General features: G+C 72.0%; 54 protein-coding genes and 2 pseudogenes (1 of these 56 only partly in view). 38 read left to right on the top strand and 18 right to left on the bottom strand.

Annotated elements, in window-relative coordinates:
* The 6 genes and pseudogenes from AB0D29_RS26395 to AB0D29_RS26420 all read right to left on the bottom strand — a co-directional run.
* Positions 1-93, bottom strand: a pseudogene (locus tag AB0D29_RS26395) (DUF933 domain-containing protein); the annotation flags it as partial.
* 105 nt (positions 94-198) lie between these two features.
* Positions 199-669 (bottom strand): group II truncated hemoglobin, encoded by a 471-nt coding sequence (locus AB0D29_RS26400; RefSeq protein ID WP_362857580.1) that lies wholly within the window; start codon positions 667-669, stop codon positions 199-201.
* 2 nt (positions 670-671) lie between these two features.
* Positions 672-995, bottom strand: a complete 324-nt coding sequence (locus AB0D29_RS26405; RefSeq protein WP_030706380.1) for an antibiotic biosynthesis monooxygenase — start codon at positions 993-995, stop codon at positions 672-674.
* A gap of 73 nt (positions 996-1,068) precedes the next feature.
* Positions 1,069-1,578, bottom strand: coding sequence for a hypothetical protein (locus AB0D29_RS26410; protein WP_362857581.1), 510 nt, complete (start codon positions 1,576-1,578; stop codon positions 1,069-1,071).
* Positions 1,579-1,646: 68 nt separating this feature from the next.
* Positions 1,647-3,383 (bottom strand): FAD-dependent oxidoreductase, encoded by a 1,737-nt coding sequence (locus AB0D29_RS26415; protein ID WP_362857583.1) that lies wholly within the window; start codon positions 3,381-3,383, stop codon positions 1,647-1,649.
* Positions 3,380-3,646, bottom strand: a complete 267-nt coding sequence (locus AB0D29_RS26420; protein ID WP_362857734.1) for a UBP-type zinc finger domain-containing protein — start codon at positions 3,644-3,646, stop codon at positions 3,380-3,382. The genes AB0D29_RS26415 and AB0D29_RS26420 overlap by 4 nt, the downstream gene beginning before the upstream one ends.
* Positions 3,647-3,933: 287 nt before the next feature.
* On the opposite strand from AB0D29_RS26420, the gene AB0D29_RS26425 reads away from it, so the two are divergent.
* From AB0D29_RS26425 to AB0D29_RS26565, 29 genes are all read left to right on the top strand, one after another.
* Positions 3,934-4,758, top strand: a complete 825-nt coding sequence (locus AB0D29_RS26425; protein ID WP_351592259.1) for a type 1 glutamine amidotransferase domain-containing protein — start codon at positions 3,934-3,936, stop codon at positions 4,756-4,758.
* A 53-nt stretch (positions 4,759-4,811) separates the two neighbouring features.
* Positions 4,812-6,449, top strand: a complete 1,638-nt coding sequence (locus tag AB0D29_RS26430; RefSeq protein ID WP_362857585.1) for a thiamine pyrophosphate-binding protein — start codon at positions 4,812-4,814, stop codon at positions 6,447-6,449.
* Between the two features lie 51 nt (positions 6,450-6,500).
* Positions 6,501-6,935: a nuclear transport factor 2 family protein gene (locus AB0D29_RS26435; RefSeq protein ID WP_362857587.1), complete on the top strand. Its 435-nt coding sequence runs from the start codon at positions 6,501-6,503 to the stop codon at positions 6,933-6,935.
* Between the two features lie 23 nt (positions 6,936-6,958).
* A complete protein-coding gene (locus AB0D29_RS26440) occupies positions 6,959-7,414 on the top strand; it encodes a nuclear transport factor 2 family protein (protein ID WP_351297091.1) in 456 nt (151 codons plus the stop codon).
* Between the two features lie 13 nt (positions 7,415-7,427).
* Positions 7,428-7,799: a nuclear transport factor 2 family protein gene (locus tag AB0D29_RS26445; RefSeq protein ID WP_362857589.1), complete on the top strand. Its 372-nt coding sequence runs from the start codon at positions 7,428-7,430 to the stop codon at positions 7,797-7,799.
* A 9-nt stretch (positions 7,800-7,808) separates the two neighbouring features.
* Complete coding sequence (locus AB0D29_RS26450; RefSeq protein WP_362857590.1) at positions 7,809-9,413, top strand: GMC oxidoreductase; 1,605 nt, start codon at positions 7,809-7,811, stop codon at positions 9,411-9,413.
* Positions 9,406-10,017 carry a DJ-1/PfpI family protein gene (locus AB0D29_RS26455; RefSeq protein ID WP_362857592.1) on the top strand — a complete coding sequence of 204 codons (612 nt, stop codon included), beginning with the start codon at positions 9,406-9,408 and terminating at the stop codon, positions 10,015-10,017. Before AB0D29_RS26450 ends, AB0D29_RS26455 begins: the two co-directional genes overlap by 8 nt.
* Positions 10,017-10,472 (top strand): VOC family protein, encoded by a 456-nt coding sequence (locus tag AB0D29_RS26460; protein ID WP_362857594.1) that lies wholly within the window; start codon positions 10,017-10,019, stop codon positions 10,470-10,472. Before AB0D29_RS26455 ends, AB0D29_RS26460 begins: the two co-directional genes overlap by 1 nt.
* 1 nt (position 10,473) lies before the next feature.
* A complete protein-coding gene (locus AB0D29_RS26465; RefSeq protein ID WP_362857595.1) occupies positions 10,474-12,297 on the top strand; it encodes an AGE family epimerase/isomerase in 1,824 nt (607 codons plus the stop codon).
* 37 nt (positions 12,298-12,334) lie between these two features.
* The gene (locus tag AB0D29_RS26470; protein WP_362857597.1) at positions 12,335-12,679 is read left to right on the top strand and encodes an STAS domain-containing protein; all 345 of its coding nucleotides are present in this window, start codon (positions 12,335-12,337) and stop codon (positions 12,677-12,679) included.
* Positions 12,676-14,814, top strand: coding sequence for a glycogen debranching protein GlgX (glgX, locus tag AB0D29_RS26475; protein ID WP_362857599.1), 2,139 nt, complete (start codon positions 12,676-12,678; stop codon positions 14,812-14,814). The genes AB0D29_RS26470 and glgX overlap by 4 nt, the downstream gene beginning before the upstream one ends.
* A 16-nt stretch (positions 14,815-14,830) precedes the next feature.
* The gene (locus AB0D29_RS26480; RefSeq protein ID WP_351297106.1) at positions 14,831-15,142 is read left to right on the top strand and encodes an STAS domain-containing protein; all 312 of its coding nucleotides are present in this window, start codon (positions 14,831-14,833) and stop codon (positions 15,140-15,142) included.
* The gene (locus AB0D29_RS26485; protein ID WP_362857601.1) at positions 15,139-15,612 is read left to right on the top strand and encodes an anti-sigma regulatory factor; all 474 of its coding nucleotides are present in this window, start codon (positions 15,139-15,141) and stop codon (positions 15,610-15,612) included. Before AB0D29_RS26480 ends, AB0D29_RS26485 begins: the two co-directional genes overlap by 4 nt.
* Positions 15,594-16,853 (top strand): PP2C family protein-serine/threonine phosphatase, encoded by a 1,260-nt coding sequence (locus tag AB0D29_RS26490; protein ID WP_362857603.1) that lies wholly within the window; start codon positions 15,594-15,596, stop codon positions 16,851-16,853. Before AB0D29_RS26485 ends, AB0D29_RS26490 begins: the two co-directional genes overlap by 19 nt.
* On the top strand, positions 16,854-17,597 hold the full coding sequence (locus AB0D29_RS26495; RefSeq protein ID WP_351592231.1) for a MinD/ParA family protein: 744 nt from the start codon (positions 16,854-16,856) through the stop codon (positions 17,595-17,597).
* Between the two features lie 69 nt (positions 17,598-17,666).
* Positions 17,667-18,407, top strand: coding sequence for a type 1 glutamine amidotransferase domain-containing protein (locus AB0D29_RS26500; RefSeq protein WP_362810541.1), 741 nt, complete (start codon positions 17,667-17,669; stop codon positions 18,405-18,407).
* A gap of 32 nt (positions 18,408-18,439) precedes the next feature.
* Positions 18,440-19,924 (top strand): aldehyde dehydrogenase family protein, encoded by a 1,485-nt coding sequence (locus tag AB0D29_RS26505; RefSeq protein WP_362857604.1) that lies wholly within the window; start codon positions 18,440-18,442, stop codon positions 19,922-19,924.
* Positions 19,925-19,948: 24 nt separating this feature from the next.
* The gene (locus AB0D29_RS26510) at positions 19,949-20,563 is read left to right on the top strand and encodes an NAD(P)-binding domain-containing protein (RefSeq protein ID WP_362857605.1); all 615 of its coding nucleotides are present in this window, start codon (positions 19,949-19,951) and stop codon (positions 20,561-20,563) included.
* On the top strand, positions 20,560-21,090 hold the full coding sequence (locus tag AB0D29_RS26515) for a (2Fe-2S)-binding protein (protein ID WP_362857736.1): 531 nt from the start codon (positions 20,560-20,562) through the stop codon (positions 21,088-21,090). Before AB0D29_RS26510 ends, AB0D29_RS26515 begins: the two co-directional genes overlap by 4 nt.
* A gap of 5 nt (positions 21,091-21,095) precedes the next feature.
* Positions 21,096-23,501, top strand: a complete 2,406-nt coding sequence (locus tag AB0D29_RS26520; RefSeq protein WP_362857607.1) for a xanthine dehydrogenase family protein molybdopterin-binding subunit — start codon at positions 21,096-21,098, stop codon at positions 23,499-23,501.
* Positions 23,498-24,328, top strand: coding sequence for an FAD binding domain-containing protein (locus tag AB0D29_RS26525; RefSeq protein WP_362857609.1), 831 nt, complete (start codon positions 23,498-23,500; stop codon positions 24,326-24,328). Before AB0D29_RS26520 ends, AB0D29_RS26525 begins: the two co-directional genes overlap by 4 nt.
* Before the next feature lie 54 nt (positions 24,329-24,382).
* Positions 24,383-25,639: an MFS transporter gene (locus AB0D29_RS26530; protein WP_362857611.1), complete on the top strand. Its 1,257-nt coding sequence runs from the start codon at positions 24,383-24,385 to the stop codon at positions 25,637-25,639.
* Positions 25,636-27,147 (top strand): ATP-binding protein, encoded by a 1,512-nt coding sequence (locus tag AB0D29_RS26535; RefSeq protein WP_362857613.1) that lies wholly within the window; start codon positions 25,636-25,638, stop codon positions 27,145-27,147. The genes AB0D29_RS26530 and AB0D29_RS26535 overlap by 4 nt, the downstream gene beginning before the upstream one ends.
* A 12-nt stretch (positions 27,148-27,159) precedes the next feature.
* Entirely contained in the window at positions 27,160-27,501 is a 342-nt protein-coding gene (locus AB0D29_RS26540; protein ID WP_030656331.1) for a nuclear transport factor 2 family protein, read from the top strand.
* 116 nt (positions 27,502-27,617) lie between these two features.
* A complete protein-coding gene (locus AB0D29_RS26545) occupies positions 27,618-28,265 on the top strand; it encodes a TMEM175 family protein (RefSeq protein WP_362857614.1) in 648 nt (215 codons plus the stop codon).
* Positions 28,266-28,337: 72 nt separating this feature from the next.
* Entirely contained in the window at positions 28,338-29,660 is a 1,323-nt protein-coding gene (locus tag AB0D29_RS26550) for a transposase (protein WP_362857616.1), read from the top strand.
* A complete protein-coding gene (locus tag AB0D29_RS26555) occupies positions 29,660-30,820 on the top strand; it encodes an XdhC/CoxI family protein (protein ID WP_362857617.1) in 1,161 nt (386 codons plus the stop codon). Before AB0D29_RS26550 ends, AB0D29_RS26555 begins: the two co-directional genes overlap by 1 nt.
* A 115-nt stretch (positions 30,821-30,935) precedes the next feature.
* Entirely contained in the window at positions 30,936-32,399 is a 1,464-nt protein-coding gene (locus AB0D29_RS26560) for a GuaB1 family IMP dehydrogenase-related protein (protein ID WP_362857738.1), read from the top strand.
* 194 nt (positions 32,400-32,593) lie between these two features.
* On the top strand, positions 32,594-33,148 hold the full coding sequence (locus AB0D29_RS26565; RefSeq protein WP_362857619.1) for a sigma-70 family RNA polymerase sigma factor: 555 nt from the start codon (positions 32,594-32,596) through the stop codon (positions 33,146-33,148).
* On the opposite strand, the gene AB0D29_RS26570 is transcribed toward AB0D29_RS26565, so the two are convergent.
* The 7 genes from AB0D29_RS26570 to AB0D29_RS26600 all read right to left on the bottom strand — a co-directional run bounded on the left by AB0D29_RS26570 (position 33,094) and on the right by AB0D29_RS26600 (position 42,636).
* A complete protein-coding gene (locus tag AB0D29_RS26570) occupies positions 33,094-35,931 on the bottom strand; it encodes a LuxR C-terminal-related transcriptional regulator (protein WP_362857621.1) in 2,838 nt (945 codons plus the stop codon). The two genes, AB0D29_RS26565 and AB0D29_RS26570, sit on opposite strands and share 55 nt — an antisense overlap.
* A 61-nt stretch (positions 35,932-35,992) precedes the next feature.
* Positions 35,993-37,228, bottom strand: a complete 1,236-nt coding sequence (locus tag AB0D29_RS26575; RefSeq protein ID WP_362857739.1) for a histidine kinase — start codon at positions 37,226-37,228, stop codon at positions 35,993-35,995.
* Between the two features lie 5 nt (positions 37,229-37,233).
* On the bottom strand, positions 37,234-38,988 hold the full coding sequence (locus AB0D29_RS26580; RefSeq protein ID WP_362857622.1) for a cation acetate symporter: 1,755 nt from the start codon (positions 38,986-38,988) through the stop codon (positions 37,234-37,236).
* Positions 38,989-39,118: 130 nt separating this feature from the next.
* Complete coding sequence (locus AB0D29_RS26585) at positions 39,119-39,394, bottom strand: hypothetical protein (protein WP_362857623.1); 276 nt, start codon at positions 39,392-39,394, stop codon at positions 39,119-39,121.
* Positions 39,395-39,590: 196 nt separating this feature from the next.
* Positions 39,591-40,421 carry a LytTR family DNA-binding domain-containing protein gene (locus tag AB0D29_RS26590; protein WP_362857624.1) on the bottom strand — a complete coding sequence of 277 codons (831 nt, stop codon included), beginning with the start codon at positions 40,419-40,421 and terminating at the stop codon, positions 39,591-39,593.
* 124 nt (positions 40,422-40,545) lie between these two features.
* Positions 40,546-41,514, bottom strand: a complete 969-nt coding sequence (locus tag AB0D29_RS26595) for an SCO0930 family lipoprotein (RefSeq protein ID WP_362857625.1) — start codon at positions 41,512-41,514, stop codon at positions 40,546-40,548.
* Between the two features lie 102 nt (positions 41,515-41,616).
* Positions 41,617-42,636 (bottom strand): GDSL-type esterase/lipase family protein, encoded by a 1,020-nt coding sequence (locus AB0D29_RS26600; protein ID WP_362857627.1) that lies wholly within the window; start codon positions 42,634-42,636, stop codon positions 41,617-41,619.
* A gap of 414 nt (positions 42,637-43,050) precedes the next feature.
* Here AB0D29_RS26600 and AB0D29_RS26605 point away from each other — a divergent pair, with 414 nt between their 5' ends.
* A complete protein-coding gene (locus AB0D29_RS26605) occupies positions 43,051-44,526 on the top strand; it encodes an amino acid permease (protein WP_362857629.1) in 1,476 nt (491 codons plus the stop codon).
* A gap of 16 nt (positions 44,527-44,542) precedes the next feature.
* A complete protein-coding gene (locus AB0D29_RS26610) occupies positions 44,543-44,998 on the top strand; it encodes an Lrp/AsnC family transcriptional regulator (protein WP_007262967.1) in 456 nt (151 codons plus the stop codon).
* Between the two features lie 84 nt (positions 44,999-45,082).
* Here the strand turns inward: AB0D29_RS26610 and AB0D29_RS26615 are convergent, their stop codons facing one another.
* Positions 45,083-45,382, bottom strand: coding sequence for a WhiB family transcriptional regulator (locus AB0D29_RS26615; protein WP_362857631.1), 300 nt, complete (start codon positions 45,380-45,382; stop codon positions 45,083-45,085).
* Between the two features lie 80 nt (positions 45,383-45,462).
* Positions 45,463-46,179: a GNAT family N-acetyltransferase gene (locus AB0D29_RS26620; protein ID WP_362857633.1), complete on the bottom strand. Its 717-nt coding sequence runs from the start codon at positions 46,177-46,179 to the stop codon at positions 45,463-45,465.
* 503 nt (positions 46,180-46,682) lie between these two features.
* On the opposite strand from AB0D29_RS26620, the gene AB0D29_RS26625 reads away from it, so the two are divergent.
* The 7 genes and pseudogenes from AB0D29_RS26625 to AB0D29_RS26655 form a co-directional block, all read left to right on the top strand.
* Positions 46,683-47,138, top strand: coding sequence for a hypothetical protein (locus AB0D29_RS26625; RefSeq protein WP_362857635.1), 456 nt, complete (start codon positions 46,683-46,685; stop codon positions 47,136-47,138).
* Positions 47,139-47,337: 199 nt separating this feature from the next.
* On the top strand, positions 47,338-48,138 hold the full coding sequence (locus AB0D29_RS26630) for a carbon-nitrogen hydrolase family protein (protein WP_362857637.1): 801 nt from the start codon (positions 47,338-47,340) through the stop codon (positions 48,136-48,138).
* A gap of 40 nt (positions 48,139-48,178) precedes the next feature.
* Positions 48,179-49,876 (top strand): NAD(P)/FAD-dependent oxidoreductase, encoded by a 1,698-nt coding sequence (locus AB0D29_RS26635; RefSeq protein ID WP_362857638.1) that lies wholly within the window; start codon positions 48,179-48,181, stop codon positions 49,874-49,876.
* 426 nt (positions 49,877-50,302) lie between these two features.
* Positions 50,303-50,701, top strand: a complete 399-nt coding sequence (locus AB0D29_RS26640) for a hypothetical protein (RefSeq protein ID WP_362857640.1) — start codon at positions 50,303-50,305, stop codon at positions 50,699-50,701.
* Positions 50,691-52,679: a hypothetical protein gene (locus AB0D29_RS26645; RefSeq protein ID WP_362857642.1), complete on the top strand. Its 1,989-nt coding sequence runs from the start codon at positions 50,691-50,693 to the stop codon at positions 52,677-52,679. Before AB0D29_RS26640 ends, AB0D29_RS26645 begins: the two co-directional genes overlap by 11 nt.
* Positions 52,680-52,736: 57 nt before the next feature.
* Positions 52,737-53,129 carry a type II toxin-antitoxin system RelE/ParE family toxin gene (locus AB0D29_RS26650; protein WP_362857644.1) on the top strand — a complete coding sequence of 131 codons (393 nt, stop codon included), beginning with the start codon at positions 52,737-52,739 and terminating at the stop codon, positions 53,127-53,129.
* Positions 53,126-53,395, top strand: a pseudogene (locus AB0D29_RS26655) (helix-turn-helix transcriptional regulator); the annotation flags it as partial. The gene AB0D29_RS26650 and the pseudogene AB0D29_RS26655, both read left to right, overlap by 4 nt.
* A gap of 408 nt (positions 53,396-53,803) precedes the next feature.
* Here AB0D29_RS26655 and AB0D29_RS26660 read toward each other — a convergent pair.
* The 3 genes from AB0D29_RS26660 to AB0D29_RS26670 all read right to left on the bottom strand — a co-directional run.
* Positions 53,804-54,472, bottom strand: a complete 669-nt coding sequence (locus tag AB0D29_RS26660) for a DUF5995 family protein (RefSeq protein WP_362857646.1) — start codon at positions 54,470-54,472, stop codon at positions 53,804-53,806.
* Positions 54,473-54,548: 76 nt separating this feature from the next.
* Complete coding sequence (locus AB0D29_RS26665) at positions 54,549-55,946, bottom strand: solute carrier family 23 protein (protein WP_362857648.1); 1,398 nt, start codon at positions 55,944-55,946, stop codon at positions 54,549-54,551.
* A 93-nt stretch (positions 55,947-56,039) separates the two neighbouring features.
* A protein-coding gene (locus AB0D29_RS26670) for an MFS transporter (protein WP_362857650.1) crosses the window boundary here: on the bottom strand, positions 56,040-56,883 show its 3' portion. Its footprint extends 395 nt past the window's final position; only the last 844 of its 1,239 coding nucleotides appear in the window; its start codon lies beyond the right edge, outside the window; its stop codon occupies positions 56,040-56,042.

A 56,883-nucleotide genomic window follows, 5' to 3' on the forward strand; every position in this document is an offset into this window, starting at 1 on the left:
GATGAAGCCGCGCTGGAAGTCCGTGTGGATCACGCCGGCGGCCTCGGGGGCGGTGGCGCCCTGCTTGATGGTCCAGGCGCGGGTTTCCTTCGGGCGCCGGCGGGGCTGAGAGATCGGGGCTCCGCCCCGGGCCCCGCGCCTCAAACGCCGGCGGGGCTGGATTGGGCGGAGCCTCGGCTCTTTTCGTTCAGGTGTGACTCAGTCCGCCTTCGGGATCCACGGTGGGGTCTGGCCCCAGGACCAGACCGGGATCTTGGCCGCGTCCACCGGGGGTGGGTTGGGGCCCGAGTAGATCAGGGCCATGCGGGTGCCCCACTCGATGTAGTAGGCGAAGACCCCGCGGAACTCGGGGTCCGTCGGGAGGCCGACCTCGTCGGCCGTGTCCATCAGCAGGTCCACCCAGCGGCGGCGCTGCTTCTCCGTGATCCCGCGGCCCAGGTGCTTGGTGGCCATGTGCTGGTGGCCGCCGTGGTGGGCGGTGTAGTCCGAGGGGCCGCCGAAGACCTCCGACAGCCAGATCGCGACGTGCTGCGGGTGCTCCGAGTCCATGCCGGCGAAGACCGGGGCCAGGATCTCGTCCTGCAGGGCGTGGGCGTAGAAGGCGTCGGTGAGACGGTTCATCGCCTCCGCGCCGCCCATCCACTCGTAGATGGTGGGTGTGGTGCTCATGGCTATCCGGCGGCCTTTCCCGTGCCCACGACGCCCGTCACGAGGTAGTGCTGCATCTCCTCGATGGCCGTCACGTACGGACGGATCGCGCTGAAGAACGCCGGGAAGTGCTCGCCCTTGCGGAATCCGCCCAGGTGGGCCTCGATCGAGGTCCAGCGGATGCGCAGGATGTAGCGCTCCTTCTCCTCCTCGCACCGGGCCAGTTCGTAGTCGATGCACTCGGGTGACGCGGCCAAGGCCTCGGCGGCCCGGGCGTACGCGTCCTCGAAGGCAGGCTGGTCGTCCAATGCGATCCGGTAGCGGATGTATTCGACGGTGGTGGTCATGGGTGCGTGCCTCTCGCTGGTTGGTGGTCTCGGCCAGCCTTACGCGATCATGCGCCGGAGTGGGGCCGATCGGTCATTCGGACCCGGACTTCCTGGAGTCGGTCTCGCCGGAGACGTCCGGGCCCTGGTCACGGACCTGGCGGACCTTGTCCAGGGAGTCGCGCAGTTCCGTCAGCCAGGTGTCGGTGTTGCGTCCGACGAGGCGGACGCACCAGGCCAGGGCGTCGGCCCGGCTGCGGGCGACGCCGCCGGCGACCAGGGTGTCGAGGACCTGGCGTTCGGACTGGCGCAGGCGGGTCATCACGGGGACGGCGAGGTGGGTGAAGAGCGTCGTCTCCTCACCCACCCGTACGCCCCAGGCGACCTTGCGGCGGTAGAGGGACTCGGCCTCGCGGGCCACCTCGATGCGCTGTTCGCGGGTGCGTTCGCGGAACTCCTTGACCGACTCGGTCCCCGGTATGACGCCGACGACCGTGATCTCCTCGCGGTCGGCCGTGACCGAGAGGAGGGACTCGTAGACGTCCACCGGCAGGCGTTCGGCGAACCACGCGCGGAGCTGTTCGCTCTGTTCGGCTGTAATCATGTAATCAACGTTGCATCCGATACCTTCTTGATCGCAAGGACTGGGCCCCAGGGAATGTCGCAGCGCTCTCAGCCCATCGAGCGGTAGCGGTGGATCAGGGAGACGGCCATCGCGCCCTCGCCCACGCCCGAGGCGACCCGCTTGACCGAGTGGGCGCGGACGTCGCCGGCCGCGAAGACGCCCGGGACGCTCGTCTCCAGCGGGTAGGGGGCCCGCTCCAGGCTCCACTCGGCCGGGAGTTCCCCGCCGTTCGCGATCAGGTCCGAGCCGGTGAGGACGAAGCCGTACTCGTCCCGCTCGACGACGCCGGCGAGCCAGTCGGTGTGCGGGCGGGCGCCGATGAAGGTGAACATGAACCGGGCCGGGACCTCCCTGTTCTCGCCCGTGTCCGCGTCGTGGAGGGTCAGCCGCTCCAGGTGCTCGTCGCCGTCGAGGCGGACCACCGTCGTGCGGACCTTCACCTCGATGTTCGGGGTGCGGTCGATCTCGTCGATCAGGTAGCGGGACATGCTCGCGTCCAGGGAGGCCGCGCGGACCAGGATCGTCACCCGGGCGGCGTACTTGGCGAAGTGCACCGCCGCCTGGCCGGCCGAGTTGGCCCCGCCCACGATGAACACGTGCTGGGAGATGCAGGCCGAGCTCTCGGTGGTGGCCGCGCCGTAGTAGAGCCCCGCACCCTCGAAGCGGTCCGCGCCCGGGGCCTCCAGGCGGTTGTACGAGACGCCGGTGGCCAGCAGCACCGTCTCCGCGCTGATCTCGGTGCCGTCCGCCAGGGTGAGGATCTTCGCCGGGTCGTCCCGGGTCAGCGAGACCACCTCCACCGGGTGCAGGATCTCGGCGCCGAACCGGGAGGCCTGGATCGTGGCCCGGCGGGTCAGGTCGCCGCCCGAGAGGCCCGACGGGAAGCCGAGGTAGTTCTCGATCAGGCTGGAGGTGCCGGCCTGCCCGCCCGGGGCCCGGGAGTCCAGCATCAGGGTGGAGAGTCCCTCGGAGGCCGAGTAGACCCCGGCCGCCAGGCCCGCCGGGCCCGCGCCGACGATGACGCACTCGTAGTGCGGGCGCGAGGCGGTCGTGGCCAGGCCCAGGCGCTGGGCGAGCTGGGTGTCGGTGGGGGCGGAGAGCACCGTGCCGTCCGGGAAGCGGACCAGGGGCAGCGCACCGTCGGGCTGGGCCGCGATCAGCGTCAGCGCCTCGGGGTCCCGTTCGACGTTGAGGAAGCGGAACGGCTGGCCGTTGCGGGTGAAGAAGTCCCGGACTGCGTGGGTGCCGGGGGAGACCAGGTGGCCGGCGACGATGATGCCGTCGTACGCGGGGCGGTAGGTGGCCAGCCAGTCGGACAGCAGGTCGTCCAGGACGGGGAAGAGCCGTTCGTGCGGCGGGTCCCACGGCTTGAGCAGGTAGTAGTCCAGCCGGACCCGGTTGATGGCGGTGATCGCCGCGTCGGTCTCCGCGTAGGCCGTCAGGAGCACGCGGCGGGCGTCCGGGAAGCGGCTGACCGCCTCCAGCAGGAACTCGACGCCGGTGACGTCGGGCATCCGCTGGTCCACGAGGAACAGCGCGGGGTCGTGACCGCGCTCGTCGAGGGAGTCCAGGATCTTCAGGGCGTCGGCCGCCGAGGAGGCGCCGAGCACCCGGTAGCGGTCGCCGTAGGCGCTGCGCAGGTCGCGCCGGACGGCGCGCAGCACCTGCGGGTCGTCGTCCACGGCCAGGATGACCGGCTTCCTGTGCTCCGCGCGCTCGGCTGCGGCCGCAGTGGCGGCCGCGCTCACCGCGGGGGCGGCGGAGCTCTCCGGGGCCGCGCTCATGCCGGGTCCAGCATCAGCTTGTCGGCGTAGCACCAGGCCCAGGCCTCGCCGGGCTCGTGGGAGGCGGCTATGGCGTGCTCGGTGGTCCGGTAGTGCCGGGTGGCGTGACGGTTCTTCGACGAGTCGCAGCATCCGACGTGCCCGCAGCTGAGGCACATCCGCAGGTGCACCCAGGTGTCACCGGCGGCGAGGCACTCCTCGCAGCCGGCGGCGGTGGGTTTCACCGGACGTATCTGATCGATGTGTGTGCACAACAGGTCCATCGTCATCGTCCCCGTCCCTCTCTCGTGCTCGTTCACCAACACGGCCCGCGCGCCCGTGATTCACGGCGCGTCCAGACCATAGGGCGGGGACCCGGTAATGGTTCATCGAATCGGCCGAAGTCAGGTAGTCCTGAAGCTACTTCATGACGTCCGCGGGCGACTTCCTGAGGTGCCGCCACGACCTGGGCCGCTACCTCACGAAGTCGCATACCAGCGCTTTGACGCACGCCCCGGGCGCGGCCAGTGTGGGGGACGCCAACGACAACAGGCGGCGCCTGGAGGAATTCGTGAGCAGAAAGATTCTGGTCATTGTCTCCGAACACGGTTACTGGGCCGAGGAACTGATAGGCCCCGTATCGAAGTTCGACGAGCGGGGCTACGAGGTCGTATTCGCCACGCCGACCGGGAAGCGTGCACACGCTCTTCCGCCGAGCCTCGACGCGAACTACATCGACCCCCCGCTGGGACGCTCGGTCACCACCGAGGAGAACGCCCGGCTGGGGCGGGAGTTCGAGCAGTCGAGCCGGCTGGACTCGCCGCTCGACATCGAGGCGTGGGTCCCCGAGCGTCCGTACACGAGCGACGAGGGCTACCTGCGCAAGCTGGAGCAGTACCACCGGGATCTGGACAAGCTCGACGCAGACATCGCGGACTACGACGCGATCCTCATCGTCGGCGGCAGCGGCCCGATCGCGGACCTCGCCAACAACGAGCGCGTGCACGCCCTGATCCTGGCCTTCAAGAAGGCCGGCAAGGTCGTGGCCGCGGAGTGCTACGGGGTCGCCTGCCTGGCCTTCGCCCGGGACTGGAGCGACCGCAGGAGCATCATCTGGGGCAAGCACGTGACCGGCCACTGCAAGGAGTACGACTACAAGGACGGCACCGGATTCCTCGGTACCGACTTCAACATGGGGCCGCCGCCGTATCCGCTGGAGTACATCCTGCGCGATGCGACGGGTCCGCGCGGCGCGTATCACGGGAACTTCGGCAAGCCGGTCTCGGTGATCGTCGACTTCCCCTTCGTCACCGGACGTTCCACCCCCGACTCGTATCTCACGGGGCAGAAGATCGTGGAAGTCCTGGAGGACGGTCTCACCCGATACGGCTGGTGATCCCGGCGGCCGCGGAGAATCCGCGGGGAAGTCGGAGAGCAGAGGGGGAATTCATGGAAGCCACTCCCGGACGGGAAAGGCTGATCGAGCAGTTCAAGGCCGACGGCCTGAATGTGATGTTCGGAAATCCGGGGACGGTGGAACAGGGATTCCTCGACGCGGTGGACGCGGCGGAGGACTTCACCTACATCCTCGCCCTCCAGGAGACCGTGGCCGCCGGCATCGCCGACGGGTACGCCCGGGCGACCGGCGGCGCGGCCCTGCTCCAACTGCACTCCGGAGTGGGGCTGGGCAACGGCATCGGGATGCTCTACCAGTCGCTGCGCGGCCACACCCCGCTCGTCGTGGTCGCCGGTGACGCCGGGGTGCGCTACGACGCCATGGACGCGCAGATGGCGTCCGACCTGGTGGCGATGGCCAAGCCGGTGACCAAGTACGCGACGCGGGTCACCGACCGGCACTCCGTGCTCCGCACCATCCGGCGCGCCGTGAAGATCGCGCTCACCCCGCCCCGGGGGCCCGTGTTCGTGGCGCTGCCGATGGACGTGCTGGACGAGCTCAACTCCGAGCCGGTCCTGCCCGCCACGGTGCCGCTCACGGACGTGGCGCCCTCGCCGGCCTCGGTGGGACGGGCGGCCGAGCTGCTCGCCCCCGCGCAGCGGCCGGTGGTCCTCGTCGGTGACGGGGTCTCGCTCTCCGGGGCGCAGAACGAGCTCGCCGCCGTCGCCGAGCTGCTGGGCGCCGACGTGTACGAGGTCGACTCGTCCGAGGTGAACATCGCGGCCTCGCACCCGCTGCGGCGCGGCCAGACGGGCCACATGTTCGGTCCGCACAGCAAGGACCTCGTGGGGGACGCCGACGGGGTGCTGATCGTCGGCACCTACGTCTTCCCGGAGGTCTTCCCCGAGCTGGAGAGCCCCTTCCGGGCGGGCGCGAAGGTCGTCCACATCGACCTCAACGCCTACGAGATCGCCAAGAACCATCCGGTGGACCTGGGCCTGGCCGCCGACCCCCGGCAGGCGCTGCGCGCGCTGGCCGGCGTACTGGAGCGGCTGCTGACCCCGCAGCAGCGGGCGGCGGCGGCCTCCCGGCTCGACGTACGGACCAGGGAGCGGGCCCGCGGGGCACAGGTGGCCACGGACGACGGATCGCCGATGGCCGTCTTCCTGAAGACCCTGGCCGAGCGGACCGGCGGGGACCTGATCGTCTTCGACGAGGCGCTGACCACCTCACCGCTGGTCACGCGGTTCCTGCCGGCGGAGCGCCCCGGCGACTACCACCTCACCCGGGGCGGTTCGCTCGGGGTGGGCTTCCCCGGTGCGGTCGGCGCCAAGCTGGCCCGCCCGGACCGGCTCGTCGTCGGCTTCGCGGGTGACGGCGGGTCGATGTACACCTACCAGGCGTTGTGGACGGCCGCCCGGCACGGCATCGACGCCAAGTTCGTGGTCTGCAACAACCGCAAGTACCGGCTGCTGGACGACAACATCGCCGAGTACTGGCGGGAGCGGGCCATCCCGGCGCACGAGTTCCCGGGCTCCTTCGACCTCTCGCACCCCGAGATCGACTTCGCCGGGCTGGCGCGGTCGCTCGGCGCCGGCGGGATGCGGGTGGAGAAGCCGGACGAGGCGGTCTCCGCCGTGGGCCGGATGCTGTCCCACCCCGGGCCCTTCCTCGTCGACATCCAGATCTGACAGCCGACAGCCATCCGACGCAAAAGTCCCGTACGGACAGGAGGAGACCGCATGCCCGCCGAGCGGCAGCTGACCGAGGACGCGATCCGCAGTTTCGCCGAGAAGTGGTACGTGGCGCTGGACCGGCACGTGGGGGCGGCCGAGGTGCTCGCCCTGATCACCGAGGACCTGGAGTTCAAGGTCCCCGAGGACACCTTCCTCGGACACGAGGGCTTCGGACGCTGGTACGAGGCCGTCACCCACCGCTTCTTCGACGAGGTGCACACGGTCACGAAGGTGGAGCCCGTCATCGAGGGCGACCGGGCGGTCGTCCGGGTCCTCGTCAACTGGCAGGCCAAGATCTGGAACCCGCCGGCCGCCCGCAGCGAGTGGCTCGGCTTCGACGCCGATCAGACGTGGACCGTGGTCGCCGGTCCGGACGGACCGCTGATCAAGCAGTACACCGTCAACGACCTGGCTGCGATGCCCGGTTCCGGCTCCCTCTGACCGCCGGCGAAGGAGAAGCGACCATGACCGAAGTGACGCAGGAGCGGGTGCGGGCGGCTTACGCCGCCCTCGGCTCCGGCGACCGGGCGCGCATCCTGGAGTACTACTCCGAGGACCTGCGCTGGCTGGTGCCGGGCAACCACCCGCTGGCCGGCTGGTACGAGAGCCTGGACGCCTTCCTGGAGCTGATGGGGCAGACCCACAAGCTCACGGGCGGCACCTTCCGGATGGACCTGGAGGCGGTCCTCGTCGGCGAGGACTGTTCCGCGGACGTGTGCCGCAACGTCGCCCTGCGGGCCGGCGCGGCCGAGACGAGCGGGTCCCCGTACGAGCGGATGGACTACCCGGTCTTCCACTACATGCGCTGGCAGGACGGCCGGATCGTCGAGGGCCGCGACGGGCTCTTCGGGGACTCGGCAGCCGCCTTCAGCCAGTTCTGGGCGCCGTTCGCGCCGGACGGAACCCGCAGGGACCGATAGGGGGATGAGCGCGATGGACGCACGACAGATCCTTCAGAAGTACTACGAGTACGCCAACGCCGGGGACTGGGACCGCTGGTGCGACCTGTTCGCCGACGACCAGGTCATGGACGAGCAGCTGGCCGGCCACATCGAGGGACTCGAGGTCCTGCGCTCGATGATGAAGGGCATGGGCACGATGTACCGGGTCTTCCGGAACGAGCCCGTGCACTTCCTCGTCGACGGTGAGAAGGCCGCGGCCGTCTCGCACCTGACCGCGGTCAGCGCCTCGGGCGAGCCCATCGAGGCGGAGGTCATGAACTTCTTCCGGATCGTGGACGGAAAGATCGCCTACATGGCGAACCACCACGACACGGTTCCCTTCCAGGTGCTGAGCCAGGGCTGAGGGGGACCCGTGAGCGCGGAAGAGTACGACTACATCGTCGTGGGATCCGGCACCGCGGGCAGTGTCCTCGCGAGCCGGCTCTCCGAGGACCCGGACGTCTCCGTCCTCGTCCTGGAGGCGGGCGGCTCCCGGATCCCGCCCGAGGTGGACGACCCGTCCTCCTGGTACAAGCTCCTCGGCGGCCCGGTGGACTGGGGCTACACCAGCACCCCGCAGCCCGGCCTGGACGGCCGCCGCACGTACGAACCGCGCGGCAAGGCGCCGGGCGGCAGCAGCAACCTCTACATCATGATGCACATCCGGGGCCACGCCTCGGACTTCGACAACTGGGCCTACCAGGGTGCGGCCGGCTGGGCACACGAGGACGTGCTCCCGTACTTCGCCCTGCTGGAGGGCCAGGAGGACGCCACCGCCGCCACCACCGGCACCCGGGGTCCGCAGCGGATCACCAACGCCGGGCGGCACGGCCCCAACCCGGTCTCCCGCGCCTTCATCGACGCCGCCGTCGAGCTGGGCCACGAGGAGATCGCCGACTTCAACACCGACGGTCCCCGGCGCGGCCTCTTCGGCACCGGCTGGCACCACATCGACGTCGCCGACGGCCGCCGCCAGGGCGCACTGGCCGCCTATCTGGAGCCCGCGCTCGGCCGGCCGAACCTGACCCTGCGCACCAACGCGCAGAGCACCCGGCTGCTCTTCGACGGGGACACCTGCACGGGCGTCGAGTACGCCCAGCTCCGGGCCCCCGCCGAGGTCCCCGGCCGGACCGTGGGCGACGGGCACAGCAGTGCGGCGGCGCCCGGGGCGCACACCGTACGGGCCCGCCGGGAGGTGATCGTGGCCGCCGGGGCGATCGAGTCCCCGAAGCTGCTGCTGCTCTCCGGCATCGGCCACCCCGAGCAGCTGCGCGAGCACGGGATCGAGGTCACCGCGGCCCTGCCCGGGGTCGGCGAGAACTTCCACAACCACGTCCTGACCGGGCTGATGGCCGAGGTCACCCAGGAGCTCCCGCCGCCGGCGCAGAACCTGTCGGAGAGCGCTCTTTTCCTGTCCTCGCGGCCCGGACTGCCCGCGCCCGACCTGCAGATCGCCTTCGTCCACGTGCCCTTCGACGTGATCGTCGGCCAGGACCACCCCAACACGGTGTCCATCCTGCCCGGTGTCGTACGGCCGGTCTCGCGCGGCTGGATCAGGCTGGCGAGCGCCGACCCGCTGGCCCACCCGCTGATCAACCCGAACTACCTGGGCGACCGCTGGGACCTGGAACGGATGGTGCAGGGCGTCAAGACCGCCCGGGAGATCTTCGCGACCTCCGCCTTCTCCCCCTGGTACAAGCAGGAGCTGCAGCCCGGACCGGGCTACGTGAGCGACGACGACCTGCGGACCTTCGTGAAGCAGAAGTCGGAGAGCTACCACCACCAGGCCGGCTCCTGCCGCATGGGCATCGACGACCTCTCCGTCGTCGACCCCGAGCTGCGGGTGCACGGCGTACGGAACCTGCGCGTCGTCGACGCCAGCGTGATGCCCGCGGTCCCGTCGGGCAACTGCCACACCGCCATCGCGATGATCGCCGAGCGCGCGGCGGACTTCCTGAGGGGGACCTCCCGTGCCTGATGCCGTGCTGCGCGAGGGCGCGCTGTCCGGGACCCGGATCGCGGTCCTGGTCGAGAGCGACTACTACGAGCCGGAGATCTTCTACTACCGGCACCGGTTCGCGGAGGAGGGCGCCGAGGTCGACTTCCTGACCCGGCTGTGGGGCAACGACTCCATCACCTTCACCGGGCACGAGTACCGGGCGCCGTTCACCGCCGACAAGTCCCTGGAGGGGCTGAGCGACGAGGAGCTGCGCCGGTACGCGGCGATCATCGTGCCCTCGGGCATGGTGGCCGACCGGCTGCGCTACACCGAGGACGTGGACGTGCTGGCTCCGGCGACGGAGCTGCTGCGCCGAGCCTTCGAGGAGCCGACGGTCCTCAAGGGGATCATCTGCCACGGCATGTGGCTGGCAGCCTCGATCCCCGACAAGATCGGGGGCCGCAAGGTGGTCTGCCACAACAACCTCATCGGTGACGTCCGCAACATGGGCGCCGAGTACGTCAACGAGGACGTGGTGGTCGACGGCGACCTGGTCACCGGCCGCACCGGCGCCCACCACCACCTCTTCGCCCGCCGGATCATCGAGCTGATCTCGGCCGGGCGGGGCCGGGGGGCGGCCTGATGGCCGGCCTGGTCTGGTCCCACGTAGGACTGAACTGCACGGACCAGAAGACCACCGAGGAGTTCTACACCCGCCACTTCGGCTTCTCCCGGGCCCGGGTGGTCGACCTCGGGGAGTCGCAGATCGTGTTCCTGCGCAAGGGGGACGCGTACCTGGAGCTCTTCGCGGCGGGGACCGAGCCGGCCCGGCCGGCGCACGACGACGGGCCGCAGGCCCCGGGCCGGATGCGCCACCTGGCCTTCCAGACCGACAGCGTGGACGCGTTCCTGGCCGAGCTGGGCGACGCGGCCGAAGTGACCCTGGGGCCGCTGGACTTCGACGACTTCATCTGCGGCTGGCGGACCGTGTGGGTCCGCGATCCCGACGGGGTGATCGTCGAGGTCAGCCAGGGATACGAGGACGACCGCACTCACGACCGCACTCACGAGGGCTCTCACGACAAGGACGGTGCTTGACATGGCGGATGCCGTGAGCTTCTCCTTCTCCGACACCATCGCCGGCTACGTCGAACGCTTCGACTCCGGGGCGCGCGTGCTGCGTCTGAAGACCTCCGACGGGCGCGGGTTCGACGTCTCGCTCGCCGGCGACCCCAGCGCCGAGCTGGTCCGCAACCTCGACGAGCCCTACATCGACGCTTCCGGGCACATCGACGAGATGCTCTCGCCGGGCCGGTTCCTCTTCGTCTACGGAGTCCACTACCCGGAGCACGGCGGGCGGTTCGACGCCAAGCGCCTGGTCTTCCTGGGCCGTGGCGCCGAGGACTTCCGCTTCGAGGAGCCGAGCTGGTGGATCAAGCAGATCGAGTCGCTGGCCGACTTCTACAGGCGGGCCCAGTTCGGCGACGGGCCGGTGGACTTCACCGAGTACCGCACCGAGATCCGGCTCGGCGGCGACAAGACCGCCAGTCACGTCCAGGAGACCGACACGATCTCCCGGCTGGTCTACGGCATGGCCTCGGCCTACCTGCTGACCGGCAAGGACGAGTACCTGGAGGTCGCCGAGCGCGGCACCGAGTACCTGCGCAAGCACATGCGGGTCGTGGACAGCGAGGAGGACGTGGTCTTCTGGTACCACGGCATCAGCGTCGACGGGGACAGCGAGCGCAAGCTGTTCACCTCGGAGTTCTCCGACGACTACGACGCGATCCCGATGTACGAGCAGATCTACGCGCTGGCCGGCCCCATCCAGACGTACCGGGTCACCGGTGACGTCCGGATCAAGAACGACGCGGACGCCACCATCCGGCTGTTCGACAAGTTCTTCTTCGACCCGGAGCAGGGCGGCTACTACTCGCACATCGACCCGATCCTGTTCAGCGCCGACCACGAGTCCCTCGGCGAGAACGCCGAGCGCAAGAACTGGAACTCGGTCGGCGACCACGCGCCCGCGTACCTGATCAACCTGTACCTGGCGACCGGTGACCAGAAGTACGCCGACTTCCTCGAGTACACCTTCGACACCATCGCGGACAAGTTCCCGGACTACAAGAACAGCCCCTTCGTCCAGGAGCGCTTCTTCCGCGACTGGTCGCACGACACCGCGCACAGCTGGCAGCAGAACCGCGCGGTGGTCGGCCACAACCTGAAGATCGCCTGGAACCTGATGCGGATGAACTCGCTGAAGGCCAAGCCGGCGTACGAGGACCTCGCCAGGAAGATCGGCGAGATCATGCCGGCGGTCGGCAGCGACGTGCAGCGCGGCGGCTGGTACGACGTCGTCGAGCGGATCAAGTCCGGGGACGAGGAGACGTATCGTTTCGCCTGGCACGACCGCAAGGCCTGGTGGCAGCAGGAGCAGGCGATCCTCGCCTACCTCATCCTGAACGGCACGGTCGGCGGCGAGGCGAACCTGCGCGAGGCCCGGCAGGCGCAGGCCTTCTACAACACCTTCTTCCTCGACCACGACGAGGGCGCCGTCTACTTCAACGTGCTCGCCAGCGGTACCCCGTACCTGCTCGGCACCGAGCGCCTCAAGGGCAGCCACTCGATGTCCATGTACCACTCGGCGGAGCTCTGCTACCTCTCCGCCGTCTACAACAACCTGCTCATCAACGGCCGGGAGATGGACTTCCACTTCCAGCCGGACCCGACCAACCTGCCCGACCGCGTCCTGCGCGTCTCGCCCGACCTGCTCCCGGCCGGCTCGGTGCGCATCGCGTCCGTGGAGATCGACGAGAAGCCGTACACGGACTTCGACGCGGACGCACTCACCGTGCGGCTGCCCGACGTCCAGGGCCGGGTGAAGGTCAAGGTCCGGCTGCGGCCGACGGCGAAGAAGTAGCGCTCAACGGGGGGCGCCCCAACCAGAGGGGAATGCAATGACTCTCAACGTCAAGGAACGCCGGAACAAGACGGGCACCGTGCTCGTCGCCACCGGCGAGATCAACAGCGAGACATCCGGTTCGCTGCTCCAGGCCCTGCTGCCGCTCGTCCGCGAGGGCAAACCGCTGAAGATCGACCTCACGGCCGTCACCTACGTCTCCAGCGCGGGCCTGCGCACCCTGCTCGTCGTCTACCGCGAGGCGCAGCACGCCGGCGTCGCCGTCACCCTCTACGGGGTGAGCGAGGAAGTCCGGTTCGTCATGTCGGCCACCGGCTTCCTCGACTTCTTCGAGACCGGCGAGGCCGCCGCGGCCGCCGCCAAGGCCAAGGCCGCGCGATGACCGAGACCCGGTCCGAGCAGGTCCTGCGCGTCGACGCGTACCCGACCCACGAGGTGGGCGGGTACCGCGTCCGCGCGGGCAAACCGTTCCCCTTCGGGGCCAACGTGGTCCCCGGCGGGGTCAGCTTCTCCGTCTTCTCCGACCAGGCCACCTCCATGACGCTGGTCATCTACAAGCGCGGAGAGCCCGAACCGATGGCCGAACTGGAGTTCCCGGAGGAATTCCGCACCGGCAGCGTGTTCGCCATGACCGTCTTCGGCCTCGACCACGAGAACATCGAGTACGGCTACCGGGCCGACGGCCCCTACGACCCGGTCACCGGCCACCGCTTCGACGCCCGGCAGGTCCTGTCCGACCCGTACGCCCGGCTGATCGCGGGCCGTGACGTGTGGGGCGTGGAGCCGGACCGCAGCCGCGGCTACCAGTACCGCTCCCGCGTCTGCCTCCAGGACTTCGACTGGGGCGACGACACACCGCTGGGCATCCCCGCCGAGGACCTCGTCGTGTACGAGGCCCACGTGCGCGGCTTCACCCGGCACCCCAACTCGCAGGTCACCGCGCCCGGCACCTTCGCCGGGCTGCGCGAGAAGATCCCGTACCTCAAGGAACTCGGCGTCAACTGCATCGAGCTCCTGCCGGTGTTCGAGTTCGACGAGAGCGACAACATGCGCTCCAACCCGGAGACGGGCGAGCACCTCTTCGACTACTGGGGCTACAACACCGTCTCCTTCTTCGCCCCCAAGGCCGGATACGCGGCCACCGGGCGGTACGGGATGCAGGGCGACGAGTTCCGCACCCTGATCAAGGACCTGCACGCGGCCGGCATCGAGGTCATCCTCGACGTCGTCTTCAACCACACCGCCGAGGGCAACGAGCAGGGCCCGACGATCTCCTTCAAGGGGCTCGACAACGCCACGTACTACATGCTCACGCCGGAGGGGTACTACTTCAACTTCAGCGGCACGGGCAACACGGTCAACTGCAACCACCCCGTCGTGCGCAACTTCGTGCTCGACTGCCTGCGCCACTGGGTCGCCGACTACCACATCGACGGCTTCCGCTTCGACCTCGCGGCCATCCTCGGCCGGGCCCTGGACGGCACCCCGCTGCCCAACCCGCCGCTGCTGGAACTGCTCGCCTACGACCCCGTCCTGCGGCACACCAAGCTCATCGCCGAGGCCTGGGACGCCGGCGGCCTCTACGAGGTCGGCAACTTCCCGGCGTACGGCCGCTGGGCGGAGTGGAACGGCAAGTACCGCGACACCGTGCGCCGCTTCCTCAAGGGCGACGCCGGCGTCACCGGCGAACTGGCCACCCGCATCGCCGGCTCGCCCGACCTGTACTCCAGCCGCGGCACCGCGGCCTCGGTCAACTTCCTGACCGCGCACGACGGGTTCACCCTCGCCGACCTGGTCTCCTACAACGACAAGCACAACGACGCCAACGGCGAGAACAACAACGACGGCGCCAACGACAACAACAGCTGGAACTGCGGTGCCGAGGGGCCCACCGACGACCCCGAGATCAACGCACTGCGGACGCGGCAGATGAAGAACGCCCTCGCCATCCTCTTCACCAGCCAGGGCATCCCGATGCTGCTGTCCGGCGACGAGGTCGGGCGCACCCAGCAGGGCAACAACAACACGTACTGCCAGGACAACGAACTCTCCTGGTTCGACTGGGACCAGGTCGACCAGAACGCCGAACTGCTGCGGTTCACGCGGGAGATGATCGCCTTCCGCAAGCACCACCGCGAGCTGCGCGCCACCGCCCACCCCACCGGCCAGGTCCGCGAGAACCTGGGCCTGCCGGACATCAGCTGGCACGGGGAGCGGGCCTGGCAGCCCGACTGGTCCTCCGAGAGCCGGCTGATCGCCGTGGCCCGCTGCGGCACCGGGGACGACGACGTGGTGTACGTGGCCATGAACGCGCACTGGGAGTCGCACGACCTGGAACTGCCCGCCCTGCCGGGAGGCCGGAGCTGGCACCTGTTCGCCGACACCGGGGCCGAGGCACCGCACGACATCCGCACCCCCGGCGGCGAGCAGGAACTGGACAACGCCGGGAAGTACCTGATCGGCCCGCGCTCGGTCGTGATCCTGGTGGGCCGTACCAATGATCCCGAGATGCTGTGACCGAAGGAGACCTGACATGCCGCTTTCCGTGTCCCTGAGCATCGAGGGCGACACCACCGTCATCGAGCTGACGGGCGAGCTGGACGCCAAGACCGCGCCGGACTTCCACCAGACCATCGAGAAGGCCGCCGGACACGGCACCAGCACCGTCGAGATCAGGATGGCCGGCGTGGGCTACATGGCCAGCGCCGGACTGCGCTCCCTGGTCTTCGCCCAGCAGAAGGTCGCGAACGACGTCACCATCAAGGTGGTCGGTGCCATCGAGCCCGTGTCCCGGACCATCCGGACGGCCGGACTCGACCGGAGCATCGTCCTCTCCGATGAGTGACCACCGTGACTGACATGGCCGAACTGGCGAGGACGTCCTCCCTGCTGGAAGTGCCCGCGACGGTGGGGGCACTGGGCGACATCGCCGCGTTCGTCCTGCGGCTGGCCGACCGGGCGGGCCTGGACAAGGGCGCCACGTACCGGATCCGGCTGGCCGTGGACGAACTGGCCACGAACATCGTGATGCACGGGTACCGGGGCGGTGGCGGACGGATCACCGTCCACGGCCGCTCCGGCCCGGGCGGGGTGCAGATCACCATCGAAGACGCCGCACCCGCCTTCGACCCCGTCGAAGGCCGCCTGCCGCCCGCCCCCGGGGTCCCCCCGGAGGACCGGCGGATCGGCGGCCTCGGCATCCACCTGGCACTGACCAGTGTGGACGAGTTCAGCTACGCGCACCGGGACGGCCGCAACATCAGCACGCTGACCGTGAAGGCTGAGGGGACGGACCGATGCCCTCCACGACCGTGATCATCCTCGATGCGTACCCGCCACCGCCGCCCGAGCTCCTGCGGGCGCTGCGGATCATGGACGCGGAACTCGTCCCCCGTACGCTGACGGAGCTGCTCGCGGGCCCGCTGGAACTGCTGCCCGTCGCGGACGTGCTGCTGGCGCCGGCCGAGTCCGACGGGGAGTCCGTCCGGACGGCGGTGCGCCGGCTGCGCCGCTGGGCCGGCGCACCCATCGTGGTCGTCTGGACCGTGACGGAGTTCGCCGCCCTGGAGGCACACGTGCGGATCGGGCACGACTACCTCGTACCGCCCTTCCTGCCCGCCCTCGTCGGGGCCCGCCTGCACAGCTGCTCGGAGCGCGCCGGACTCGGCCGCACCCTGCGGGAGGCCGACGCCCGCGCCGAACTCATGGGCTACGAGAAGGAACTGGAGATCGGCCGGGAGATCCAGGCGGGCTTCCTGCCCGAATCGCTGCCCGTCCCGGCGGGCTGGGAGATCGACGTGCGCTTCCGGCCCGCCCGCCAGGTCGCCGGGGACTTCTACGACGTCTTCGAGATATCCCGCGGCCGCCGGCTGGCGTTCGTCGTCGCCGACGTCTGCGACAAGGGGGTCGGCGCCGCGCTGTTCATGGCGCTCATCCGCTCCCTGCTCCGGCACACCGCGCAGAACAGCGGCCTCCAGCACCTGGTCGCCGCCGGACGCACCGGAGGCAGCCGGCGCATTCCGGTGGTCGGCGCCACGCCGCTGCTCAACGCCGTCACCGCCACCAACGGCTACCTCACCCGCAACCACCTGCGGCAGGGCTACTTCGCCACCCTGTTCTTCGGGGTGCTGGACCCGCTCACCGGCAGCCTCGTCTACATCAACGGCGGCCACAACCCGCCCCTGCTGCTGCCCGCCGACGGCAGCCCGCCCCGGGCCCTGGACGTCACGGGCCCGGCCGTCGGGGTCCTGCCCGACGTCGTCTACACCCTCGGCTACGCCCAGCTGGACCCCGGCGACACCCTCTTCGCCTTCACCGACGGAGTGCCCGAGGCCCGCTGCCCGAACGGCAGTTTCCTCGGCGACGAACGCATGCTGGAACTGCTCGCCGGGCCGCCGGCGAACGGCAAGGACGTGGTCGACCGGATGGACCTGGCGGTGCGCGAGCACACCGGCACCGCCGAACAGCACGACGACGTCACCATGCTGGCCCTGCACCGGCCACGCGCGGCGCGGGGGCCGCACGCGGACGGTGCCGGTCACAGGGTGGTGGCCTAGATGGCCCGCACCATCGTGGTGCACTCGCACCGCGGTGGCACCGGGAAGTCCTCGGTACTGGCCAACCTCGCGCTGCTGATCGCGGCCGGGGGGCGCAGGGTGGGGCTGGTGGACACCGACATCCAGTCACCCACCCTGGACCTGCTGTTCCGGCTCGGACCCGGGGCCTCCCTCGCCGACTACCTCCTCGGCCGCTGCGAGATCGAGACCACCGCCCAGCAGGCGGGCGTGCCCGGGCTGTACGTCGTACCGGCCCGGACCGGGACGGCCGCCCTGCGCGAGATCATGACCAGCGGCTACGACGTGGGGCTGCTGCCGGAGGGCTTCGACAGGCTGGCCGAGCACCACGCGCTCGACGTACTGCTGCTCGACACCCACGCCGGGCTCAACAACGAGTCGGTGACCGCCATGGCGAGCGCCGACGTACTGATGATCATGGCCCGGGCGGACCGGATCGACCTCTCCGGGGTCGAGGAGACCATCGCCCTCGCCGGCCGCCTGACCTGCCGGCGGACCGTGGTGCTGAGCATGGCCCCCGAGGGCATGGACCGGGACAGGGCCCGGCGGCGCGCCGAGGAGGTCTACGGGGCGCCGCTGGCCGGAATCCTTCCGTACTCGCCGGAAATGGCGGCGCTGTACGGGGAACGCATATTCGCAGACGCCCACCCCGACCACCCCCTGGTCGGTGAATTCCGCACCATCATCTCGGCGTTGGACGCACGTGACGAAGTATCGCGGGCCTGACGTCACCCCCTTACGCCCCTTGCGGGGGGCGTGTTGAATCGGCAGCGAATCCAGAACAAGGAGAGAATCATGAAGATTCTCGTCGTCATGACGGCCAAGGCCACACTGCATCTGCTGGACGGCGAACAGCATCCCTCGGGATTCTGGGCCGAGGAATTCGTCGTGCCCTTCACGCTCTTCAAGGCGGCGGGACACGACGTGGACGTGGCGACGATCGCGGGCCGCGCGCCCACGGTCGACCAGACGAGCATCGACCCCCAGTTCCTCCAGTGGGTCCGCCCCCAGGGCTCGCCGGACGAGGACGCGGCCAACGCCGCCGAGTACGTCCGGGTCATCGGGGACACCCCCCAGCTGAGAGCGCCCCTCGCGCTGGAGGACCTCACCGAGAAGGACATCGCCGACTACGACGGCGTGTACGTCAGCGGCGGTCACGGAGCCATCGGCGACCTGCCCAAGTCCGACGAGCTCGCGCAGATCCTGCGCTGGGTCATCGCCCAGGACAAGCCGCTCGCCACCGTCTGCCACGGCCACACCTCGCTGCTCGCGCTGCGCGACGGGGAGGGCCGCTGGCCGTTCGAGGGCTACCGGATGACGGCCTTCTCGCACAGCGAGGAACTGGTCACCAACATGGCCGGCCGGCTCCCGCTGATCCTGGAGGTCGAGCTCACCCGGCTCGGCGCGCGCTACGAGAAGGCCGAAGCCATCTGGGACTCGCACGTGGTCGTGGACCGCAAGCTGACGACCGGCCAGAACCCGTACTCCTCCAAGGCCCTCGCCGAGACCTTCTTACGGCAGCTCGCGAAGGGCTAGAACCGCCCCGCACCCGACACCGGAAGGCAGCCATGACCAAGCGTGAGCTGAGCGGCCAGCCCCTCGCGAACCCCGGGAAACTGTTCATCGGCGGCAGATGGGTCCCGGCCCGGGACGGCCGTACCGAACCGGACATCAGCCCCGTGGACGGGCAGGAGATCGTGCCGGTGGCCCAGGCCGCCGCCGCCGACGCGGACGCGGCCGTCGCCGCCGCCCGCAAGGCGTACGAGGAAGGCCCGTGGAGCAGACTGTCCGCCCAGGAACGCGCGCTGCGGCTGAACCGGGTCGGTGAGCTCATCGAGCGCGACCTGGAGGAGATCGCCCTGCTGGAGACCGTGGACATGGGCAAGCCGTTCGCCTTCTCCAGCACGGTCGACGCCCCCATGGCCGCCCAGCTCATGCACTACTACGCCGGTGCCGTGACCCGGGTCGACGGCTCCTCCCGGGCCCCGGCCGGCGGACAGCTCGCCTACACCCTGCGCGAACCGCTGGGCGTGGTCTGCGCCATCACCCCGTTCAACTTCCCCCTGCTGCTGTCCATGACGAAGATCGCCCCGGCCCTCGCGGCGGGCAACACGGTGGTCCACAAGCCCTCGCCGGCCACCCCGCTCACCGCGCTGAAGATCGCCGAGCTCTTCCAGGAGGCGGAGATCCCGGACGGCGTGCTGAACGTGATCACCGGTCCCGGCGTGGAACTGGGGGAGACCCTCACCGACCACCCGGACATCGACAAGATCGCCTTCACCGGCTCCACCTCGGTCGGCCAGTCGATCATCCGCAAGGCGGCCGGCACCCTGAAGAAGGTGACGATGGAACTCGGCGGCAAGTCCGCCAACATCGTCTTCGCCGACGCCGACCTCGACGCCGCCGAGGAACTCGCCTTCTTCGGCATCTACTACAACAAGGGCGAGATCTGCACCGCCGGCTCCCGGCTGCTCCTGCACCGCCCCATCCACGACGAGATGGTCGAACGCCTCGTCCGCCGGGCCGCCGCCCTCAAGCCCGGCGACCCGCGCGACCCGGCCACCCTGTTCGGGCCGCTGGCCCACCGCGGCCAGTTCGACAAGGTCAGCTCCTACATCGAGGTGGGGGAGAAGGAAGGCGCCGTGCTGCGCACCGGCGGCACCGGCTGGACCCCCGAGGGCGCCTCCAGCCAGGGCCTGTACTTCCTGCCCACCGTCTTCACCGGCGTCGACAACGGCATGCGGATCGCCCAGGAGGAGATCTTCGGCCCGGTCCTGTCGATCATCCCCTTCGACACCGAGGAGGACGCCGTACGCATCGCCAACGACAGCGCGTACGGCCTCGCCGCCGGCGTCCACACCAAGGACCTCCGGCGCGCCCACCGGGTCGCCTCGCAGATCAAGGCCGGCACGGTCTGGGTCAATTGCTACAACCAGTACGACCCCTCCGTGCCCTACGGCGGCTACAAGGCCTCCGGATACGGCCGCGAGTGCGGCCCCGAGTCGCTGGAGAGCTACACCCAGACCAAGTCGGTCTGGATCGGCATGGACTGAGACTCCCTTCCCGAAGGAGCGGCAATGCGCACAGGCATCATCGGCACCGGACGGATCGGCTCGACCCTGGCCAGGATCCTGGTGGCGGCAGGCCACCAGGTCGTCCTCGCCAACGCCCGGGGCCCGCAGACCCTCGGCCCGCTCGTGGCCGAGCTGGGACGGGCGGCCTCGGCGGCGCACCCCGCCGAGGCCGCCGGCCAGGCCGAACTCCTGGTGCTGATGGTGCCCTTCGACAGCGTCCGGGGGCTGCTCCCGCCACGCGTCGTGCAGGACAAGGTGCTGGTGGACGCCACCAACGCGTTCGGCGGCCCCGGTACGCCCGCCGACCTCGGCGGGCGCGGCTCCAGCGACCTGGTCGCCGAGTGGTACCCGGGCGCCCAGGTCGTGAAATCCCTGAACACCATGCATTTCGAAACCCTCGCCGTCGCCGGGACCGCATCCGGAGAGCGCCTGGCGCATTACACGGCGGGCGACGACGTGAAAGCGAAGGAAATCGTCGCGGGAATCATCGCGGATCTGGGATTCGCGCCCGTGGACACCGGCCCGTTGCACTCCGGAGGAATTCTCCAGCAGCCCGGCGGGCCCCTCTTCAACCGGCCGCTCACGGAAGCGCAGGCGCTGGCATGGATATCACACTGAATGTGAACGGAAGACCGGAGGAGTTCTCGGCGGAGCCGAACGAACTGCTCGTGGAACGGCTCCGCGACGGCCTCGGACTGACCGGCACCAAAGTCGGCTGCGACACCGGCCAGTGCGGCTCCTGCGTCGTCCGGCTCGACGGCAGGTCCGTCAAGAGCTGCCTGGTCCTCACGGTTTCGGCCGCCGGCGGCGAGGTGGCCACCATCGAGGGCGTCACCACCCCCGGCGGTGAGCTGACCGGCCTCCAGGAGGCACTGCGCCAGGAGCACGGCACCCAGTGCGGCTTCTGCACCCCCGGCATGGTCATGGCGCTCGGCGAACTCGTCGACACCACTGCCGGCGGCGAGGCCCCCACCGAGCCCGAGATCCGCGAGTGGCTCACCGGGAACCTGTGCCGCTGCACCGGCTACCACAGCGTCGTACGGGGAGTGCAGCGCGCCTGCGCGGCCGCCCGCGCCGAGGAGCCCGGAGCCCTCTCCGCGGCCGGCGCCGGCGCCGCGTCCGCCGCTGCCGGACAGGAGGTGTGAGGGACATGACCGCAGTGACGGGGGACGCCCCTGCCGTGGGCGGCGGAGTGCTCGGGCAGCCGCTGGACAGCCGCGAGGACCCGCAGCTGCTGCGCGGCGAGGCGACGTACGTGGCGGACATCGACCTGCCGGGCACCGCCCACATGGCCATCCTGGGCAGCCCGGTCGCCCACGCGAGGATCCTCTCCATCGAGACCAAGGCCGCGGAGCAGCTGCCCGGTGTGCTGAAGGTGGCCACGGCCGCCGACTTCACCGACGTGATGCCGCTGCCCTGCATCTGGATACCCGGCGGGGTCGAGAGCCACTTCCCGCCCCACCCCTACGGACTTCCCGGCGCCCGCCCGGTCCTCACCGGCGACGCCGTGCGGCACGTCGGCGACCCGATCGCCGTGGTCGTCGCCGAGACCCCGCGCCAGGCCGCCGCGGCGCTCGCCGCCATCGCCGTCGAGTACGAGCCGCTGCCCGTGGTCACGCGGGCCGACGAGGCGCTCGCCGAGGGAGCGCCCCAGCTGCACGAGGCGGTCCCGGGCAACCTGAACGCGTACTGGACCTGTGGCGACAAGGACCGCACCGACGCGGCCATCGCCGAGGCCGAGGTCACCGTCGAGCTCGACCTCGTCAACCAGCGCACCATCAACAGCCCCATCGAGCCCCGCGGCGCGGTCGGCGACTTCAACGCCGCCACCGGCGAGTACACGCTCTACGCCTCCACCCAGGGCCCGCACAACCACCGCTTCCTGCTCTCCGCGCTGGTCCTCGGCATCCCCTTCAACAAACTCCGGGTGATCGCCCCGACGGTCGGCGGCAGCTTCGGCACCAAGGGCTACCTCTACCCCGACATGGCGCTGGTCCTGCTGCTCTCCAAGGCGCTCGGCCGGCCCGTGAAGTGGGTGGACACCCGCACCGGCCTGATGAACTCCACCGTCCAGGGCCGCGACCACCGCCAGCACGTCACCCTCGCCGGCACCCGCGACGGCCGCATCACCGCCGTGCGCGCCACCAGCTACGCCAACCTCGGCGCGTACCCCTCCACCATCGGCCCCGGCGTCGCCACCGCCCTGATGGGCCGCTCCATCAGCGGCATGTACGACATCGACGCGGCCTTCTGCGAGGTCTACGCCGCCTTCACCAACACCGTCTCGCTCGGCGCCCAGCGCGGCAGCGGGCGGGCCGAGGCCGCCTTCCTCATGGAGCGCCTGGTCGACCGCTACGCCTCCGAGATCGGCATGGACCCGGCGGCCGTACGGCGCAAGAACCTGGTGCCGAAGGAGAAGTTCCCGTACGACAACGGTCTGGGCTGGACCTACGACTCCGGGAACTACGAGCTGAACTTCGACCGGGCGATCGAGCTGTCGGGCTACGCCGACATGCCCGCCCGCAAGGCCGAGGCCCGCACCCGCGGCAAGCGCCTGGGCGTCGGCCTCGCCACCTACGTCGCGATCTGCGGGGTGGGCCCCTCCACCCGGATGTCCCAGGAGGGCATGCTCGGCGGCACCTGGGAGAGCGCGAACATCCGCGTCCACCCGACCGGCGAGGTCACCGTCACCGTGGGCTCCGCCTCCACCGGCCAGAGCCACGGCACCGTCTTCGCGATGGTCGCCGCCGACGAGCTCGGCATCGACCCGGACACGGTCCAGGTCCTCGAAGGCGACACCCAGAAGGCCCCGTACGGGCAGGGCACCTACGGCTCGCGCTCGTACAGCATGGCCGCGCCCGCCGTCGCCCTGACCGCCCGCAAGATCAAGACCAAGCTGGTGAAGGCCGGCGCCGTGTTCCTGAACGTCCCCGAGGAGAAGGTCGTATACGAGGGCGGCAAGGTCTTCGAAGAGGGCAACCCGGAGAACACCAAGACCTTCGCCGAGCTGGCCATGGCCATGTGGTACGGCTGGGGGCTGCCCCCGGAGATCGAACCGGCCCTCGACGAGACCACCCACTTCGACCCGCCGGACTTCAACTACCCCTTCGGCACGCACGTCGCGGTCGTCGAGATCGACGAACTGACCGGCGAGACCGAGGTGGTGGCCTACACGGCCGTCGACGACGCCGGGAACATCGGCAATCCGAAGATCGTCCACGGGCAGATCGAGGGCAGCATCGTGCACGGCCTCGGCCAGGCCCTCATGGAGGCCGCCGAATACGACGAGAACGGGCTGCTCGTCAGCTACGACCTCAACCACTACGCCCTGCCGCGCGCCGCCGACGTGCCGTTCTTCGCGCTCGACAAGACCGTCACGCCCAGCCCGCACAACCCGCTCGGCGCCAAGGGCGCCGGCGAGATCGCCACCGTCCCGCCCGCCGCGGCCGTCGTCAACGCCGTCGTCGACGCCCTCTCCGACCTGGGCGTCCGGCACATCGACATGCCGCTCACCCCCGAGAAGGTCTGGCGCCGCCTGAGAGGGGAATCCCAGTGATCCTCACCGAGTTCGACTACGTCCGCCCCGCCGGCCTCGACGAGGCCCTGGCCCTGCTGACCGGGACGCGCGGCGCCCGGCTCCTGGCCGGCGGGCAGAGCCTCCTGCCCGACCTGCGGACGGGCGCCGACCACGCCCGCCTGCTGGTCGACATCCGGCGGCTCGCGGAACTGCGGGGCATCCGGCGCGACCCCGACGGCGGGCAGCTGCGGATCGGAGCCCTCACCACGCTCGCCGAACTCGCCGCGGACCCGCTGGTGCTCGCCGAGGCACCCGAACTGGCCGCCGCGGCCCGCGCCAACGGCGACCCCCAGGTCCGCAACCTCGGCACCGTCGGCGGCAACCTCGCCGCCGCCGGCCGGGCCACCGACCTGCCGGTCGCCGCGATCGCCGCGGACGCCGTGGTCGAACTGGCCGGCCCCGACGGGCGGTCGGCCCTGCCGGCCGAGGAGTTCGCGGCCGGCGGCGCACCCGCCGCGGCCGTGCTCACCGCCCTGCTGGTGCCGGCCGCCGGCCGGGCCGCCGCCTTCGAGAAGACCGCCGACCGGGCCACCCGCTACCCGGTGTGCGCCACGGCCGTACGGATCACTCCCGGCGGGCCGCGCATCGCCGTCACCGGAGCCACCCCCCGCGCGCTGCGGCTGCGCGGGGTCGAAGACCGCCTGCGCGGGGGCCCGTACAGCACCGACGCCGTCCTCGCGGCCTTCCGCGCCGAGCCCCGGGAGCTCTTCGTCCCCGGGCGCGGCACCTCGGCCGAGTACCTCGGCCACCTCGCGGGGGTACTGACGGCCCGAGCCTTGCAGAGGGCCGAGCAGGCACTCGCCTGATCGCCCATCACGGGGCCCGGGCAGGGCCCCATCACGGGGGAGTTGAGTGAAGCAGTGGCCGAATCATCGAAGACGACCACGGAGACGACCGTGCACCCGGCCGCACCCGCGGCCGGAGCGCCCAGAGGCTCCGGCTTCTGGGTGGTGGGAGCGGTCCTCGTCCTGCTGATGCTCTCCTCCTCCGTGCCCTCCGCCCTCTACGTGCTCTACCAGCAGGAGTGGGACCTGTCCTCCGGCATGATCACGGTGGTCTTCGCCCTGTACGCCGTCACCGTGCTCGCCGGGCTCCTGCTGTTCGGGTCCCTCTCCGACACCCTGGGCAGGCGCCCGGTCCTGGCCGCCGGGCTGGTCCTGGCGATCGTCTCCATGGTCCTGTTCGCCGGGGCCCAGGGCCTCGGGCTGCTCCTCGCCGCCCGCGCCGTCCAGGGCCTGGCCGTGGGCCTGGCCACCGGGGCGATGGGCGCGGCCCTGCTGGAACTCAGCCCCGCCTCGAAGCCCGCGCTCGGCGCCCAGGTCAACAGCGCGGGCCCGACCGTGGGCATCGGGCTCGGCGGGATCGGGGCGGGACTGCTCGTCCAGTACGCGCCCGCGCCGACCGTCCTGAGCTACCTGCTGTTGGTCGGGGCCTTCGCCGTGACCCTGGTGGGGGTGTTCCGGATGCGCGAGAGCGCGCCGGGCGCCGGGGGCCGCTTCCGGGTGGTCCCGCACCGGATCCGCGTACCGGAGGGCGCCCGCGGCCGCTTCGCCGTCCTCGTGCTGACCATCGTCGCCGTCTGGTCGGTGGGCGGCTTCTACCTCTCGCTCGGCCCGCACCTGGCGCTGTCGCTGCTGGAGTCCACCAACTACCTCGTCGGCGGCGCCACGGTGGCGCTGCTCGCGGGCGCCGCCACCGTCGCCCAGCTGATGCTCGGCGGCACAGCGGCGCTGCGCACCGCCGTGCTCGGACTGTTCGGCCTGCTCGCCGGACTCGGCCTGGTGCTCCTCGCGCTGGGCCTCGGCTCGGCCGTGGTGTTCCTGGTGGCCACCGCGGTCCTCGGCAGCGGCTGGGGCGCCGCCTTCCTCGGCTCGTTCCGGGCGCTGAGCGCACTCGCCGAACCGGCGCACCGCGGTGAACTGACCGCCGCCGTGTACGTCTTCGCGTACCTCGCGATGAGCGTGCCGGCGGTCCTCGCCGGGATGCTCACCAACATCCACGGGCTGCACCGCACCTCCGTCGGCTTCATGGCCGCCGTCGCCGGGGTGTGCGCGCTGGCCCTGCTGGCCACGCTGCGACTGGCCGCCCGCACCAGGGCAGAGGGGGGCACGGTATGAACCCGGCAGAACTGCGGTCCGCCCTGCGCTCGCTGGAGATCTTCGAAGGGCTGACCGAGGACCAGCTGGACTGGCTGGTCTCGGTGTCCGAACCCAGGGTCCTCGGCGACGGGGAGGTGCTCTTCCGGGACGGCGAGGAGGCCGCCGGCTTCCACGTCCTGCTCTCGGGCGGACTGGTCGTCACCAAGGTCGTCGACGGCCGGGAGGAGGTGCTCACCCGCCACTCCACGGAAGAAGAGAGCGCTTCCGCCGAGGAGCACGACGGAAAACCGTCGGCCGCCCACCGGTTCACGGGCGAACTGCCCCTGCTGACGGACGGCTCGTACGTGGCCACCGCGGCCGCGAGCGGGCCGTCGACCACCGTCGTGGCGTATCCCAAGGCGGTCTTCTTCGAGATGCTCACCCGCTGCCACGGGGTGGCCGCCGTCCTGATCCCCGTACTGGCCTGGCGGATCAAGTCCTCCGAGGTGCAGGCCCGCAAACGGGCCACCGTGGAGGCGCTCGGCACGCTCGCCGCCGGGCTCGCGCACGAGCTGAACAACCCGGCGGCCGCCGTGGCCCGGGCCGCGCAGGAACTGGCCCCCGCCCTGGACCGGCTCACCCGGACCGCCCAGGCCTGGGGCGCGGCCGCCACCGGCGCGGAACGGGCCGTCTTCGACCGGCTCGCCGAGGAACTGGACAAGCTGCCGCCGCCCGTGACCACCGACCCCTTCGCCCAGGCCGACGCCGAGGAGGAGATCGCCGACTGGGCCGAGGAGGCGGGCACCGAACGGCCCGGCCTGCTCGGCTCCGGGATCTCGGACCTCGGGCTGGAGCTGGGCTGGCTGCTGGAGCGGCTGGAGGGGGTCGGCGAGCCGGCCCTCGCCTGCGCCCTGGACCACCTCGCGGCGCTGCTGGAGATCCGCTCGCTCGCCGCGGAGCTCCGGGCGGCGGGTCCCAGGATCTCCCAACTCGTCTCCGCCACCCGGGATTACGCCAATCTCGACCGGGCGCCCGAACAGCGCTTCCCGGTGACCGAGGGGCTGGAGAACACGCTGGTCGTGCTGCGTGCCAAGCTCGGGGGCATCAGCATCGTGCGTGAGTACGAGCCCGGCCTGCCCGAACTGACGGGCTACCCGAGCGAGTTGAACCAGGTGTGGACCAACCTGGTCGACAACGCCGCCGAGGCCATGGAGGGCGCGGGCGTACTGACCCTGCGCGCCCGGGCCGAGGGCGACTGCATGGTCGTGGAGATCTGCGACACCGGGCGCGGCATCCCCGTGGAATCCCTGCCGCGGATCTTCGAACCCTTCTACACCACCAAGGACGTGGGCAAGGGCACGGGCCTCGGGCTGCACCTGAGCTACCGCATCGTGACCCAGCGCCACCACGGCTCGCTCACGGCGCGCTCGCGCCCCGGCGAGACCCGGATGGTGGTCCGGCTGCCCTTCGCCGGCAGTGCCCAGTCCTGCGCCCCACCTGCCGCAACACCCGATACGGCACCCATCGAGGGCACCCCGCCCGGTTGAAACGGAGTCGACATGGCCAAGTACGACATCTCCAAGCTGCACCCGGTGTTCGTCCGCCAGATGGAAGCGCTGGCGGCCCTGGACATCGAGGCGGTGATGAAGAACTACACCGACGACGCCGTGCTGCTGCGCTTCGAGGGGGTCTCGGTCGGCATCGAAGCCGTTCGTGAGACGTTCACCGGCTATCTCACGGTGAAGCCCACCCTCGTCGAACTCCAGGAGTACATCGAGACCGAGGACACCATCTTCTACCGGGCGATCATGAACCTGAACGGCGAACCGGAGCACGCGTTCGGGACACTCGTCGTCCGCGATGGCCGAATCTGGCGGCAGACCGCCGGGTTCGGCGGCTGACGGCCGAAATCTGGGTAGCGTGTGCGGGGAGGGCGGGAGAACGCCCTCCCCGTATGTGTGGCATACCGTGCGTTTGCAGACTGCGCATATATGCGAGCGGTGGCAAAGGGGAGGCAATGGAAAACGAAACCGGGCGGATCGAGGCATTCAGTGACGGAGTATTCGCCGTCATCATCACCATCCTCGTTCTGGAATTAAAGGTTCCGGAAGAAACCGGATCCGAGTTCTGGCACGGGGTCCGGGAACAATGGCCCCATTACGCCGCCTACGTCGTGAGTTTCCTCATCATCGGCGTGATGTGGGTGAATCACCACACCATCTTCAGTCACCTGAAGAGGGTCGACCGCCCATTGTTGTTCCTGAATCTCCTGGTGCTGATGGTGGTATCGGTGGTCCCGTACACCACCAATGTCCTCGCCGAGCACCTCATGGAGGAAGGCAGCGGCGCCACCGCCGCCGCGGTCCTCTACAGCGCCGTCACCGTGGCCTACGCCACGGCGTTCCTGGCCTTCTGGTGGTACGTCACCCGGGTCGGCCACCTCTTCCACGAGAAGGTGGACCGGGAGGGCGCACGCGCCACACGGGTGCGTTTCGGCCTCGGCGCCATCGCCTACCCCCTCACCGTCGTCCTTGCCTTCTACTCGGCGACGCTCACGCTTGTCGCACACTTCCTGATCGCGATCTACTATGCGGCGAACCAGATCCCCATCCCCCTCGTGGTAGAGGAAGAGCGGCTCGAAACTGCCAGCGACCTCAGGAAGTAGCCGCCGGGGCCTACGGCCGTTCTCCGCGGTCAAGTAGGGTATTGGATCTAGCTGGTCGCGGGGGAGGCCCAGATGGCTCGCGTAGTCCTGCCGGAGGATTCCACGAAGGAAATCTCCGAATTGATCGACGTCCTGATCTCTCTGCTCTTCGAGTCCTTACCCCGGCGGGACCAGCGAAACTGGGCCCGCGTTTATCTGAACGGATTGGTGCGGACCACCGGGAAGAAAACAATCCGTAACATCGCCGGAACAGGGGCCAGTTCCGTCGAGCAGAGCCTCCAGCAGTTCATCAGCAAGTCCCCCTGGGACTGGACCCCGGTCCGCCGCTCCCTCGCCCAGCACCTCGAACGCACCGCGCAGCGCCCCCTGGCCTGGGTGCTCCAGCCCATGGTCATAGAGAAGGCCGGCGACCGCTCGGTCGGCGTCGGCCGGCAGTTCGTCCCCCAGCTCGGCCGCACCGCCAACTGTCAGCAGGCCAGCGGGATCTGGCTCGCCTCCAGCGAGGCCAGCTTCCCGGTCGAATGGACCCTCACCCTCCCCGGGCCCTGGACCAGCGAACTCCTGCGCCGCCGACGGGCCGGCATCCCCGACACCGCCCGCTCCCTCACCCCCGCCCAGGACGCCGTACACGCCGTCCAGCGGATGGCCGCGACCTGGCAACTCCAGCGCCGGCCCGTGGTGATGGAGGTCGCCAACGGCGACCTGCCGCAGTGCATCGAGTCCTTCGCGCAGCAGGACATCCCCTTCGTCTTCAAGGTCGACGGCTCCCTGCCCGTCTCCTTCGGCGGCGCCGGCCGGCACAAACCCGGCCCGCACACCGCCCCCGCCCGTGAACTCATCGACTCCCTGCGCTCCCAGCGCCGCGTCGTCGAATGGACCCGGCACGGCCGGGCCGAAGGCGCGGTGACCCTGCTGACCTCGGCCTCGATCCTCGCCACCCCCTGCGAGGACCGGCCCCTGCCCGCGCCGCCCACCCCGCTGCTGCTGGTCGGAGCCTGGACCGAAGCGGCCCTGCTGCCCTCCGAGTTCTGGATCACCAACATCGGCGACCGCCCGCTCGCCCAGCTCTTCCTGCTCGCCAAACTCACCGACCGGGTCTCCCTGGACTTCACCGAGACCTGCGAACCGGTGGGCATCCGCGACTTCGAGGGCCGCTCCTTCCGCGGCTGGCACCACCACGCCACCCTCGCGAGCGTGGCCCACGCCGCCAGACTGCTCGGCACCCGGCACCAGCTCCCCGACGGATACCCCGGACCCGCCCGTCCCGCCGTCACCCGGCCGGCCGCCCCCGCCCCCGCGGCCCGGCCCGGCCCGCCCCGGCCGGCGACCCCGGCCGTCCTGCCGCCGCGCCCGTACCTCCCCGGCCAGACCCCGCGCCGCGAGTACATCCGCTGATGCTCGACATAGCCGACGAGCTACGCGCGTGGTGCGCCGCCCAGCGGGAGTTCGCGCTGGCCACCGTGGTGGCGGTCAGCGGCAGCGCCCCGCGCGGCCCCGGTGCCTCCCTCGCCGTCGACGACCGGGGCACCGCCCTCGGCTCCATCTCCGGCGGCTGCGTGGAATCGGCCGTGCACGAGCTGTGCCTCGACGCGATCGCCTCCGGCGAAGGCGGCCTGCACCGCTTCGGCTACAGCGACGACGACGCCTTCGCGGTGGGTCTGACCTGCGGGGGAGTCCTGGACGTACTGGTCACCCCGGTGCGCGTGCCCGACCCCGTGCGGCCCGTGCTCGGCTCGGTGCTCGACGCCGCCGCGGGCGGGAGCCGCGCCGCGCTCGCCCGGGTGGTCTCCGGCCCGCCCCGCCAGCTCGGCCGGGCGCTCGCCGTCCACGCCGACGGCTCCTACGAGGGCGGGCTCGCCGGCGGCCCCGCCCTGGACCGGGCCGCCGCCGACCGGGTACGGGCCCTGCTGCTGGCCGGGCGCACCGGCACCGCCGAACTCGGCACGGCCGGCGGACTCTGCGGGGAGCCGCTGACCCTGCTCGTCGAATCGGCCGCCGAACCGCCCCGGCTCATCGTCTACGGGGCCATCGACTTCGCCGCGGCCCTCGCCCGGATCGGCGCCTTCCTCGGCCACCGGGTCACCGTGTGCGACGCCCGGCCCGTCTTCGCGACCCCGGAGCGATTCCCCGCCGCCGACGAGGTCCTCGTCGACTGGCCGCACCGGCACCTCGCCGCGGAATGGGAGGCCGGCCGCCTGGACTCCCGTACCGCCGTGTGCGTCCTCACCCACGACGCCAAGTTCGACGTACCGCTGCTGGAGCTCGCCCTGCGGCTGCCCGTGGGCTACGTGGGAGCCATGGGATCGCGGCGCACCCACGCCGTACGCGAGAGACGGCTGCGGGAGCAAGGGGTGAGCGACTCCGGGCTCGCCCGGTTGCGCTCACCCATAGGGCTGGACCTCGGCGGCGCCACTCCCGAGGAGACGGCCCTGGCCATCGCCGCCGAGTTCACGGCGGTGCGGCACGGAGGATCGGTGCTCCCGCTGGCCCGGCGCCGGGGCCCGGTGCACCGGCGGGAGGGATCGGCCCGGCCGGCCGGGACCAAGGTCCCGTAGGAAAGAACCATGGGGCCCGGTATGTCCTGGACGATCGGCCCGGACCGTGTGAACGCCAGGTCGTGGGAGAATGAAGTACGTGCGTTTCCTCGGCTGACCCGTCGGGGTACCTCCGATCGACTGGGATGTTCAGCACGTGCGTTTCCTCAATGACTCGAAGCCGCCGTACGACCTCACGTACGACGATGTGTTCATGGTTCCGAGCCGCTCCGCGGTCGGTTCCCGCCAGGGCGTCGACCTCTCCTCGCCCGACGGCACCGGCACCACCATTCCGCTGGTCGTGGCGAACATGACCGCCATCGCGGGCCGCCGGATGGCCGAGACCGTCGCCCGCCGCGGCGGCATCGTCGTCATCCCGCAGGACATCCCGATCGAGATCGTCACCGACGTCATCTCCTGGGTGAAGACCCGCCACCACGTGCTCGACACCCCGATCACGCTGGCACCCACCCAGACGGTCGCCGACGCGCTGTCCCTGCTGCCCAAGCGCGCCCACGGCGCCGGAGTCGTCGTCGACGCCGAGGGCCGCCCGGTGGGCGTCGTCACCGAGCACGACCTGACCGGTGTCGACCGCTTCACCCAGCTCTCCGAGGTCATGTCGAAGGAGCTGCTGCTCATCGACGCCGACATCGACCCCCGCGAGGCCTTCAACAAGCTCGACGCCGGCCACCGCAAGCTGGCCCCGGCCGTCGACGAGGACGGCAAGCTCGTCGGCCTCCTCACCCGCAAGGGCGCCCTGCGCGCGACCCTGTACACCCCGGCGACCGACGCCAACGGCAAGCTGCGCATCGCGGCCGCCGTCGGGATCAACGGCGACTTCGTGGCCAAGGCCAAGCAGCTGCTCGACGCGGGCGTGGACACGCTCGTCATCGACACGGCGCACGGCCACCAGGAATCGATGATCAACGCGATCAAGGCCGTCCGCGCGCTGGACCCGCAGGTCCCGATCGTGGCCGGCAACATCGTCGCCGCCGAGGGCGTCAAGGACCTCATCGACGCCGGCGCCGACATCATCAAGGTCGGTGTGGGCCCCGGCGCCATGTGCACCACCCGCATGATGACCGGTGTGGGCCGCCCGCAGTTCTCCGCGGTGCTGGAATGCGCGGCCGAGGCGAAGAAGCACGGCAAGCACGTGTGGGCCGACGGCGGCGTCCGTCACCCGCGCGACGTGGCGATGGCGCTGGCCGCCGGTGCGTCCAACGTGATGATCGGCTCCTGGTTCGCCGGTACGTACGAGTCCCCGGGCGACCTCCAGCAGTCCGCCGACGGCCGCCTCTACAAGGAGTCGTTCGGCATGGCCTCGGCGCGTGCGGTGCAGAACCGCACGAGCGAGGAGTCGGCCTACGACCGTGCCCGCAAGGGCCTGTTCGAGGAGGGCATCTCCACCTCGCGGATGTTCCTCGACCCGGCGCGCCCGGGCGTCGAGGACCTGATCGACTCGATCATCGCGGGCGTCCGCTCCTCCTGCACCTACGCCGGTGCCGGCTCCCTCGCGGAGTTCGAGGAGAAGGCGGTCGTCGGCATCCAGTCCGCCGCCGGCTACGCCGAGGGCAAGCCGCTGCACGCCAGCTGGAGCTAGTCCGTCTCTTTCTCCCGTGGCCCCGGCCGTCCCTCCGCGGACGGCCGGGGCCACGGCCGTTCCCGGGCGCGGGGGACCGTTCGGCGTGGCGGGTGACCGTTCGGCGCAGGCGGGGACCGGATACGTCATGCGGCGGATAACTCCGGGGCGCCGGTCGGTCACGCTGAGGTGACCCGACCAGGAAGGGGCACCCCGTGGCCAGAACCGAAGCGCACGCCCTCGCCCGGCTGCACAGCGAGCACGGCAAGGCCCTCCACGGTTTCCTCCTCGGCCTGACCCTCGGAGACCGGCAGCGCGCCGAGGACCTCCTGCAGGAGACCCTCTTCCGGGCCTGGACGCACCCCGAGGCCCTGGAGAGCGGCCACGCCTCCATGCGGCCCTGGCTCTACACCGTCGCCCGGCGCCTCGCCATCGACGCCCGCCGGGCCCGCCTGGTGCGGCCCGCCGAGGTCGGCCCGGAGGCCCTCGCGCACGTTCCGGCCGCCGCCTACGACCGCACCGAGCAGGCCGTCGCCGTCCTCGACGTCCGCCGGGCCCTGCGATTACTCAGCCCCGAGCACCGCGCCGTGCTCGTGCAGATCTACTACCGCGGGGCGTCCGTCTGCGAGGCCGCCGAGGCGCTCGGGGTACCCGCGGGGACCGTGAAGTCCCGTACCCACTACGCCCTGCGGGCCCTGCGCGCCGCCATGCCCGGCTACGGACCCGACGCCCCGCCCGCACCCGGCGCCCCCGTCGCCCCGGCCGCCTGAGCCGCCACCGCCGCCCGCGAGCGGACCTGCAGTTTGGCCAGGATGTGCGACACGTGCGTCTGCACCGTCCTCGGCGAGAGGAACAGCGCGCTCGCGATCTCCGGGTTCGAGCGGCCCTGCGCCACCAGCAGCGCCACCTTCAGCTCGGCCGGGGTCAGCGCCTCCCAGCCGTTCGCCGGTCTGCGCCGCGCCGACCGGCTGCCCCGGCGCACGCCCAGGCTGCGCAGCCGGGCGTCGGCCCGGGCGATGTCCCACCGGGCGCCCAGGTCCTCGTACGCCGCCGCCGCGCGCGTCAGCGCCGCCCGCGCCCCGGCGAGATCGCCGTGCCAGGCCCGCGCCACCGCCAGGTCCTCCAGGGTGTGGCCCAGCACCAGCGGCCACCCGCCGCGCTCGCCCCGTGCCACCGCCCGGGCCAGCAGCTCCGGATCCTGCGCGAACAGTCCCTGGCAGCGCAGCAGGGCCAGCGCCGGCCCCGGGTACTCGGCGAGCGTCCGCGCCGCCCGCCCGCAGCGCTCCACCGCCACCCGGGCCGTGGCCGTCTCCCCGCACTCCAGGGCCAGCCGGACGATCTCCGACAGCACCCACGGGCGGTCGTACGCCACCGACTCCTCGACCCCCTCCTCCAGCGCGGGCGCCAGCGCCTCCAGCGCGTCGGCCGGGCGGCCGTCCCGCTCCGCCAGCAGCGCCCGGGCCAGCAGCACGTGGGAGGCGTACCGGCGGGCCGTGGGCGTGGCGAAGGCGTCGGCCGGCAGGCCCGCGAGCTCGGCCCCCGCCGCCTCCCGCTCGTCGCGGTGACCCAGGACCAGCGCCCGCAGCCCGTGCACCACCACCGGCAGCCAGCCGTCCGACACCGGCAGCGCGCACGCCCGGGCCACCCCGGCGAGGGCCTCGTCCCAGTCGCCGAGCCGGTAGTGGAACTCGGCGAGCCGCGCCTCGGTCACCACCAGCCGTCCCGTCGAACGGGTCGCCGCCGCCAGCTCGCGCGCCTCCCGCAGCGCGGCCGCCACGGTCCCCGGCTCGTCGAACCGCATGTGGCCCTCCGCCTGGTTGGCCAGCAGCAGCAACCGCATGTCGTTGGCGTCGGGGCTGCGCCGGGCGCAGGCGATCCCCTCCGCGACGTGGCGCAGCGAGTCCCGGCCGCGGCCCAGGTGGAACAGCGCGTAGGAGGCGGCGTGGTGGGCCTCCGCCCCGCACAGCGGATCGCGCAGCCGGCGCGCCCGCGCCACCACCGCCTCGGCCAGCGCGTGCGCCTCGGCGGCCCGGTGCAGATCGGCCAGGGCCAGCACCCGGCAGGCCTCCAGGCGCAACCGCAGGGCGACGGAGGGGAATTCCTCCGCCAGCGCCCGCTCGGTGACCGCCAGGGAGCGGGCCATGTCGCCCTGGATCATCAGCGCGGACACCAGCTTGAAGTCCACCGCGGCCCGCCGGTCGGGGTCCGTGGTCCGGGCGCGCAGCGTGCCGAGGAGGTCCACCGACTCGGGGCGGCGCAGCATCAGCGCCGCGTCCGCCAGCCGTTCCTCCAGCGCGTCGCGGGTCTCCCGCTCCCGCGGGTCGCCCTGGGCGATGGCCCGCTCCAGCAGCTCGGCCGCCGCGCCCGGCGCCCCGGCGATCAGCGCCGGAGCCGACTCCGCCAGCCAGCGCACCGCCCACGGCGCCAGCCGGCCGCCGCGCACCAGCTGTCCGGCGGTCCGGGCCGGATCCAGGCCCGCGTCGGCGAAGGCCTGCGCGGCGTCCTGGTGCAGGGCGGCGCGCAGGGCCTCGGGGGTCTCGGCGTACAGCGCCAGCCGCAGCGCCGGGTGGCGAAAGCGCAGGGAACCGCCGGTGTCCGTCAGCAGCCCGGCCGTCACCGGCTCCTCCAGGTCCGCGAGCAGCTCGCGGGCCGGCCCGCCCCGTACGAGGGCCAGCTCGCGCGCGGTGAAGTCCGGACCCAGCAGCGCCGCGTGCCGCAGGGCGGTGCGCGCCGGTGCGGAGAGCCGGCCCGGCTCGCGGGTCAGCGAGGCGGGCGGTGGCGGCAACTCCTCCTCGGGTACGAGGAGTTCCGCGCGCTCCCCGTCGACGCGGACCAGCCCGGACCAGTGCGCGAGCAGCTCCCGCAGCAGCCGCGGATTGCCGCCCGCCTGCTCGGCCGCCCCCCGCAGCCGGGGCCCGGGCTCCGCGCCCAGCAGGTCCCGGACCAGCCCGGCGGTCTCCGCCCCGGACAGCGGCTCCAGCCGGAGCGTGCGCCCGCCCGGGGTCGCGCACAGCTCCGCCAGCTCGGGCCGCCTGGGCAGCGGGCGCCGGGCCGCCGCCAGCAGCAGCGGCAGCCGGCCCGTCACCGCGCGGTCGGCCAGGCGCCGCCACAGCAGCAGACTGGCCGCGTCCGCCCACTGCGCATCGTCCAGCACCAGCAGCAGCGGCCGCTGTGCGCACCACTCCTCGACCGCGGCCGTCAGCAGGTCCGTGGCGGCCAGCAGGGCGCCGCCCGGCCGCGCCGCCTCCTCGGACTCCCGCAGCAGGGCGACGACCGCCGCCCGGTCCGGGCCGCGGGGGTGCAGACAGTCCAGTGCGGCCTGCAGCGGCAGTTCCATCCCCGGGGCGGCGGCCGCCGCGTACCGCACGCGGCAGCCCAGGGCCGCCGCCCGCGCCACGGCGTCCCGTACGAAGTCGGTCCGGCCCGCGCCCGGCTCACCCTCCACGACCAGGAAGGCCCCGGTGCCCTCGGCGCCCCCGCGCACCCATTGCCGCAACTCGTCACGAAGCTGCTCTCGCCCGACCCGCACGTCGGCGATCCCTTCCGCAGTCACCGCCGGGGGTTCCCCCACCGGTCGCGCCGCGCCCCTCCCAGGATGACACGGGATCGGCCGCTCAGGGCGGTGGAGGATGGTGTCCCGACGGTGAACTGTGCACGCCCGCACGGTACTTGGGAATGCGGATGGTCACCTTCATGCCGGCGCCGACGCCCGTCTCGATCACCGGCCCGTACGCGTCCCCGTACACCTGCCGGATCCGCTCGTCGACATTGGGCAGCCCGATGCCGGAGGAGGAACCACCGAGCTCCCCGGCCAGGATCCGGCGCAGCACGGCCGGATCCATCCCCACCCCGTTGTCCTCGACGGTGATCACCGCCTCCGCGCCCGCGTCCTGCGCGGTGATGGTGATCCGACACTCCTCGGTGGAGTCCTCCAGCCCGTGCTTGACGGCGTTCTCCACCAGCGGCTGCAGGCACAGGAACGGCAGCGCCACCGGCAGCACCTCCGGCGCCACCTGCAGGGTCACCTTCAGCCGGTCACCGAACCGGGCGCCCGCCAGCGCCAGGTACTGCTGGATGGAGCGCAACTCCTCGGCCAGCGTGGTGAAGTCGCCGTGCCGTCGGAAGGAGTACCGGGTGAAGTCCGCGAACTCCAGCAGCAGTTCCCGGGCGTGCTCCGGATCGGTGCGGACGAACGAGGCGATCGCGGCGAGCGAGTTGAAGATGAAGTGCGGGGAGATCTGCGCCCGCAGCGCCTTGATCTCCGCCTCCATCAGCCGGGTCCGCGAGCGGTCCAGCTCGGACAGCTCCAGCTGGACGGACACCCACCGCGCGACCTCCGTGGCGGCCCGCACCAGCACCGCCGACTCCCGCGACCCGTACGCCACCAGTGCGCCCAGCATCCCGTCCTCGCCGGTGAGCGGGGCCACCACCGCCCACTTCAGCGGACAGTCGGGCCGCTGGCACTCGGTCCGCACGCTCTGGCTGCGCCCCGACTCCAGCATCACCGCCACCCGGGCCATCGCCCGCCGCTCGTGGTGGTCGGCGCCCGGCCCGTCCCAGGCCAGCACCGACTCCCGGTCCGTGAGGCACAGCGCCTCCGTGCCGAGCAGTGACCGCAGCCGCCGGGCGGCCTTGCGGGCGGCGTCCTCGGTCAGCCCGGCGCGCAGCGGGGGAGCGGCCAGCGAAGCCGTGTGCAGGGTGTGGAAGGTGGCCCGCTCCACCGGCGTCCCGAGGTCCAGCCCGGCCGCCCGTTCGCCGCGCCGGGCCTGCCAGCGGCCCGCCGCCCAGCCCGCGCCCAGCAGCAGGGCCGCACCCGCCACAGCCAGCACGGCCAGCAGGGCCGGACACAGCGCGGTCACCGCGGTCCCTCCTCGCTCCACCGGGGGGACGCCCACGCCCGGTCCACGGCCACGGTCTCCGGCAGGTGCAGCCGGGCCAGCGTGGCCGCCGTCCCGGCCGGGATCCGCGAGCGGGTGGCCAGCGACACCGCGACCATCGTCAGGAACCCGAGCGGCACCGACCACACCGCCGGCCACGCCAGCAGTGTGTGGACCCAGCCCGCAGGGGCCAGCCCGGTCCTGGTCGCCAGCACCGCGCTCAGGGCCGCCCCGCCACCGGTGACCAGCCCGGCCACCGCCCCGGGCGGGGTCAGCCCGCGCCACCAGATGCCCAGCACCAGCAGCGGACAGAACGACGAGGCCGACACGGCGAAGGCCAGGCCCACCGCGTCCGCCACCGGAACGTCGGTGGCCGCGACGCTCCCGCCCAGCGGCACCAGGATCGCCACGAGCACCGCCGAACGGAAGCTGCGCACCCCGCGAGCCGGCAGCACGTCCTGGTGCAGCACCCCGGCCACCGCCATCGTCAGTCCCGAAGCCGTCGACAGGAACGCCGCGAAGGCGCCCCCGGCCAGCAGCGCCCCCAGCAGCTCGCCGAGCAGCCCGCCCAGCATCCGCTCGGGCAGCACCAGCACCGCCGCGTCCGCGTCACCGGTCAGGGCGAGTTCGGGGGCGTAGATCCGGCCCAGCGCCCCGTACACCGGCGGCAGCAGGTAGAAGACGCCGACCAGCCCGAGCACGACCAGCGTGGTGCGCCGGGCGGCCCGCCCGTTGGGGCTGGTGTAGAAGCGCACCGCCACGTGCGGCAGGCCCATCGTGCCGAGGAAGGTGGCCAGGATCAGCCCGTACGTGGCGTACAGCCGGTGCTCCGGGCGGTCCCCGGACAGCGGCTCCGACCAGCTGGACACGCCGGGACCGGCTTCCGCGCGGGTGTCCGGGACGGGCGTGTCCGGGGCGAACTCCAGCCGCGCGTGCGCCCGTACGGAATGCGCGCCGGGGGCCAGGGTGAGCGGGGCCGCCACGTAGCCGCGCCCGTCCACCTGCCCGGTCACCGTCACCGTCAGCGGCTCGTCCAGGGACAGCCGCACGTCCTCCGCGAGGGTCACCGAGGTGTGCTCCCGGAAGACCGCCGACGCGTCGAAGGAGGCCCGCGGCGCCCCGTCCCCGGCCCAGGCGGCCAGCAGGAAGAAGGCCGGGACCAGCAGGGCGGTGAGTTTGAGCCAGTACTGGAAGGCCTGGACGAAGGTGATGCTGCGCATCCCGCCGGCGGCCACCGCCGCGCTCACCACGAAGGCCACGACCAGCCCGCCCACCCAGTGCGGGGCGCCGGTCAGGATCTCCAGCGTCAGCCCGGCGCCCTGCAGCTGCGGCAGCAGGTAAAGCCAGCCCACCCCGACCACGAACAGCACCGCGATCCGGCGCACCGCCTGCGACTGCATCCGGGCCTCGGCGAAGTCGGGCAGCGTGTACGCGCCGGAGCGCCGCAGCGGGGCCGCGACCAGCGCGAGCAGCACCACGTACCCGGCCGTGTAGCCCACCGGGTACCAGAGCATCGCGGGCCCCTGGAGCAGCACCAGCCCGGCCACCCCGAGGAAGGACGCGGCCGAGAGGTACTCCCCGCTGATGGCCGCCGCGTTGAGCCGGGGCCCCACCGTGCGCGAGGCCACGTAGAAGTCGGAGGTGGTCCGGGATATGCGCAGGCCCAGCGCGCCGACCAGGACGGTGACCACCACGACGACGGCGACCGCGGTCAGCGCGTACGTCTGGTTCACCGGTCGGGTCCTTCGGCGGAGGGGGTGGGGACCGGAGTCTATGCACGGGCCCGGACCCGGCAACAGGCCCGATCCGGCCCTGCGGCGCCGCGGCCGCGGGCCCCGCCGGGGATCTTGCGCCGCCGCTCGGTCAGAGCGCCGGGTCGCGGTGCTCGGCGCAGTCCCGCAGGGCGATCTCGAGCTCCACGTACGACTCCTCCGCGCGCCGGAAGGCCAGCGTCAGGGCGGCCTCCGCACGCGGCGGCACCTGCTCGCGGACGCCCTCGCGGGCCTCGTACAGGATGTCGGCCCAGCGGGCGGCCGCACTGCGCAGCCGGGCCAGGAGCGCCTCCGCCTCGGCGGGCCCGGCGGGCCGGGTGCGGGGCAGTCCGCTCAGGGCGTCGACCAGCGCCTGGATCTCGGACATCTCGCTCCTCCCGCGCCGGAAGATCCACGATACGCAGGGGCGATGGCAGTGGCGGGCCGTTCACGCCGGCGGTGCGGCCGACGGCTCCGGCGGATCGCCGTACGTCCCTCCCCGCGCGACGAACGGCACCCGCGCGCGCCGGACGGTCGCCGGCCGGCGGACGGGCGCGCCGGACGGCCCCCGGCGGCGGCCGCTTTCAGCCAGTGGCGTGCCGCATCAGGAGGTCCCGCAGCTCCCGTGCGTGCCGGCGGCTGACCTGGAGCTCCGCCGAACCGACCCGGACGCTGGTGGTGCCCGCGTCCAGCCGGATCTCGTCGATCCGGGACAGCGCCACCAGATGGCGGCGGTGGATCCGTACGAACCCGCGCGCCGCCCAGCGCTCCTCCAGCGTGGACACCGGGATCCGGACCAGGTGGCTGCCCTCGTCGGTGTGCAGGCGGGCGTAGTCGCCCTGCGCCTCGACGTAGGCGATGTCGGCGATCGCCACGAAGCGGGTGACCCCGCCCAGTTCGACCGCGATCTGCTCCGGCGCGCGGTCGGCGACCGTGACCTCGGGGGCCGGGCGGCGCGGTGGCACCGCTGCCGACGGGACCGCCGCCGCCGGCTCGGCGGCGGCCGGAGGCGCCTCCTCGGCGCGGCCCAGCTGCGCACAGGCCCGCCGGACCGCCTCGGCCAGCCGCTGGGGGCGCACCGGCTTGAGCACGTAGTCCACGGCCTTCAGGTCGAAGGCCTGTACGGCGAAACCCTCGTGGGCGGTGACGAACACGATCAGCGGCGGCTGCGCGAACCCGGCCAGCAGCCGGGCGATGTCCAGACCGGTCAGCCCGGCCATGTGGATGTCGAGGAAGACCACGTCGATGGCGTCGGCCCCGTCCGGTCCGGACTCCAGCGCCCGGGTGACCCGGCGCAGGGCCTCGGTGGCGTCAGAGGCGCCCTCCGCGCTGAGCACCCGGGGGTCCGAGCGCAGCAGGTAGAGGAGTTCCTCCAGGAGCGGCTTCTCGTCGTCGACGGCCAGTACGCGCAGCATGCCGCCGAGTCTAGGTACCGGCGCGTCGCGGCGGAACGGGGCGCGGCCCCCGCCCCGGGGGATGGGGGCAGGGGCCGCGCGACCGTGGTGGGGGGCCTGGAGGGGACTGTGAGGTGTCCCGGGACTACTGGACGGTGATCAGCTTGCCGTCGGGGGCGACGGCGTACCAGGTGCCGCCCACGCCCTGGCCGTTGATGTCACCGGGCTTCTTGTCGCCGGTGAAGGTGTAGACGGGCCAGCAGTCGACGCTCTGCTGCTTCAGGCCGTCCGGGCGGTTGAGCACCGTGTAGTTCTTCTCGGCGATCCCCTTGTCCTTGGACTTCTCCACCGGGGGGACGACCGGCCACTTGGTCAGGCAGTCGCCCACGCACTTGGAGGTCATCGGCCACTGGGTGTCCGGCTTGAACCGGTAGACGGTCATGCCCTTGCCGTCGACGATGTGGTCGCCCAGCTTGGGGTCCTTGGCCACCGACAGCTTCCCGTCGGCCTCGGCGGCGCCGCCCGCGGCCGGCGGTGCCCCCTCGGTCGCCGCCCCCTTGGCGGCCTTCTTGCCGTCGGAGGCGAACGCGAACCACACCCCGCCGACGCCCTGGCCGTTGAAGTCGGCCGCCTTGGTGTCCTTGTTGAAGCGGTACGCGGGCCAGCCGGCCACCGTCAGCTGCTTGCTGCCGTCACTGCGCACGACCTCGCCGAGCAGCGCGGGGTCCATGCCCGCCGCGGCGGTGGCATCGCCCGCGGCGACCACCGGCCAGGTCTTCGCGCAGTCCCCGTCGCAGTTCGACTTCGGCGGCTTGGCCGTGTCCTTGTCGAAGCGGTAGAGGGTCAGCCCGGCGCTGTCGGTGAGGACCGCGCCCAGCTGGTCGTTGTTGGCGATCGCCAGCTGTCCGGCGGTCTTGGCGTCCGATCCCGCGTCGGCGGCGGGGGCTCCGTACCCCCCGTCCGCGGCGGGGGCCTGGGCGGCGGCACCGGCGGGCTGGGCGGTGTCGGCCGCCTTGTCGTCCGACGGACCGCAGGCGGTCGCCGCGAGGACGACCGTCATCGCGACGGCTGCAAGGGTGGTTCCGCGCTTGATGCCCATCTTGATCTCTCCCACATGTGGTGTCTGTCGTGCCGTCGCCCCCGGCGGCGGCAACTTGCTCAGGACACGCCCTGATGGCAGGGATCTGTTCAAGGGAGCTCGTGTGGGCTGTTTCACTCACCCCGCGCCGAACCCGGTGCGCCTCAGGGCCGTGGCCACAGCGAGGCCGAGTACCTGATGTCCGCTGTCGTTGGGGTGCAGACCGTCCGCCAGGTGCTCGGGACCGAGCAGGTCCCGGCCCGGGAGGACGGCGAGCCGGTCGTCCCCGGCGGCGATCCGGTCCCGGGTGGCGCGCTCCATCGCGTCGCGCAGCGCGCCCAGGGTGGCGCCGAGCTTGTTCGGGGTGCGCTCGGCGTCGGGCCGCAGCACCGGCGAGACCAGCAGCAGCGGGGTGCGCGGGTGACCTTGGCGGACCAGGTCGAGGAAGGCGCGCGTGGTCTCGTACAGCAGGGGCGCGGAGAAGGGCACCCGGGACCAGCAGTTGGTGCCGAAGGCGAGCGTGAGGACGTCGGCAGGCAGGCCCGCGAGCTGTTCGGCGGTGCTGAGTTCGCCGCGGGCGGCGCCCGCGTAGCCGAGGTTGACGGTGTCCCAGCCGAGCGCCCGGCCGGTGACGGCGGGCCAGCCGTGCGCGGGACGGGTGGACCACCAGCCCTCGGTGATGGAGTCGCCGTGCACCACCCAGCGCGGGGCGGGCGGTGCCGGGGCGAGCGGGCCGCCGATCCCGCGCAGGCCGAGGACCAGCGGGGACTGGGTCTCGGGCGGGTGGATGGTGAACGGGCCGGTGCCGCCCCCCAGGTCGATCCGTACGACGGCCTCGGCGGCCGGTTCGGTGAACACCTCGGCGACCACCCCGTGCCGGTCCCAGAGCGCGAAGCCGTGCGCGAGGTCGCGCAGCGCGTCGGTGGGGCCGGGCACGGTCGCCCGGTAGCGGACCTCCACCGCCTGCGCGGTCTCGGTGGTGAACTCCAGCCGGACCCCTATGGGCAGGGTGGACCGCTCGCCGGTGTCCCAGGGCAGCCGCATGGTGTCGGCCGGGTCGGCCCGCACCGGGCGCCCCTGGTCCAGCCAGGCCACCCCGCGCAGGAAGGGCTGCGGGTCCTGCCACGGCCACCGCTCGTCAGCGCCCGGTCTGCTCACGCTCCGCCTCCGATCGTGTGTCCGCGGTCTCGGCGACCAGTACCCCGCCCGGGCGCGGATCCACCACCTCCGGTCGCACCAATGCCGTCAGGCGGCACGCTCCGGCACATCTGACGAGGTGTCAAGAAAAGGGGTCCGGAGGGGGCTGCGCAGCGATCGATCATCCGCACGCAACAAAGGGCCATCCCGGACAGATCCGCGCAACGATCGTGCGCCAATGTGCAAGGATGGTGCATTACGGGCGGTATCACTCAGCTCGTAGGCTCACTCGCTGTACGTGGAGTGGCGGATCGCCAGCTCGGCGGTCCTCCCATGCTCAGGCCCTTCCCCCGTCGGGCCCTGTCCTGCTCCGGATCGTCGCGGTCGACGCCTCATCCCCGACCTCCCCGATCCGCAGTGACAAGGAGTCCCCTCGTGCTCGACCACGGCCAGGCGCCACCGCTCGCCTCGAAGCCCGTCAACCCGCTGCTCCGCCGCAAGCCGGTGGAGCAGCTGGTCTCCGAGGGCGGCCAGGGTGAGGGCGGAGCGCTCAAGCGCTCGCTCACCATGTGGCAGCTGACCATGATCAGCATCGGCGCCACGCTGGGCACCGGCATCTTCGTCGTCCTGGGCGAGGCCACCCCGATCGCCGGCCCGGCCGTCTTCATCGCGTTCATCCTCGCGGGCCTGACCGCGCTCTTCTCGGCGCTCTCCTACGCCGAGCTCGCGGGCTCCATCCCCGTCTCGGGCTCCTCGTACTCCTACGCCTACGCCACCATGGGCGAGCTCATAGCCTGGATCTGCGGCTGGTGCCTGGTCCTGGAGTACGGCGTCTCGGTCGCGGCCGTCGCCGTCGGCTGGGGCCAGTACCTCAACGAGCTGCTCGACGGCACGCTCGGCTTCACCATCCCCGAGGGCTTCTCCGCCCCGCTGGGCGAGGGCGGCTACATCAACCTGCCCGCCCTGGTCGTCGTCCTGCTCTGCATGGTCTTCCTGCTGCGCGGGGCCAAGGAGAGCGCCCGGATCAACTCGATCATGGTCGCCGTCAAGATCGTCACGCTGGTGCTCTTCTGCGTCATCGGCTTCATGGGCATCAAGGCCGGCAACTACACCCCGCTGGCCCCGCTCGGCGTGACCGCCATCAGCACCGCCGCCTCCATGCTCTTCTTCTCGTACATCGGCTTCGACGCCGCCTCCACCGCCGGTGAGGAAGCCAAGAACCCGAAGAAGGACCTGCCGCGCGCGATCATGCTCTCGCTGGCCATCGTCACCGCGATCTACTGCCTCGTCGCCCTGGTCGCCGTCGGCGCCATGCCGTGGCAGGAGTTCGAGGGCAGCGAGGCCGCCCTGGCCCAGATCATGGAGAACGTCACCGGACACTCCTTCTGGAGCGTCATCCTCGCCTCGGGCGCCGTCGTCGCCATCGCCAGCGTCGTCTTCGCCGTCCTCTACGGTCAGACCCGCATCCTCTTCGCCATGTCCCGCGACGGCCTGATGCCCAAGGCCTTCGCCAAGGTCGACCCGAAGACCGGCACCCCCCGCGTCAACACGATCATCGTCTGCCTCTTCTGCGGACTGCTCGCCGCCTTCATCCCGCTGGGTGAGCTGGCGAACGCCACCAGCATCGGCACGCTCTTCGCGTTCGGCCTGGTCAACGTGGCCGTCATCATCCTGCGCAAGACCCGCCCGGAGATGAACCGCACCTTCAAGGTCGCGCTCTTCCCGGTCACCCCGATCGTGGGCTTCCTTCTGTGCGCCTACCTGATGACGGAGCTGCCCGGAATCACCTGGATGTACTTCGGTGGCTGGATGGCCGTCGGGCTCGTGATCTACTTCTTCTACGGCATGCGCCGCTCCAGCCTGGCCACTGTGGCCGCCCTGGCCGCCACGGCCGAGGAGGCCGCTGAATAGAAGTGATTCACCCCCCGTGCGACTGAACGATCTCGACGAACGCATCGTGCACGCCCTCGCCGAGGACGCCCGCCGCTCCTACGCGGACATCGGCTCCGAGGTGGGGCTCTCCGCCCCCGCCGTGAAGCGGCGCGTGGACCGGCTGCGCGCCGAAGGCGCCATCACCGGCTTCACCGTCCGCGTGGACCCCGCCGCCATGGGCTGGGAGACCGAGGGCTTCATCGAGATCTACTGTCGCCACAACACCTCGCCAGACGACATCCGGCGAGGACTGGAGAGATACCCCGAGGTGGTGTCCGCGTCGACCGTCACCGGCGACGCGGACGCCCTCGTCCAGGTCTTCGCCTCCGACATGCGGCACTTCGAACGGGTCCTGGAACGCATCGCGGGCGAGCCCTTCGTGGAGCGCACCAAGTCGGTGCTCGTCCTCTCCCCGCTGCTCCGCCGCTTCACCTCCGGAGCACCGGCGTAAGGGGCGGGCGGGCCCGCGCGACGCGGGCTTAACTGCGGGTACCTCCCAGCGGTAGCTGGGGGAGCAAGATCCGAGAGAGACGGCCTAGGCCTGCGCCGCCAAGGTCATCCCCGCCGGGCCCAGGAGCGCGTGGCGCTCCTCCTCCGTCAGGCCGCCCCAGACGCCGAACGGCTCGCGGGTGCGCAGGGCGTGGTCGAGGCAGGCCGTCCGGACCGGGCAGGCCGCGCAGACCCGCTTCGCGGCGGCGTCCCGCTCCTCGCGGTCCTCGCCCCGCTCACCGGCCGGGTGGAAGAACCGGCCGGACCCCAGGTCCCGGCAGGCCGCCCGGGATTGCCACTGCCAGAAGTGGTGCGCGGAGCCGGGCAGGCGTGAGACGTCGGTCATGGCAGTTCCTTTCCGTGGGTTGTCCCGCGTGTGACCGCCTGCCGCCCGCTGAAACCCCGCCGGCGCCGACGGCCGCCGGATCAGGCCCCGTCGGCCGGTGTGCGCAGCCCCAGGAAGAGCGGGCGGCGGCGCACCGTGAAGCCCATCGACTCGTAGAGCCGTACGGCGCCGGTGTTCGCCGCCGCCGCGTGCAGGAACGGGCTGTCCCCGCGCTCGCGGACCGCCGCCGCGACCGCCCGGGTCAGCCGGCCGGCCAGGCCCCGGCCCCGGTGGTCCGGGTGGGTGCACACCGCGCTGATCTCCGACCAGCCCGCCGGCCTCATCCGCTCCCCGGCCATCGCGACGAGCCGGCCCTCGTGGCGGATCCCGAGGTACGTGCCCAGCTCGACCGTCCGGTCCAGGAACGGGCCCGGCTGCGTCAGCCCGACCAGCTCCAGCATCTCCGGTACGTCGGCGCGCCCCAGCGGGACCGCCTCCGGCGCGGCCCCGGCCCGTACCGCCCGGCCGTCCAGCTGCACGCCCGGCACCGACACCAGCGTCTCCCAGTCCGCCGGCGGGGTCGGCAACCCGGTCACCCAGACCACCTGACCCGGCCCCATCAGCGCGGCCAGGTCCGCCCACGCCCCGGGATCCGCCGGGTCGGCCAGCGCCGCGAAAGGGGACGTGTCCAGGTTGTACCGGGCGGCCAGACCCGCGGGCCCCACCTCGGCGAACGCGCGGTGGGTTCCGGTCAGCGCGGCCCAGACCGGGTTGTCGAGTACAGCGCTGTCGGACAGGGTGCCGGTCTCGGGGGACATGGGTGCGGGACTCCTTCCGTGGGGCGGCGGCGATCGTCCCGCGGCCGCCTTCTTGACGGCCCCGGGCGCCGCCACGAGACTGCGGGGGACGGCCACGACGGACCGGGCCCGCCGCGGGAAGCCTAGCCACCGCGACGCGGGCCGCCTGGATGCGGGCCGCCGGGGCCGGGACGGCCCGAGGGCAGGCCTGGACGGGCCGAGGACAGGACGGGGGTGGAGCAACGGTGGACACGGCCTGGACGGCGGAACCGGGAGCCACGACCCTGCGGCGCTGGTGGCTGACCCGGCGCCTGCACATCGACCTGCTGCGCGTGTGCAGCGCATTCGGCCCGCGCGGCTGACCCCTCTCGCAGACGAGTGACCCGGACCGGGCGTGCGCCACGACGCCCGGAGCGCCGGCCTGCGCAGCGCCGCCCTCACCCGAGGCACGGCCCTGCCCGGGCCACCTCTGAGACCCGGCCGCCGCGCGCCCGGGTCATCGCCCGCGCAGCCCCAGGAGAGCCATGTCCCACACCGTCCTGCCCCGCACCGGTCCGGCCCCCGCCCCGCGCGGCCGCATCGGGGCCGGGTTCTCTCCCGTCCCGCACCGCTACCGCCTCTACCTCCGCCCCGACTGTCCGCGCTCCCGTCAGGTGGCGGCCGCCCTCGCCGTACTGGGCCTCGAGGACTCCGTCGCCACCACGGTCCTCGGCACGGGCACGGGCACGGGCACGGGCGCGGGCACGGCCATCGACATCGGCTCCGACATCCGCTCCGGCACCGGCTCCGACATCGAATCGGCCGGGTACACGGCGCTGCGGCTCGCCTACGAGGCCGCCGGCCACCACTTCGACGGCACCGTGACCGTCCCGGCCCTCGTCGACACCTGGAGCGGCCGCGTCGTCTCCGACCACACCCCCGACATCCTGGACGACCTGCACTTCCTGGCCGGCCACCCGGCCTTCCGCAAGGCCGCGTAGAAGGGGCCCGCGGAGGGGGTCCGCGCGGGTCCGCAGGGGTTCCCCGGGAGCCTCTGGGGGTCCCGCGCAACGAATCGCCGCACCCGCCGTGGAACACGCAACGAATCGATGCGCGCAGCGCAACGGTCACGGCTTGTCCGGGTGGAGCGCGCGAACGTACCTTCGTATGACCCCACCCCTCCTGTCACAGAGGTAGCCCATGCCTGCGCTGCGCACCGCCCTCCTCCAGAGCTCCGGAGTTCTCGGCGACACCGCCCAGAACCTCAAGGCGCTCGACGAGGCGGCGGCGAACGCCGCGCAGGGCGGGGCCGGGCTCCTCGTCACCTCGGAGATGTTCCTGACCGGCTACGCGCTGGACCTCCAGGACATCCCCGGGCTCGCCGAACCGGCCGACGGCCCGTCCGCCGTCGCCATCGGCGAGATCGCCCGCCGCCACGGCATCGCCGTCCTGTACGGCTACCCGGAGCGGGGGGACGACGCCGTCTTCAACGCGGCACAGCTCATCGGCCCCGACGGGGTGCGGCTCGCGAACTACCGCAAGACCCACCTCTTCGGCTGCTTCGAACAGGACGCCTTCACCCCCGGCGACACCCCCGTCGTCCAGGCGGACCTCGGCGGCCTCCGCATCGGCATCATGATCTGCTACGACGTGGAGTTCCCCGAGAACGTCCGGGCGCACGCGCTCGCCGGCACCGACCTCCTCCTGGTGCCGACCGCGCAGATGCACCCGTTCCAGTTCGTCGCCGAACAGCTCGTCCCCGTACGGGCCTTCGAGAACCAGATGTACATCGCGTACGTCAACCGCACCGGCCCGGAAGGCGAGTTCGAGTTCGTCGGACTCAGCTGCCTGGCGAGCCCCGACGGGGTCACCCGGACCCGGGCCGGACGCGGCGAGGAGCTGGTGTTCGGCGAGGCCGACCCCGAGCTGCTGGCGGCATCCCGCGAGACCAACCCCTACCTGCGGGACCGCCGCCCCGGGCTCTACGCCTCCCTCGTCTAAGACCTCTTCCCCCAGCCCTGCCGCAAGGAGACGTACCCCCATGACGTCCACGGTGCCCACCACCGCCGTCCCGCACAGCGACGGACAGCCGCCGATCACCATGTTCGGCCCGGACTTCCCGTACGCGTACGACGACTTCCTCGCCCACCCGGCGGGTCTCGGTCAGATACCGGCGACCGAGCTCGGCACCGAGGTCGCCGTCATCGGCGGCGGGCTGTCCGGCATCATCTCCGCGTACGAGCTGATGAAGATGGGCCTCAAGCCCGTCGTCTACGAGGCCGACCAGATCGGCGGCCGGCTGCGCACCGTCGGCTTCGAGGGCGCCGAGACCGAGGGCCTCACCGCCGAGATGGGCGCCATGCGCTTCCCGCCCTCCTCCACGGCCCTGCAGCACTACATCGACCTCGTCGGCCTGGTCACGGAGCCCTTCCCGAACCCGCTCGCCGAGGCCACCCCCTCGACGGTCGTCGACCTCAAGGGCGAAACGCACTACGCCGAGACGATCGCGGACCTCCCGCAGATCTACCGCGACGTCGCCGCCGCGTGGAACGCCTGCCTCGACGAGGGCGCCGACTTCTCCGACATGAACACCGCGATGCGCGAGCGGGACGTCCCGCGCATCCGCGAGATCTGGGCCAAGCTCGTCGAGAAGCTCGACGACGAGACCTTCTACGGCTTCCTCTGCAAGTCGGAGGCCTTCAAGTCCTTCCGCAAGCGCGAGATCTTCGGCCAGGTCGGCTTCGGCACGGGCGGCTGGGACACCGACTTCCCGAACTCCATCCTGGAGATCCTGCGCGTCGTCTACACCGAGGCCGACGACCACCACCGCGGCATCGTGGGCGGCTCGCAGCAGCTGCCGCTGCGCCTGTGGGAGCGCGAGCCGGAGAAGATCGTCCACTGGGCCCAGGGCACCTCGCTGTCCACCCTGCACGACGGCACCCCGCGCCCGGCGGTCACCCGCCTGCACCGCACGGCCGGCAACCGCATCACGGTCACCGACTCCTCCGGCGACATCCGCACGTACCGCGCCGCGATCTTCACGGCCCAGTCCTGGATGCTGCTGTCGAAGATCGAGTGCGACGACACGCTCTTCCCGATCGACCACTGGACGGCGATCGAGCGCACCCACTACATGGAGTCGTCCAAGCTGTTCGTCCCCGTCGACCGCCCCTTCTGGCTCGACAAGGACGAGGAGACGGGTCGCGACGTCATGTCGATGACCCTCACCGACCGCATGACCCGCGGCACCTACCTGCTGGACAACGGCCCGGACAAGCCCGCCGTCATCTGCCTCTCGTACACCTGGTGCGACGACAGCCTCAAGTGGCTGCCGCTGTCCGCGAACGAGCGGATGGAGGTCATGCTGAAGTCCCTCGGCGAGATCTACCCCAAGGTCGACATCCGCCGGCACATCATCGGCAACCCGGTCACCGTGTCCTGGGAGGACGAGCCCTACTTCATGGGCGCGTTCAAGGCCAACCTCCCGGGCCACTACCGCTACCAGCGCCGCCTGTTCACGCACTTCATGCAGGAGCACCTCCCCGAGGACAAGCGCGGCATCTTCCTCGCGGGCGACGACATCTCCTGGACGGCCGGCTGGGCCGAGGGCGCGGTCCAGACCGCCCTCAACGCCGTCTGGGGCGTCATGCACCACCTCGGCGGCTCCACGGACGCCACCAACCCGGGCCCGGGCGACGTCTACGACGAGATCGCCCCGGTCGAACTCCCGGAGGACTGACCCTCCCGGCCCCCGATCACGGGCCGCCGCCCCGCGAACGTCAGCACGCGGGCGGCGGCCCGTTCTCATGCCCGGGCGCCGCCGCCCGTCATGATCGGCGGAACCGGTTGCACGCCGCGCGACGGCCGCACTACGCTCCGTTCCAGCGACTTGTTCGAGATCTCCGCATCGTGGGGGACCGCTTCTCTTCGGCCAGGCACACCCCGGCGGAATCCAGCAGCAGTCCCCCTGGCCGTGCTCCCCCGGCTCGGGACGTTCCCGGCGCCGCCGGGCCGGACGACGCGCGGTCCGGACTGCACCAGAGGTCACGGACACCCGTCCGCGCACCGACACGGGTGGAGGTCTGCGGCAGCATGTCCGCGCTCTCGCTCTGCCCGGCGCACCCCGCGCCCCGCAGCCGGAACGCAGACGCCGGAGCGCCTTCACGTGCCCAAGGACGACACCCTCACCACCTCGATCGCTCTCGACCAGCACGAGGTCACCCTCATCGTCGGAGTTCTCGACCGAGCCGCCGCCGACTGCCGAGCCGCCGCACCGCCGGACACCGGCTCGGACCAGCACACCGGGGTCACCCTGGGGCGGCTGACCGCCCGTTGGACGGAGATCGCGGAGCACGAGCGGCACTGTGACGTGGTGAACCTCCACGGGGATCGCCTCTTCGTCGTGTCGCTCACCGCGGAGAGCTGGTACCAGGTCCGTGCGGCCCTCGGGGCATGCGTGGCGCAACTGGCCGTTGAGCGCGAGGACAACGCCGCCGACCAGGACCGCATGGCCCGTGCGCTGGTCCTGGCGGACAAGATCGCCGGGGCGACCAATGACCGATGAGGCCGTCTTGGACCGCGGTGACGACAGCACGGGATGGCAGCCCGAGGCCTACGCCCTGCCCCGGCTCGCCGCCGTCCACAACCTCGCCGCGGCTCTGGGCGGACGGCGGTTGAGCGAGGAGGCGGTCGAGGCCCTCGCCCGGGCCGCCGTCCAGCCCGAGGACATGCGCCGCAAGCTGGCGGACGTGAACAAGCTACGGGTGCAGGGCGGCACGCTCCACATCGTGGAAACCCGTCTGTGGTCCGCCTCGGTGGTGCCGCATCCCGCCAATCCCCGTGAGTACGGTCGCCGGAGCTACGCCCTGGGCAGTGGCGCGGCGGGCGCGCCGCGCATGCTGCCGGAGCCGGAGTCGGCCCCCGGGGGCGGCCCGGAACTGTGGCTGCGGGTGGCAGACGCGAGTGACCTGGCCCAGCGCCTGAACGAAGCCAAAGAGCGGCTCGTGAGGGAGAACCCGCTGGCGGACGACATCTCGGTCGAGGGTGTCCTCCAGCCCCTGACCGTCGTCCCCATGACGGTCCGTCACGACACCGGAGCGGTGCTGCGACCCACCTCTCTGCTCATCGCCGCCGACGGATCGAGCCGGATCAGCGCCGTCCACGAGCTGCTGGGCCTCGCCCCCGCCGAGGTCGCCTACGCGTGGGGACGCGATGCCACGATCTTCCGGCGGGAGGTCAACCGGTGGCTGCGGCTGGCCCCGAAGCAGGGCTGGGACTCGCTCAGCCCCTCGGAACAGGGCAAGTTGCGCGTGCTCACCGTCCCCGCCCGGGTGGTGGTGGGCTTCGTCCCCGACGCCCGGGCCGGAGTGCGCTTCCACACCGCCGTACGCAACTTCATCGGCCTGACGCACATCCGGCCGCCGAAACCCTACGGGTCGGCCACGGAGGACGAGGCCAAGGGAGACGCCGTCCTCGACTCGCTGGCCGAGTCCGTGGGGAGCCGGCGGGCCCGGATCACCCTGCAGGAGAAGCGCTGGTTCGCCGGCGTGGCCACGGAGGCGGAAGCGGCCGAGGAGGGTTTCAGTCCGCACCGCGACGTGCGCGCCATGGAGATCGTCCGGGGTCTGCTCGGCGGCGGGAGCGGCACCGCGCGCCGGGTCAACGAGGGAATCCGCTCGTTGACGGCGCAGCAACGACCCAAGCGCGAGGACCGCGTCGACATCGCCGTGGAACTGGTCCTCCGGCCGGTCCGCACGGAGAAGAACGACCACCAGCCGTACGTCCGGCCCCGTCGCGCCGTACTCCAGCGGGCCTACCGGCTCCCCGAAACCGTCGACCTCCCCGCCGAGGCGCCGCTGGAGGGTTCGCTCGGCGGCCGTTCGTTGGAGGACCTGCGGGACGCGGCATTGAAGGAGGCGGCGGAAGGACTCGGCGCGGGCGACTTGAAGATGGGGCCCGCCCAGACCGAACTCGCCGTGAAGGCCGCGTACTACATGGTGACGGCCGAGCCCATGGCCCTGCAGACGGAAGGCTCCGGCGCGGCTCGCTCCGAGGACAGCCGCAGCACGGTCGGAGTGCTGAGGGCGATGCTCTCCCGGCAGCAAGGAGTGAACCAGGCCTACGAGGTCGTACGGGCGGGCCGGGCGGGGAAACCGCTGCTGGAGGTCGACGAGGGTGGCGCACCGGTACGCACCGCCGCCGGTACGCGGCGCGAGCTGACCGACGCGCTGGTCCGCCACACCTACAACGGCGAGGTGTTGGTCGCGGCGGCCTCGGGCATCCCCGCGGCGCGGGCCCGCTGGGCGGCGCTGGCGGCGATCGTGCACAGCCTCCGCCCGGCCGTCGAGGGCATCGAGGCCGTACCCGCTGCCGAAGGGGCCGGCGGCACCGTCATCGGGTCCGAGGGCTGGGAGCCCGCGGAGATCGACAAGGCCCGCGCGCAACTGGACTGGATCAGCCGACGTCTGGCGAGCTGGTCGGACAGGTACATGGAGGCGCACCCTGACCAGGGCGCCGGCTCCGGGCCCGAAGACCTCTGGTGACCACCGTGGCCACGCCGGACATGGCCCATAACATCGAAGATATATACACTGAACGTTATGGTCGAAGGCGGATTATGGGTCATCGAGGTGGAACCGGAGGTACGGCAGTGGCTGGAGGGTCTCACCGACCGTGAGCACACCCAGGTCGAGCGGTACGCGGACCGCCTGGCCGAAGAGGGACCGCGCATGCCGATGCCGCGGAGCAAGCCCCTCGGGGGCGGCCTCCACGAGCTGCGCTTCCACCTCGGCGACGACGACATCCGCATCCCGTACTGGTTCGCTCCTGACGGCCGTGCGGTGCTGCTGACCGTCTTCCGGAAGACCCGGATGAACGAAGAGGCGGAGGTCGCACGGGCCAGGAAGGCACAGTGGACCTGCGAGGAGCAGCATGCGCCGGCCCGGGAGCACGAGGTCCACAGCCGCACGATCAAGGGAGGAGACCGGTCATGACGCACGCCCGTTGGAAGGCCGCCCGCAGCGCCCCTCAGGGGGTGAGCGGCGAGTTCGACGGCATGTACGAGGATGCCCGCCTCGCCGACGAGCTGGCGCAGAAGGTCTACGACCGGCGCGTCGAACTGGGCCTGAGCCAGACCCAGCTGGCCGAGCGCGCCGGGATGAAGCAGCCGCAGGTATCCCGTCTCGAAGGCGGCGGCACGGTGCCGACGCTTCCCCTGCTGCGCCGTCTGGCGAAGGCGCTGGAGTGGGAGCTCCACATCGGATTCACCGCACCGGGCGTCCCGCCCGTCGAGGACGCGAGCGATGCGGAGCATCCGCCGGCTTCCCTCGGAGCGCGCGTCGCCGATCTGCTGTCCTCGGTTCACGGGGCGCCCGCTCAGGCCCCGGCCCGGACGGGGGAAGAGGCCCTGCGGGAACAGCTCGCACTGCTGGACGCCGGCAGCTCCACGGCGGAGGTGGACAGGATCAGTGCCCAACTGGTCCGGCTCAAGGTCCTCGGCCTCGCAGCCCGGTCGAACGAGTCGCCCGAACGCGCCGTGGCAGGGGGTCGGCGGCCGAGCCTCCACGAGTCCTTGCGCCGGATCCGGGCCATCGTGGACACCGCCGTGGACGAGGCCGAGGCCGAGGTGCGCCGGTTCGAGGACACGCGGTGAGCCGCGCCGGGGTCGTCAGCTGCGGTGGACCGCGGCCGGCTTCGGGGCCGTCGGGGTCAGCAGGCAGCGGCCGACCAGGCCGACGCCTGCGTCCAGGGACTTCGTGAACTCCTCGGCCAGTTCGGGGGAGCGGCGCAGGGTCCACAGGAGGCGGGCCGCCGCCCAGGCGCCCGCGCGGGCGCGCTCCAGGCTCCACGAGCCGACCAGGTGGGTCAGCGGGTCGGCGATCTCCAAGAGGTCCGGGCCCGGCATCAGGTCCTCCCGGATGCGTTCCTCCAGGGTGACCAGGGTGTCGCCGACCCGGTCGAAGTCGGCTTCGAGGGCGGCCGGTTCGCAGTCCAGGGAGCGGCAGGCGGACACCACCGCCACCGCCAGGTCGTGGCCGATGTGCGCGTTGATCCCGGCCAGCGCGTGCTGGAGCGGGCGGATCCCGGGGTGGCGCCGGTACTGGAGGAGGGGGCGCCAGCAGGCCGGGGCCCGGTCCGCCTCCACCGCCGTCAGGTACCGCTCCGCGAACCGCACGCTGAGGGTCTGCGCCCGGCGCGGCGCCGGGAACCCGCCGTGCTCGATCCGCCGGTGCAGGGTCTCCGTCACGGTCAGGTAGACCCGGTTGAAGACGGCGACACCGTCCTGCGGCGGCAGCCGCTCGTCCAGGGCGCGCATCCGCGCCAGCACCGCTTCCATGGGAGGCAGAGTCGCAGGCGCCGCCGCGGAACCGGGGAACTTGGCCGTACGCATCCCCGATTCGGGCGAAACCCCGTCAACGGGGCTTGTCCTCCGGCTCCCCGCCGGTGTCGTAGGCGGAAGTGCCCTCGTCGAGCAGGGGTTCCTGAGGCTTGAGGTGCGCGGGGGCGAAGCAGCGCAGCGCGTGATAGCCCGCCATCACCACGATCGTGCCCAGCGCGATGCCGCCCAGCTCGAAGGTGTCGGTGATCTGGAGCTTCACGCCGCCGATGCCGATGATGATGCCCGCCGCGGCCGGCACCAGGTTCAGCGGATTGCGCAGGTCCACCCCGCCGTTGATCCAGATCTGGGCGCCCAGCAGGCCGATCATCCCGTACAGGATCACGGTGATGCCGCCGAGCACCCCGCCCGGGATCGCGGCGACGATGGCGCCGAACTTGGGGCACAGGCCGAAGAGCAGCGCGAATCCGGCCGCCGCCCAGTACGCCGCCGTGGAGTACACCCGGGTCGCCGCCATGACGCCGATGTTCTCGGAGTACGTGGTGTTGGGCGGCCCGCCGACCGCGGTGGACAGCATCGACGCGGCGCCGTCCGCCGCGATGGCCGTGCCCAGCTTGTCGTCGAGGGGGTCGCCGGTCATCTCGCCGACGGCCTTGATGTGCCCCGCGTTCTCGGCGATCAGCGCGATCACCACGGGCAGGGCGATCAGGATCGCCGACCACTCGAAGGACGGCCCGTGGAAGGACGGCAGGCCGATCCAGTCGGCCTTCGCGACCGCGGACAGGTCCAGGCGCCAGTGGTCCACGGCCGCCTCCCCGCCCACCGTCGAGTGGATCTTCCCGAAGAGCAGGTCGAAGAGCCAGGAGATCGTGTACCCGAAGACCAGCCCCAGGAAGATCGCGATGCGCGACCAGAAACCGCGCAGACAGACCACGGCGAACCCGGTGAACAGCATGGTCAGCAACGCCGTCCACTGGTCCTGCGGCCAGTACGTGGACGCCGTCACCGGCGCCAGGTTGAAGCCGATCAGCATCACCACCGCACCCGTCACGATGGGCGGCATCGCCGCGTGGATGACGCGGGCCCCGAAGCGCTGGACGGCCAGCCCGGCCAGGAAGAGCGCCACACCGACGACGAAGACCGACCCGGTGACGACCGCGCTGTCCCCGCCCGAGGCCCGGATCGCGGCCGCGACGCCGACGAAGGACAGCGAGCAGCCCAGGTAGGAGGGGACGCGGCCGCGCGTCGCGAGGAGGAAGATCACCGTCGCGACGCCGGACATCATGATGGCCAGGTTCGGGTCCAGGCCCATCAGGACCGGCGCGACGAAACTCGCGCCGAACATCGCCACGACGTGCTGGGCGCCCAGCCCGGCGGTCCGCGGCCACGACAGCCGCTCCTCCGGCCGTACCACCGCGCCGGGGGCGGGTGTCCGCCCGTCTCCGTGCAGGGTCCAGCCCACGCCGAGGCCCATGTTCCACTCCTCATCTCCGGACGCTCCCGGCGCCCGCCGCTGACACGTCGAGGCCGCAGCGCACGGGAAGTGCCGCTGCGGCCAGTCGACATATTACGGCCGGATATCGATGGGTTCGTCCCGATCGGCCGGACCGGCCTTCTCGCCGGTCCCGTCCCCAGACTGCCCCACCGGCGGCCGCTGGCGCAGTACCGCGGCGCCCACGACCAGCGCGAAGGCCAGCAGCGTGACCAGTCCGAAGGACACCACCAGCGAACTCGCGTCGGCCACCGCGCCGATCGCCGACGGCGCGATCAGGCCCGAGGTGTACGTGATCGTCGCGACACCCGCGATGGCCTGCGCCGGGGCCGGCCCGCTGCGCCCCGCCGCCGCGAAGGCCAGCGGGACCACCACCGCGATGCCGAGCCCGATCATCCCGAAGCCGGCCAGGGCCGCCACCGGGTCCCGCGCCAGCACCACGAGCAGCCCGCCCGCGGTGGCCAGTACGCCGCCCGCCCGGACGGTGCGCACCGGCCCGAACCGGTCCACCACCCGGTCCCCGGCCAGCCGGGCCACGGCCATCGTGAGCGCGAAGGCGGTGGTGGAGGCGGCCGCCAGCCCGGCGTCCGTGTGCAGCACGTCCCGCAGGTACACCGCCGACCAGTCCAGGCTCGCGCCCTCGGCGAAGACCGCGCAGAACCCGATGGCCCCGATGAACAGCGCGGACTTCGGGGGCAGCGTGAAGTGCGGCGGTGCCTGCGCCTCCGCGTCGCTCCGCAGGTCCAGTACGCCCCGTACGGCGAGCAGCCCGGCCGCGGTGAGGACGAGCGCGGCGACCAGGTGGTGCAGCCGGGCGTCGGCCCCGGTGTGCGCGGCGACCGTGCCGGCGGCCGAGCCGAGCAGTGCGCCCACGCTCCACATGCCGTGCAGCGAGGACATGATCGAGTGGCCCAGCCGG

Source organism: Streptomyces sp. NPDC048424 (genome assembly GCF_040651555.1).
GTDB lineage: Bacteria > Actinomycetota > Actinomycetes > Streptomycetales > Streptomycetaceae > Streptomyces.

What these genes read in the sequence shown, in the direction of transcription:
- AB0D29_RS26400 (WP_362857580.1), bottom strand. Translation starts at nt 669, where the DNA reads ATGAGCACCACACCCACCATCTACGAGTGGATGGGCGGCGCGGAGGCG.
- AB0D29_RS26405 (WP_030706380.1), bottom strand. Translation starts at nt 995, where the DNA reads ATGACCACCACCGTCGAATACATCCGCTACCGGATCGCATTGGACGAC.
- AB0D29_RS26410 (WP_362857581.1), bottom strand. Translation starts at nt 1,578, where the DNA reads ATGATTACAGCCGAACAGAGCGAACAGCTCCGCGCGTGGTTCGCCGAA.
- AB0D29_RS26415 (WP_362857583.1), bottom strand. Translation starts at nt 3,383, where the DNA reads ATGAGCGCGGCCCCGGAGAGCTCCGCCGCCCCCGCGGTGAGCGCGGCC.
- AB0D29_RS26420 (WP_362857734.1), bottom strand. Translation starts at nt 3,646, where the DNA reads ATGGACCTGTTGTGCACACACATCGATCAGATACGTCCGGTGAAACCC.
- AB0D29_RS26430 (WP_362857585.1), top strand. Translation starts at nt 4,812, where the DNA reads ATGGAAGCCACTCCCGGACGGGAAAGGCTGATCGAGCAGTTCAAGGCC.
- AB0D29_RS26435 (WP_362857587.1), top strand. Translation starts at nt 6,501, where the DNA reads ATGCCCGCCGAGCGGCAGCTGACCGAGGACGCGATCCGCAGTTTCGCC.
- AB0D29_RS26440 (WP_351297091.1), top strand. Translation starts at nt 6,959, where the DNA reads ATGACCGAAGTGACGCAGGAGCGGGTGCGGGCGGCTTACGCCGCCCTC.
- AB0D29_RS26445 (WP_362857589.1), top strand. Translation starts at nt 7,428, where the DNA reads ATGGACGCACGACAGATCCTTCAGAAGTACTACGAGTACGCCAACGCC.
- AB0D29_RS26460 (WP_362857594.1), top strand. Translation starts at nt 10,017, where the DNA reads ATGGCCGGCCTGGTCTGGTCCCACGTAGGACTGAACTGCACGGACCAG.
- AB0D29_RS26465 (WP_362857595.1), top strand. Translation starts at nt 10,474, where the DNA reads ATGGCGGATGCCGTGAGCTTCTCCTTCTCCGACACCATCGCCGGCTAC.
- AB0D29_RS26470 (WP_362857597.1), top strand. Translation starts at nt 12,335, where the DNA reads ATGACTCTCAACGTCAAGGAACGCCGGAACAAGACGGGCACCGTGCTC.
- glgX (WP_362857599.1), top strand. Translation starts at nt 12,676, where the DNA reads ATGACCGAGACCCGGTCCGAGCAGGTCCTGCGCGTCGACGCGTACCCG.
- AB0D29_RS26480 (WP_351297106.1), top strand. Translation starts at nt 14,831, where the DNA reads ATGCCGCTTTCCGTGTCCCTGAGCATCGAGGGCGACACCACCGTCATC.
- AB0D29_RS26490 (WP_362857603.1), top strand. Translation starts at nt 15,594, where the DNA reads ATGCCCTCCACGACCGTGATCATCCTCGATGCGTACCCGCCACCGCCG.
- AB0D29_RS26495 (WP_351592231.1), top strand. Translation starts at nt 16,854, where the DNA reads ATGGCCCGCACCATCGTGGTGCACTCGCACCGCGGTGGCACCGGGAAG.
- AB0D29_RS26500 (WP_362810541.1), top strand. Translation starts at nt 17,667, where the DNA reads ATGAAGATTCTCGTCGTCATGACGGCCAAGGCCACACTGCATCTGCTG.
- AB0D29_RS26505 (WP_362857604.1), top strand. Translation starts at nt 18,440, where the DNA reads ATGACCAAGCGTGAGCTGAGCGGCCAGCCCCTCGCGAACCCCGGGAAA.
- AB0D29_RS26510 (WP_362857605.1), top strand. Translation starts at nt 19,949, where the DNA reads ATGCGCACAGGCATCATCGGCACCGGACGGATCGGCTCGACCCTGGCC.
- AB0D29_RS26520 (WP_362857607.1), top strand. Translation starts at nt 21,096, where the DNA reads ATGACCGCAGTGACGGGGGACGCCCCTGCCGTGGGCGGCGGAGTGCTC.
- AB0D29_RS26535 (WP_362857613.1), top strand. Translation starts at nt 25,636, where the DNA reads ATGAACCCGGCAGAACTGCGGTCCGCCCTGCGCTCGCTGGAGATCTTC.
- AB0D29_RS26540 (WP_030656331.1), top strand. Translation starts at nt 27,160, where the DNA reads ATGGCCAAGTACGACATCTCCAAGCTGCACCCGGTGTTCGTCCGCCAG.
- AB0D29_RS26545 (WP_362857614.1), top strand. Translation starts at nt 27,618, where the DNA reads ATGGAAAACGAAACCGGGCGGATCGAGGCATTCAGTGACGGAGTATTC.
- AB0D29_RS26550 (WP_362857616.1), top strand. Translation starts at nt 28,338, where the DNA reads ATGGCTCGCGTAGTCCTGCCGGAGGATTCCACGAAGGAAATCTCCGAA.
- AB0D29_RS26555 (WP_362857617.1), top strand. Translation starts at nt 29,660, where the DNA reads ATGCTCGACATAGCCGACGAGCTACGCGCGTGGTGCGCCGCCCAGCGG.
- AB0D29_RS26585 (WP_362857623.1), bottom strand. Translation starts at nt 39,394, where the DNA reads ATGTCCGAGATCCAGGCGCTGGTCGACGCCCTGAGCGGACTGCCCCGC.
- AB0D29_RS26590 (WP_362857624.1), bottom strand. Translation starts at nt 40,421, where the DNA reads ATGCTGCGCGTACTGGCCGTCGACGACGAGAAGCCGCTCCTGGAGGAA.
- AB0D29_RS26615 (WP_362857631.1), bottom strand. Translation starts at nt 45,382, where the DNA reads ATGACCGACGTCTCACGCCTGCCCGGCTCCGCGCACCACTTCTGGCAG.
- AB0D29_RS26620 (WP_362857633.1), bottom strand. Translation starts at nt 46,179, where the DNA reads ATGTCCCCCGAGACCGGCACCCTGTCCGACAGCGCTGTACTCGACAAC.
- AB0D29_RS26625 (WP_362857635.1), top strand. Translation starts at nt 46,683, where the DNA reads ATGTCCCACACCGTCCTGCCCCGCACCGGTCCGGCCCCCGCCCCGCGC.
- AB0D29_RS26630 (WP_362857637.1), top strand. Translation starts at nt 47,338, where the DNA reads ATGCCTGCGCTGCGCACCGCCCTCCTCCAGAGCTCCGGAGTTCTCGGC.
- AB0D29_RS26635 (WP_362857638.1), top strand. Translation starts at nt 48,179, where the DNA reads ATGACGTCCACGGTGCCCACCACCGCCGTCCCGCACAGCGACGGACAG.
- AB0D29_RS26645 (WP_362857642.1), top strand. Translation starts at nt 50,691, where the DNA reads ATGACCGATGAGGCCGTCTTGGACCGCGGTGACGACAGCACGGGATGG.
- AB0D29_RS26650 (WP_362857644.1), top strand. Translation starts at nt 52,737, where the DNA reads ATGGTCGAAGGCGGATTATGGGTCATCGAGGTGGAACCGGAGGTACGG.
- AB0D29_RS26660 (WP_362857646.1), bottom strand. Translation starts at nt 54,472, where the DNA reads ATGGAAGCGGTGCTGGCGCGGATGCGCGCCCTGGACGAGCGGCTGCCG.
- AB0D29_RS26665 (WP_362857648.1), bottom strand. Translation starts at nt 55,946, where the DNA reads ATGGGCCTCGGCGTGGGCTGGACCCTGCACGGAGACGGGCGGACACCC.